60 protein-coding genes and 1 other annotated feature (1 of these 61 cut by a window edge) are annotated in these 55,675 nt (G+C 56.0%); of the genes, 24 read left to right on the top strand and 36 right to left on the bottom strand.

From position 1 onward, the window contains the following. From F3J29_RS08240 to F3J29_RS08255, 4 genes are all read left to right on the top strand, one after another. Window positions 1-307, top strand: a 307-nt coding sequence (locus tag F3J29_RS08240) for a ChuX/HutX family heme-like substrate-binding protein (RefSeq protein WP_286175220.1), incomplete at its 5' end; no start/stop codon positions are given. Then, a complete protein-coding gene (locus F3J29_RS08245) occupies window positions 304-1,119 on the top strand; it encodes a heme/hemin ABC transporter substrate-binding protein (protein ID WP_166865064.1) in 816 nt (271 codons plus the stop codon). The genes F3J29_RS08240 and F3J29_RS08245, both read left to right, overlap by 4 nt. Before the next feature lie 35 nt (window positions 1,120-1,154). Continuing rightward, window positions 1,155-2,111 (top strand): FecCD family ABC transporter permease, encoded by a 957-nt coding sequence (locus tag F3J29_RS08250; RefSeq protein WP_166866617.1) that lies wholly within the window; start codon window positions 1,155-1,157, stop codon window positions 2,109-2,111. Continuing rightward, window positions 2,111-2,890, top strand: coding sequence for a heme ABC transporter ATP-binding protein (locus tag F3J29_RS08255; RefSeq protein WP_166866619.1), 780 nt, complete (start codon window positions 2,111-2,113; stop codon window positions 2,888-2,890). The genes F3J29_RS08250 and F3J29_RS08255 overlap by 1 nt, the downstream gene beginning before the upstream one ends. Here F3J29_RS08255 and selO read toward each other — a convergent pair whose 3' ends face one another. From selO to F3J29_RS08345, 18 genes are all read right to left on the bottom strand, one after another. Further along, complete coding sequence (gene selO, locus F3J29_RS08260) at window positions 2,891-4,336, bottom strand: protein adenylyltransferase SelO (RefSeq protein ID WP_166865067.1); 1,446 nt, start codon at window positions 4,334-4,336, stop codon at window positions 2,891-2,893. A gap of 64 nt (window positions 4,337-4,400) precedes the next feature. Then, window positions 4,401-5,132, bottom strand: coding sequence for an EAL domain-containing protein (locus tag F3J29_RS08265; protein ID WP_166865070.1), 732 nt, complete (start codon window positions 5,130-5,132; stop codon window positions 4,401-4,403). 168 nt (window positions 5,133-5,300) lie between these two features. After that, entirely contained in the window at window positions 5,301-6,275 is a 975-nt protein-coding gene (locus F3J29_RS08270; protein WP_166865073.1) for a LacI family DNA-binding transcriptional regulator, read from the bottom strand. 125 nt (window positions 6,276-6,400) lie between these two features. Continuing rightward, window positions 6,401-6,862 carry a C40 family peptidase gene (locus tag F3J29_RS08275; RefSeq protein ID WP_008456552.1) on the bottom strand — a complete coding sequence of 154 codons (462 nt, stop codon included), beginning with the start codon at window positions 6,860-6,862 and terminating at the stop codon, window positions 6,401-6,403. A 76-nt stretch (window positions 6,863-6,938) separates the two neighbouring features. Next, a complete protein-coding gene (gene btuD, locus F3J29_RS08280) occupies window positions 6,939-7,715 on the bottom strand; it encodes a vitamin B12 ABC transporter ATP-binding protein BtuD (protein ID WP_166865076.1) in 777 nt (258 codons plus the stop codon). After that, on the bottom strand, window positions 7,687-8,238 hold the full coding sequence (locus tag F3J29_RS08285; protein ID WP_039292394.1) for a glutathione peroxidase: 552 nt from the start codon (window positions 8,236-8,238) through the stop codon (window positions 7,687-7,689). The genes btuD and F3J29_RS08285 overlap by 29 nt, the downstream gene beginning before the upstream one ends. A 26-nt stretch (window positions 8,239-8,264) precedes the next feature. After that, on the bottom strand, window positions 8,265-9,245 hold the full coding sequence (gene btuC, locus F3J29_RS08290) for a vitamin B12 ABC transporter permease BtuC (RefSeq protein ID WP_166865079.1): 981 nt from the start codon (window positions 9,243-9,245) through the stop codon (window positions 8,265-8,267). Between the two features lie 101 nt (window positions 9,246-9,346). Beyond that, on the bottom strand, window positions 9,347-10,306 hold the full coding sequence (locus tag F3J29_RS08295; RefSeq protein WP_166865081.1) for a bifunctional helix-turn-helix transcriptional regulator/GNAT family N-acetyltransferase: 960 nt from the start codon (window positions 10,304-10,306) through the stop codon (window positions 9,347-9,349). Between the two features lie 132 nt (window positions 10,307-10,438). Beyond that, complete coding sequence (gene ihfA / locus F3J29_RS08300; RefSeq protein WP_001229265.1) at window positions 10,439-10,738, bottom strand: integration host factor subunit alpha; 300 nt, start codon at window positions 10,736-10,738, stop codon at window positions 10,439-10,441. Window positions 10,739-10,742: 4 nt separating this feature from the next. Then, entirely contained in the window at window positions 10,743-13,130 is a 2,388-nt protein-coding gene (gene pheT, locus F3J29_RS08305) for a phenylalanine--tRNA ligase subunit beta (RefSeq protein ID WP_166865084.1), read from the bottom strand. 14 nt (window positions 13,131-13,144) lie between these two features. Further along, on the bottom strand, window positions 13,145-14,128 hold the full coding sequence (pheS, locus tag F3J29_RS08310; RefSeq protein WP_166865087.1) for a phenylalanine--tRNA ligase subunit alpha: 984 nt from the start codon (window positions 14,126-14,128) through the stop codon (window positions 13,145-13,147). A 60-nt stretch (window positions 14,129-14,188) separates the two neighbouring features. Beyond that, window positions 14,189-14,312, bottom strand: a sequence feature (Phe leader region). Then, entirely contained in the window at window positions 14,263-14,307 is a 45-nt protein-coding gene (gene pheM / locus F3J29_RS08315; RefSeq protein WP_106120997.1) for a pheST operon leader peptide PheM, read from the bottom strand. (Overlaps the previous feature by 45 nt.) Before the next feature lie 240 nt (window positions 14,313-14,552). Further along, a complete protein-coding gene (gene rplT / locus F3J29_RS08320; protein WP_000124850.1) occupies window positions 14,553-14,909 on the bottom strand; it encodes a 50S ribosomal protein L20 in 357 nt (118 codons plus the stop codon). Window positions 14,910-14,953: 44 nt separating this feature from the next. Then, a complete protein-coding gene (gene rpmI / locus F3J29_RS08325) occupies window positions 14,954-15,151 on the bottom strand; it encodes a 50S ribosomal protein L35 (RefSeq protein WP_006118955.1) in 198 nt (65 codons plus the stop codon). A gap of 91 nt (window positions 15,152-15,242) precedes the next feature. Further along, window positions 15,243-15,785: a translation initiation factor IF-3 gene (gene infC, locus F3J29_RS08330; protein ID WP_071530481.1), complete on the bottom strand. Its 543-nt coding sequence runs from the start codon at window positions 15,783-15,785 to the stop codon at window positions 15,243-15,245. Window positions 15,786-15,788: 3 nt separating this feature from the next. Next, on the bottom strand, window positions 15,789-17,717 hold the full coding sequence (thrS, locus tag F3J29_RS08335) for a threonine--tRNA ligase (protein WP_166865090.1): 1,929 nt from the start codon (window positions 17,715-17,717) through the stop codon (window positions 15,789-15,791). Window positions 17,718-17,975: 258 nt separating this feature from the next. Continuing rightward, window positions 17,976-18,230 (bottom strand): hypothetical protein, encoded by a 255-nt coding sequence (locus F3J29_RS08340; RefSeq protein ID WP_166865092.1) that lies wholly within the window; start codon window positions 18,228-18,230, stop codon window positions 17,976-17,978. Window positions 18,231-18,354: 124 nt separating this feature from the next. Continuing rightward, the gene (locus F3J29_RS08345; protein WP_166865095.1) at window positions 18,355-19,113 is read right to left on the bottom strand and encodes a DUF481 domain-containing protein; all 759 of its coding nucleotides are present in this window, start codon (window positions 19,111-19,113) and stop codon (window positions 18,355-18,357) included. A gap of 291 nt (window positions 19,114-19,404) precedes the next feature. On the opposite strand from F3J29_RS08345, the gene pfkB reads away from it, so the two are divergent. From pfkB to F3J29_RS08360, 3 genes are all read left to right on the top strand, one after another. Continuing rightward, on the top strand, window positions 19,405-20,334 hold the full coding sequence (gene pfkB / locus F3J29_RS08350) for a 6-phosphofructokinase II (protein ID WP_166865098.1): 930 nt from the start codon (window positions 19,405-19,407) through the stop codon (window positions 20,332-20,334). A 99-nt stretch (window positions 20,335-20,433) separates the two neighbouring features. Continuing rightward, window positions 20,434-20,715, top strand: coding sequence for a type V toxin-antitoxin system endoribonuclease antitoxin GhoS (gene ghoS / locus F3J29_RS08355; RefSeq protein WP_166865101.1), 282 nt, complete (start codon window positions 20,434-20,436; stop codon window positions 20,713-20,715). 98 nt (window positions 20,716-20,813) lie between these two features. After that, a complete protein-coding gene (locus tag F3J29_RS08360) occupies window positions 20,814-21,674 on the top strand; it encodes a fructosamine kinase family protein (protein WP_166865103.1) in 861 nt (286 codons plus the stop codon). Window positions 21,675-21,709: 35 nt separating this feature from the next. Here the strand turns inward: F3J29_RS08360 and F3J29_RS08365 are convergent, their stop codons facing one another. Beyond that, entirely contained in the window at window positions 21,710-22,246 is a 537-nt protein-coding gene (locus tag F3J29_RS08365; protein WP_166865106.1) for a YniB family protein, read from the bottom strand. A 168-nt stretch (window positions 22,247-22,414) separates the two neighbouring features. Here F3J29_RS08365 and hxpB point away from each other — a divergent pair, with 168 nt between their 5' ends. The 3 genes from hxpB (at window position 22,415) to F3J29_RS08380 (ending at window position 25,319) form a co-directional block, all read left to right on the top strand. Beyond that, window positions 22,415-23,083: a hexitol phosphatase HxpB gene (gene hxpB / locus F3J29_RS08370; RefSeq protein WP_166865109.1), complete on the top strand. Its 669-nt coding sequence runs from the start codon at window positions 22,415-22,417 to the stop codon at window positions 23,081-23,083. A 121-nt stretch (window positions 23,084-23,204) separates the two neighbouring features. Next, window positions 23,205-23,795: a metal-dependent hydrolase gene (locus F3J29_RS08375; RefSeq protein ID WP_166865112.1), complete on the top strand. Its 591-nt coding sequence runs from the start codon at window positions 23,205-23,207 to the stop codon at window positions 23,793-23,795. Between the two features lie 132 nt (window positions 23,796-23,927). Then, window positions 23,928-25,319 (top strand): L-cystine transporter, encoded by a 1,392-nt coding sequence (locus F3J29_RS08380; RefSeq protein ID WP_166865114.1) that lies wholly within the window; start codon window positions 23,928-23,930, stop codon window positions 25,317-25,319. A 43-nt stretch (window positions 25,320-25,362) separates the two neighbouring features. On the opposite strand, the gene cedA is transcribed toward F3J29_RS08380, so the two are convergent. Next, complete coding sequence (gene cedA / locus F3J29_RS08385; RefSeq protein ID WP_166865117.1) at window positions 25,363-25,599, bottom strand: cell division activator CedA; 237 nt, start codon at window positions 25,597-25,599, stop codon at window positions 25,363-25,365. A gap of 150 nt (window positions 25,600-25,749) precedes the next feature. Further along, the gene (gene osmE, locus F3J29_RS08390; RefSeq protein ID WP_061272979.1) at window positions 25,750-26,091 is read right to left on the bottom strand and encodes an osmotically-inducible lipoprotein OsmE; all 342 of its coding nucleotides are present in this window, start codon (window positions 26,089-26,091) and stop codon (window positions 25,750-25,752) included. A gap of 267 nt (window positions 26,092-26,358) precedes the next feature. Here osmE and nadE point away from each other — a divergent pair, with 267 nt between their 5' ends. From nadE to cho, 3 genes are all read left to right on the top strand, one after another. After that, window positions 26,359-27,186: an NAD(+) synthase gene (gene nadE / locus F3J29_RS08395; protein WP_166865119.1), complete on the top strand. Its 828-nt coding sequence runs from the start codon at window positions 26,359-26,361 to the stop codon at window positions 27,184-27,186. A 65-nt stretch (window positions 27,187-27,251) separates the two neighbouring features. Next, a complete protein-coding gene (gene yddG / locus F3J29_RS08400; protein WP_166865122.1) occupies window positions 27,252-28,142 on the top strand; it encodes an aromatic amino acid DMT transporter YddG in 891 nt (296 codons plus the stop codon). Window positions 28,143-28,208: 66 nt separating this feature from the next. Continuing rightward, window positions 28,209-29,072, top strand: a complete 864-nt coding sequence (gene cho / locus F3J29_RS08405) for an excinuclease Cho (protein ID WP_166865127.1) — start codon at window positions 28,209-28,211, stop codon at window positions 29,070-29,072. Between the two features lie 30 nt (window positions 29,073-29,102). Here cho and hutH read toward each other — a convergent pair whose 3' ends face one another. The 8 genes from hutH to F3J29_RS08445 form a co-directional block, all read right to left on the bottom strand. After that, the gene (gene hutH / locus F3J29_RS08410; RefSeq protein ID WP_166865130.1) at window positions 29,103-30,647 is read right to left on the bottom strand and encodes a histidine ammonia-lyase; all 1,545 of its coding nucleotides are present in this window, start codon (window positions 30,645-30,647) and stop codon (window positions 29,103-29,105) included. 262 nt (window positions 30,648-30,909) lie between these two features. Next, the gene (ves, locus tag F3J29_RS08415) at window positions 30,910-31,455 is read right to left on the bottom strand and encodes an environmental stress-induced protein Ves (RefSeq protein WP_166865133.1); all 546 of its coding nucleotides are present in this window, start codon (window positions 31,453-31,455) and stop codon (window positions 30,910-30,912) included. Window positions 31,456-31,931: 476 nt separating this feature from the next. After that, window positions 31,932-32,417: an ATP-independent periplasmic protein-refolding chaperone Spy gene (spy, locus tag F3J29_RS08420; RefSeq protein ID WP_166865135.1), complete on the bottom strand. Its 486-nt coding sequence runs from the start codon at window positions 32,415-32,417 to the stop codon at window positions 31,932-31,934. 334 nt (window positions 32,418-32,751) lie between these two features. Next, complete coding sequence (gene astE, locus F3J29_RS08425) at window positions 32,752-33,717, bottom strand: succinylglutamate desuccinylase (protein WP_166865138.1); 966 nt, start codon at window positions 33,715-33,717, stop codon at window positions 32,752-32,754. A gap of 10 nt (window positions 33,718-33,727) precedes the next feature. Then, the gene (gene astB, locus F3J29_RS08430) at window positions 33,728-35,059 is read right to left on the bottom strand and encodes an N-succinylarginine dihydrolase (RefSeq protein ID WP_166865140.1); all 1,332 of its coding nucleotides are present in this window, start codon (window positions 35,057-35,059) and stop codon (window positions 33,728-33,730) included. After that, window positions 35,056-36,534 (bottom strand): succinylglutamate-semialdehyde dehydrogenase, encoded by a 1,479-nt coding sequence (astD, locus tag F3J29_RS08435; RefSeq protein ID WP_166865143.1) that lies wholly within the window; start codon window positions 36,532-36,534, stop codon window positions 35,056-35,058. The genes astB and astD overlap by 4 nt, the downstream gene beginning before the upstream one ends. Then, window positions 36,531-37,565, bottom strand: coding sequence for an arginine N-succinyltransferase (astA, locus tag F3J29_RS08440; protein ID WP_166865146.1), 1,035 nt, complete (start codon window positions 37,563-37,565; stop codon window positions 36,531-36,533). Before astA ends, astD begins: the two co-directional genes overlap by 4 nt. Continuing rightward, complete coding sequence (locus F3J29_RS08445; protein ID WP_166865149.1) at window positions 37,562-38,782, bottom strand: aspartate aminotransferase family protein; 1,221 nt, start codon at window positions 38,780-38,782, stop codon at window positions 37,562-37,564. Before F3J29_RS08445 ends, astA begins: the two co-directional genes overlap by 4 nt. A 444-nt stretch (window positions 38,783-39,226) precedes the next feature. Between F3J29_RS08445 and xthA the strand changes: the two genes are divergently transcribed. Both xthA and F3J29_RS08455 read left to right on the top strand, forming a co-directional pair. Further along, entirely contained in the window at window positions 39,227-40,033 is an 807-nt protein-coding gene (gene xthA, locus F3J29_RS08450) for an exodeoxyribonuclease III (RefSeq protein WP_039292300.1), read from the top strand. Window positions 40,034-40,111: 78 nt separating this feature from the next. Further along, a complete protein-coding gene (locus F3J29_RS08455; protein ID WP_166865151.1) occupies window positions 40,112-40,780 on the top strand; it encodes a TVP38/TMEM64 family protein in 669 nt (222 codons plus the stop codon). Window positions 40,781-40,810: 30 nt separating this feature from the next. On the opposite strand, the gene F3J29_RS08460 is transcribed toward F3J29_RS08455, so the two are convergent. Beyond that, on the bottom strand, window positions 40,811-41,239 hold the full coding sequence (locus F3J29_RS08460) for an organic hydroperoxide resistance protein (RefSeq protein WP_166865154.1): 429 nt from the start codon (window positions 41,237-41,239) through the stop codon (window positions 40,811-40,813). 207 nt (window positions 41,240-41,446) lie between these two features. On the opposite strand from F3J29_RS08460, the gene F3J29_RS08465 reads away from it, so the two are divergent. From F3J29_RS08465 to F3J29_RS08485, 5 genes are all read left to right on the top strand, one after another. Then, a complete protein-coding gene (locus F3J29_RS08465; RefSeq protein WP_353620546.1) occupies window positions 41,447-42,109 on the top strand; it encodes a TVP38/TMEM64 family protein in 663 nt (220 codons plus the stop codon). Between the two features lie 52 nt (window positions 42,110-42,161). Continuing rightward, window positions 42,162-43,319, top strand: a complete 1,158-nt coding sequence (locus tag F3J29_RS08470; protein ID WP_166866623.1) for an ABC transporter substrate-binding protein — start codon at window positions 42,162-42,164, stop codon at window positions 43,317-43,319. Next, complete coding sequence (locus F3J29_RS08475) at window positions 43,316-44,890, top strand: ABC transporter permease (RefSeq protein ID WP_166865157.1); 1,575 nt, start codon at window positions 43,316-43,318, stop codon at window positions 44,888-44,890. Before F3J29_RS08470 ends, F3J29_RS08475 begins: the two co-directional genes overlap by 4 nt. Further along, window positions 44,890-45,513: an ATP-binding cassette domain-containing protein gene (locus tag F3J29_RS08480; RefSeq protein ID WP_166865159.1), complete on the top strand. Its 624-nt coding sequence runs from the start codon at window positions 44,890-44,892 to the stop codon at window positions 45,511-45,513. The genes F3J29_RS08475 and F3J29_RS08480 overlap by 1 nt, the downstream gene beginning before the upstream one ends. An 84-nt stretch (window positions 45,514-45,597) precedes the next feature. Then, window positions 45,598-46,887 carry a sulfurtransferase gene (locus F3J29_RS08485; RefSeq protein WP_166865163.1) on the top strand — a complete coding sequence of 430 codons (1,290 nt, stop codon included), beginning with the start codon at window positions 45,598-45,600 and terminating at the stop codon, window positions 46,885-46,887. 124 nt (window positions 46,888-47,011) lie between these two features. Here F3J29_RS08485 and F3J29_RS08490 read toward each other — a convergent pair whose 3' ends face one another. Both F3J29_RS08490 and F3J29_RS08495 read right to left on the bottom strand, forming a co-directional pair. Continuing rightward, window positions 47,012-47,638: a CDP-alcohol phosphatidyltransferase family protein gene (locus F3J29_RS08490; RefSeq protein ID WP_166865165.1), complete on the bottom strand. Its 627-nt coding sequence runs from the start codon at window positions 47,636-47,638 to the stop codon at window positions 47,012-47,014. Continuing rightward, window positions 47,639-48,196, bottom strand: coding sequence for a carboxymuconolactone decarboxylase family protein (locus F3J29_RS08495; protein WP_166866625.1), 558 nt, complete (start codon window positions 48,194-48,196; stop codon window positions 47,639-47,641). It abuts the gene before it with no gap. Between the two features lie 79 nt (window positions 48,197-48,275). On the opposite strand from F3J29_RS08495, the gene F3J29_RS08500 reads away from it, so the two are divergent. Beyond that, on the top strand, window positions 48,276-48,686 hold the full coding sequence (locus F3J29_RS08500; protein ID WP_166865168.1) for a pyrimidine (deoxy)nucleoside triphosphate diphosphatase: 411 nt from the start codon (window positions 48,276-48,278) through the stop codon (window positions 48,684-48,686). Here the strand turns inward: F3J29_RS08500 and F3J29_RS08505 are convergent. From F3J29_RS08505 to selD, 3 genes are read right to left on the bottom strand one after another with little or no spacing between them, the layout of a single operon-like run. Then, window positions 48,652-48,936 (bottom strand): YnjH family protein, encoded by a 285-nt coding sequence (locus F3J29_RS08505; RefSeq protein WP_502706560.1) that lies wholly within the window; start codon window positions 48,934-48,936, stop codon window positions 48,652-48,654. The two genes, F3J29_RS08500 and F3J29_RS08505, sit on opposite strands and share 35 nt — an antisense overlap. Then, a complete protein-coding gene (locus F3J29_RS08510) occupies window positions 48,854-50,848 on the bottom strand; it encodes a DNA topoisomerase III (RefSeq protein WP_166865171.1) in 1,995 nt (664 codons plus the stop codon). Before F3J29_RS08510 ends, F3J29_RS08505 begins: the two co-directional genes overlap by 83 nt. A 3-nt stretch (window positions 50,849-50,851) precedes the next feature. Beyond that, on the bottom strand, window positions 50,852-51,892 hold the full coding sequence (gene selD, locus F3J29_RS08515) for a selenide, water dikinase SelD (RefSeq protein WP_166865174.1): 1,041 nt from the start codon (window positions 51,890-51,892) through the stop codon (window positions 50,852-50,854). Between the two features lie 230 nt (window positions 51,893-52,122). On the opposite strand from selD, the gene phoC reads away from it, so the two are divergent. Continuing rightward, the gene (phoC, locus tag F3J29_RS08520; protein ID WP_166865177.1) at window positions 52,123-52,872 is read left to right on the top strand and encodes an acid phosphatase PhoC; all 750 of its coding nucleotides are present in this window, start codon (window positions 52,123-52,125) and stop codon (window positions 52,870-52,872) included. Window positions 52,873-52,918: 46 nt separating this feature from the next. Here the strand turns inward: phoC and F3J29_RS08525 are convergent, their stop codons facing one another. Next, window positions 52,919-53,470 (bottom strand): NAD(P)H nitroreductase, encoded by a 552-nt coding sequence (locus F3J29_RS08525; protein WP_166865180.1) that lies wholly within the window; start codon window positions 53,468-53,470, stop codon window positions 52,919-52,921. Between the two features lie 231 nt (window positions 53,471-53,701). Between F3J29_RS08525 and sppA the strand changes: the two genes are divergently transcribed. Together sppA and ansA are read left to right on the top strand one after the other, a co-directional pair. Then, the gene (gene sppA, locus F3J29_RS08530) at window positions 53,702-55,552 is read left to right on the top strand and encodes a signal peptide peptidase SppA (protein WP_166865183.1); all 1,851 of its coding nucleotides are present in this window, start codon (window positions 53,702-53,704) and stop codon (window positions 55,550-55,552) included. Window positions 55,553-55,649: 97 nt separating this feature from the next. Continuing rightward, window positions 55,650-55,675 carry the beginning of an asparaginase gene (gene ansA / locus F3J29_RS08535; RefSeq protein ID WP_166865186.1) on the top strand. Its footprint extends 991 nt past the window's final position, so the window shows 26 of its 1,017 coding nt (coding positions 1-26); it begins with the start codon at window positions 55,650-55,652; its stop codon lies off the right edge, out of view.

The raw sequence follows: 55,675 nt of genomic DNA on the forward strand, positions 1-55,675 counted from the left end.
GATTTTCGTCGGCAACCGCGGCTGCGTGCAGATCTTCACCGGTGAAATCCGCAAAGTGGTCCCGATGGAAAACTGGGTCAACGTGTTCAACCCGGAATTCACCCTGCACCTGATGGGCGACACCATCGCCGAAAGCTGGGTAACCCGCAAACCGACCGCTGACGGCCACGTGACCAGCCTTGAGCTGTTCGCCGCCGACGGCACGCAGATTGCCCAGCTGTATGGCCAGCGCACCGAAGGTCAGCCGGAACAAGAGCAGTGGCGTCTGCAAATTGAAGCGCTGATCGGCAAAGGGTTAGCGGCATGAAACGCCTGCTACTCGCCATCCTCGCCCTGCCGTTAATGGCAGGTGCGGCCGAGCGCGTGGTAACCATCGGTGGCGATGTCACCGAGATTGCCTGGGCTCTGGGTGCGGGTCAGGATGTGGTGGCTCGTGATAGCACGAGCCTTCATCCCGATGCCGTGAAAAAATTGCCGGATGTGGGCTATCTGCGCCAGCTTAATGCCGAGGGTATTCTCGCCATGCGCCCGACGCTGGTGCTGGCCAGCGCTCAGGCTCAGCCTTCCATGGCGCTGAAGCAAATTGAGGCCAGCAAAGTGAAGGTTGTGACCGTCCCGGCGGAAAATACTCTCGAGAGCATTGATGCCAAGGTTGCTGCCGTGGCTACCGCGCTGGGTAAAACTGCGGAAGGCGACAAGCTGCGCAAAACGCTTCACGACCAGCTGCAGGCGATCCCGGCCAAACCGCTGGGCAAAAAAGTACTGTTCATTATGAGCCACGGCGGTATGACCGCCATGGCGGCAGGACAGGAAACCGCCGCGGATGCCGCGATTCACGCCGCCGGGCTGGACAATGCCATGCAGGGCTTCAAGCGCTACCAGCCTCTGTCCCAGGAAGGGGTGATCGCCAGTAAACCAGACCTGATCCTGGTCACTACCGACGGGGTGAAAACCCTCGGTGGGGAAGCCAAAGTCTGGGCACTACCGGGGCTTGCGCAAACGCCTGCCGGGAAAAATAAACAGCTGATGGTCGTCGATGACATGGCGCTGCTCGGCTTTGGCATTGATACCCCGCAGACAATTCTCGCCCTGCGCAAAAAAGCGGAGCAACTGCCGTGATACGCCGACCTTTGCCTCACCATGCCCTGTGTTTGATGGGGCTGGTTTTGCTGGCAATGGCGCTTATTGCCGCTAACCTCGGCGCCATGCGGCTGTCCGTGGCCGTGCTGTGGCAGGCGCATGACGACACGTTACGCGACATCTGGCTCAACATCCGTCTGCCGCGGGTGCTGCTGGCGGCGCTGATCGGCGGCGCGCTGGCGCTGTCGGGCTGCGTGATGCAGGGGTTGTTCCGTAACCCGCTGGCCGATCCGGGTCTGCTTGGGATCAGCAGCGGGGCCGCGCTGGCGGTGGGTCTGTCGATTGTCATGCCGCTGGCTCTGCCGGCGGTTTTGGCGCTTTATGCCCCTATGCTGGCGGCGTTTGTCGGCAGCCTGGCGGTGACGCTGGCAATTTTCCTGCTTAGCCGGAAAGGCACTAACAGTTTGTCTCGTCTGCTGCTGGTAGGCATCGCCATCAATGCGCTGTGCGGCGCGGCGGTTGGCGTGCTGTCATGGATAAGCAACGACGCTCAGCTACGCCAGCTTTCTCTGTGGGGAATGGGTAGCCTGGGCCAGGCGCAATGGTCCACGCTGCTCGCCACCGCGTCGCTTATTCTTCCCGCAAGCCTTGGTATCTGGCTGCTTTCAAAGCGCCTGAACCTGCTCCAGCTTGGCGATGAAGAGGCGCATTATCTGGGCGTGGATGTCAAAACGACCCAGCGGCATTTGCTGATCCTGAGCGCCTTGTTGGTTGCCGCCGCGGTGGCCATCAGCGGCGTTATCGGCTTCGTTGGCCTGGTGGTTCCGCATCTGGTACGCATGTGGCTGGGGTCCGATCATCGCTGGCTGGTACCTGGCTCAGTGCTGGCAGGCGCCATGCTGCTGTTGGTAGCCGATACGCTGGCACGAACAATTGTGTCGCCTGCGGAAATGCCGGTAGGCCTGTTGACTAGCCTGATAGGCGGCCCCTGGTTCCTGGCGATGATCTTTCGCAGCAAGGAGAGCGCGTGATGAATGAAGTTCTGTCCACGCATAATATTTCGCTGAAGCTGGGCCAACGTTATCTGATTGATAACGTCAATGTCAGCCTGAAGCCGGGTGAAGTCGTGGCGCTGATTGGCCCAAACGGCGCGGGTAAATCCACGCTGTTGCGACTGTTAACCGGGTTTCAACAGCCCGACAGCGGGCACGTTGCCCTGGCGGGCCATCATTTGAATCAGTGGTCCAACGAAGCCCTTTCCCGCAAACGCGCGGTGATGCGCCAGCAAAGCAGTATGGCGTTTAGCTGGACGGTTGAAGATGTGATCGCCATGGGCCGGGCGCCCTGGCCGCAGGAATCAACGGCCCGCGTCGTGGCAGAAGTCATGGCGTTGACCGGGTGTGAAGATCTTAGCGGCAGAGATTTTTGCCGCTTATCCGGCGGTGAGCAGCAGCGGGTGCAGCTTGCCCGGGCGCTGGCGCAGCTTTGGTGCGACGGGCAGCCTCACGGCTGGCTGTTTCTGGACGAGCCTACGTCAGCGCTGGATCTCTACCACCAGCAGCATGTCCTGCGCCTGCTGCGTCGCCTGGCGCAAACGGGGACGCTGTCGGTTTGCGTTGTGCTGCACGATTTAAATCTGGCGGCACTCTGGGCCGACCGTATCGTGCTGTTGCATAAAGGCAGGCTGGTAGCGGACGGGACGCCGGACGAAGTCCTGGAAGAGCAAACTTTACAGCGCTGGTATCAGGCCGATCTACGGGTGTTCCGACATCCGGAACACCCGGTTCCTCAGGTAGGTCTGCGTCAGTGATCAGCTTGAACAGCTGACTTCCAGCCGTTTTCCCCAGTCAGGTGGGCGCTGTGTCATATCATCCTCACGGTCGGAAAACGGTTGGAGCAGCGCCGCGTGGAGTTTCGCCAGTTCGCGAGTATCGCCCTGCTCCGCGGCTTCGATTGCCCGCTGCGCCAGCCAGTTACGTAATACCAACGCCGGGTTCACCTCCCGCATTCTCTGTTGACGCTCTGCGTCACTCACCTGCTCCACCTGAAGCCGCTCACGGTAGCGCCCAAACCAGGTGTCAAAACTTGCCCTGTCGATAAACTCATCCCGCAGCGGCGACGCCGCGCTAAGCTGTTCCGTCAGGCTCAGCATACGGAAAGTGCGCGTGTAATCACTGCCTTCTTTGCTCATCAGGGCGAAGAGTTCACTCAGGATTTGGTTATCGGCCTGTTGTTCGGTAAAGAGCCCCAGTTTAGCCCGCATCCGCTGGCCAAAAGCACGCATGATAGCCGGCTGGTAGCCATCCAGAATCGCGTTCAGCTTATCGGCCGTAATAAACGGGGATAGCGTCTGCGCCAGGCGCTGCAGGTTCCAGAGCCCCACCGCCGGCTGGTTGTCGAAGGCATACCGGCCCTGGTAGTCGGAATGGTTGCAGATGAACTCAGGCTGGTAGTCATCGAGGAAACCATACGGGCCATAGTCCATGGTCAGCCCAAGAATCGACATGTTGTCGGTGTTCATCACCCCGTGGGCAAAGCCCACCGTTTGCCAGCTGGCAATGAGCGCGGCGGTACGCGCCACCACGTCGCTAAACCACAGCTCATAGCGATCTTCAAGTCCCTGCAAATGCGGCCAGTGGTGACGAATGGCGTAATCGGCAAGCTGCTGGACTTTTTCCGGCTCGCGGCGATAGTAGAAATGCTCAAAATGCCCGAAACGCAAATGGCTTTCGGACACGCGGAGCAGCATTGCCCCCTGTTCAACCGTTTCACGTTGTACCGGCGTATCACTGGTAACAATCGTTAATGCGCGCGTCGTCGGGACGCCTAACGCGTGCATGGCTTCGCTGGCGAGAAATTCGCGGATGGTGGAGCGCAGCACGGCCCGGCCATCGCCCATACGTGAGTACGGCGTCAAGCCAGCGCCTTTGAGATGCCAGTCAACTTTGCGCCCGTCCGCGAGTTGTTGCTCTCCCAGTAAAATACCGCGCCCGTCCCCCAATTGCCCGGCCCAGACGCCGAACTGATGCCCGCTATACACCTGGGCGAGCGGCTGCATGCCGGGCAGCAGCATTTCGCCACGCCAGATCCCCTGCTGCGGTGCGGCAAAAAACGAGGCATCAATCCCCAGATCGTCAGCCAGCGGCTGGCTGTGGTAAAGCAGCCGGGCATTTTTCAGCGGCGTGGGGGGTAATTCGCTGTAGAACCCCGGCAACTCGTCGTGCCAGGTATTCAGAAAAGCTAAAGTATTGGTCATGGTTCCTCCGCCCGACAGTGTAGCCCCAGTAATGCATTTTAAACACGGCCGGGCAGCAGGGACTTTAGTGAACCAGACCTTCATGAGGGGGGAAAAGGGATGCCAGTTCCTCCGGCGGCACCAGCGGCCAGAGTTTGCCCAGCATCGCGGCAAAGCCTAAACCCTGCACTTTACGCCGCGCGCTGGCGGAATCTATCCCGGCAATCAGCAACGCCTGGCAAAACGGTAAAACCTGCCCAAGAATGGCAAACATAAAAGGGGAGAAAGTGCGGCCTGGAAGCTGTTTCTGAACAAAAAAGCGGTCCATGACCACATGCCGGAACAGGCCATCGAAAATAGATTTTGTGGTGGCATGGCCGGCACCAAAGTCAGCCAGACCGAGTGGGAAACGTTCGGCCAGCCAGGCCAGCCTTAAATTCGTTTTACCGCGATTTAAATCAGGAAAACTTTCGCTAATCATTAATTCAATAAACGGTAAAGCCTTTAGCCGGATATATAAATCCTGGTTGTTAATTAACATATCAATAATAGTTTCATTAATATGAACCCAGACAACAAGCTGCCGGGAGATAAAGAAATTCTGATGTTCTTCTATTTGCGTTAATTTTTCTCTAAACAGCTCGAGATGCTGTTCCGGCGCAAGATGAGGAATTAACAATTCGGTTGGAATACGAACCGGCGCGTTGGCACCCACGAAGTTTGCAACGATTTCGACGCCCAAAATGCTATCGTCCGGCCTGACGGCGGGGCGATAGTAGAGGTGAGAACAATAAACACTATCAAGTGAAACAATCATTTTGCCAGCCCTGTGGATTTCTGGTTGGACGGCAGAGAGATACAGCGCCAATCCGAAAATAGTCGGATAGCTACTATCGCTGTGAATTTCACACTCATCCCTGAAACGTTTAAGCTTTATGTTTTAATAACTTTTAGCTTATCCTGGATATCCGTACATAGCCAGTTTTTAACGTAAATTCCGAACGGAATCACGCGCAATGATGCAAGGTAAAAAAGATTCATTCTCACAATGCTCATTCAGTAATTTACGCGTGGCAAAGCGGGCCATGTCGCCTATTGGGAAATAAACGCTGGTTAACGCCGGACGGACAAATGCCGCACGATCGCCACTGTCATAACAAATAAGGGATATATCCAGAGGAATGCGTAAGCCCCGCTCGGTAATGGCCAGCATCGCCCCAACGGCCATCTCTTCGTTACAGCAATAAAGAGCGCTGATTTTAAATTCATCCAGTAAGGCTGAGGTTTGCCGATAGCCGCTGGGCATATCGTACTCCCCTTCCACTACCGCCACCGGAGTAATGCCCTGTTCTTCCATGGCATCGAGAAAACCCTGGCGTCGTAAGAGGCTGGAGGCGCGCTGTGTAGGGCCATGCAGACAGGCTATCGCCAAATGGCCGGCATCCAGCAAATAGCGGGTGGCCATGTGGCTGGCAAGTCGATGATCGAAGACCACGCAACGCGAGCTTAATGCGGGCACGTCTCTGTCGAGAACGATAAACCGGTTACCTCGTTCCGCCAGTTGAAGCAGCGTTTCGTCCGCGATGGCACGGACATGGAGGATCAGGCCATCGCAGCGCAGGTTGTAGAGTCGCTGAATGGCATTGCGCTCGTTCTCCTCTAAGCCACGCCCCTGCGTGACCAGTAGCTGTTTGCCGTTGGATTCGGCTTCGCTTTGCACCGTATCCATAAGCGCCCCGAAGAAGCCGCCGGTATATGAGGTGGTCACCAGACCAATGGAATGGCTCTGGCTCGACGCCAGCGCTCTGGCTGCAGGATTGGGGGAATAGCCCAGTTCAGCAATCGCGGCCTCCACTTTAACGCGGGTTTGCGATTTAACCTTAGTGTCGCCATTCACCACGCGGGAGACGGTGGCGCGGGAGACGCCGGCGTGGGCAGCAACATCTTCGAGGGTGACCATGACACAATCCTTAGCGGGAAAAGCACAATGCATCCCGATATTACCTGATATTGCTAATACCGTTGACGTTGCCCGCAGATTTGCGGGAACGGTCACGATTTTCAGTCAAGAAAAAACAGGAAAGGCTATATGCGGCGGGCTTGCCAGAATTTTTTACGCCAGTAGACGTTGTCCAGAGAGGAACGCATAACGCCCCGACTGGTAGACGCGTGAATAAAGGTGTTGTCGGTGTCATAAATGCCGACGTGCAGGCCGCTTTCGCCCGAGCCAGTTTTGAAGAACACCAGATCGCCTGGCAGCAGGTCGTCTTTATCGATTTTTGTGCCGATTTCTGCCTGCTCGCTGGTCATGCGCGGCAGCATCAGATCGAACCTGTCGCGGAAGGTCATCAGCACGAAGCCGGAACAATCCACGCCGCGCCGGCTCATGCCGCCGTAGGTGTACGGCGTGCCGTGCCAGCTGCGAAGCTGATCGTTTAGCTGGGCGATAACGGTGATCGAATCGGAAAGCCTGGCGTTCGGATGAGGGGCATTATGACTACACCCCACCAACACTATGCATGCCACTGCAATAAGCCACAAACGCATTTTCAGACAACTCCCGGTCTTGCTGTTTCCAGTAATTTAGCCTGTCGCCCGGAATTATTGCAAGCTTTCCACGATGTTATAACGGGCTTATCAGCATACTGTGCCCTTCGATGCGCAATAGCCGAAACGGCATCTGGTAAGCTGCAGACAAATTTTTCGGCGTCAGCACTTCATCTTTCTGCCCCCGGTCGACCATTTTCCCTTCACGCAAGAGCCACACTTTGTGGGCATGACGCAGGCTATGGTTCAAATCATGGCTGCTCATTACTATCGCAATGCCGGCCGCACACAATGCATGCAACAGGCGATCTAACGCCGCCTGCTGGGCGACATCAAGGCTGTTCATCGGCTCATCGAGCAGCAAGAGTTGCCCTTCGGGATTGACCGAGGGATCAATCTGCAGCAGCACGGCGGCAAGGCGAACGCGCTGCCATTCACCGCCGGAAAGCTGGTTGACCGATCTGGTCAGTTTGTCTGAGAGCCACAGCGATTCCGCCAGGCGCAGCATTGCCGCTTCGGATTCAGGCGAGGATTGATGCAGCTGCAGGTAGTGCCAGACGGGCATCGCAAAAGGGGGAAGTTGCTGTTGGCTTAGCCAGGCTCGACGCCGGGAAAGCTCGGCCGGCAAATAGCCGTCAAGCGGCTGCTGGTTAAACAGAAGGCTGCCTTGCCCGGCGCTTAATCCTGCCATACGCGTGAGCAGCGTACTCTTGCCCGCCCCATTCGGCCCGACAAGATGGATAAGTTCTCCGGGCTCCACCGCCGCAGATATTGGCCCAACCCGGCCCGCGACGGTGACGCCTGTCAGCTGCAGCAGGGACAACTTATTTAGCCAAAGCCTGTTTAATGGCATCCAGCACCACAGGATCTTCCGGCGTCATGTCCGGAGAGAAACGCTGGATCACTTTGCCATCACGTCCAATCAAGAATTTTTCAAAGTTCCACAGGATGTCGTCAGGGTAAAGTGGACCACGCCCTTTGCTGCTCATACGCTCCAGGAAACCGCTCCCTTCTGGAGCAACGGCTGCCGGGCGGGCATCAATCAGTTTTTGATAAAACGGATGGCGGTGCTCGCCGTTGACGTCGATTTTGCTAAACAGTGGGAACGTCACGCCATAGGTGGTGCTGCAGAAGGTTTTAATTTCTTCGCTGCTGCCCGGCTCTTGCCCCAGGAACTGATTGCACGGGAAACCAAGCACGCTGAAACCCTGGGCTTCAAAGTCTTTTTGCAGATTTTCCAGTTGCTCATACTGCGGCGTCAGGCCGCATTTAGAGGCGACGTTTACCACTAGCAGCACTTTTCCCTGCCAGCTCTCCAGCGTAGTGTTTTCGCCGTCAATGGTGGTGACTTCGGTGTTCAGAACATTGCTTTGCATATCATCCTCTTCCTCTGTGAGCCGAATTAACGTCCGGCTTTCAATAATAGCCAGATAAACACCGGCGCGCCGAGCGTAGCGGTGACTACGCCAATGGGCAGTTCGGCCGAGCTTAGCGCAAGCCTTGCCACCACATCCGCGCCGGTTAAAACCGCGGCCCCTGCCAGCGCGCTGGCGGGCAGCAAAACGCGATGATCGGTTAACCCCGCGAGTCGCAGCATGTGCGGGATCACCAGACCAACAAATCCAATCGCGCCGGCAAGCGCCACGCTGACGCCAACCAGCCAGCCGGTAGCCAGAACCAAAATATTGCGCCACAGCCAGACGGAAAGCCCCAGCTGTCGGGCTGAGTTTTCACCGAGCGCCATCAGGTTGAGCGGAGCATGCTGCCGACACAGCCAGACAACCACCGGCAGCAGCGTCACCATCAACCAGCCCTGACGCCAGTCCACGCCGCCAAAACCGCCCATCATCCAGTACATTAGCTGGCGTAGGTCAAGACTTGAGCTAAAGTAGACCGCCCAGGTCATCAGGGCGCTACAAATAATGCCGAGGGCAACACCTGCAAGTAATAGACGACTGGTGGAGAGATGACGACGGGAAAAACGTAACAGAATGAGAGTGATCGCTAAGGCACCGAGAATGGCGCACAGCCCCAGCACCCAGCCCGGCAGCATCCCCTGCCCGAGCAACAGGGCAACAACCAGCGCAACGCCTGCGCCGTTGGAGACGCCAAGTAAACCGGGTTCGGCCAGCGGATTTTCAAACAGCGACTGCATAATCGTGCCGGCCACGGCCAGAGCAGCCCCCACCAGCAGGACGGCCAGCGTACGCGGCAAGCGGATTTGCCAGATGAAGAGCCGGGCCTCATCATTCCACCAGGAAAGGGGGGAAAACCAGACATCCCCGGCGCACAGGCTCAAGGCCAGCATCGTCGCCGTGGCAAAGACCAGGGCAACCAGCCAGCGTCGCTCAAATCTGCGTTGTCTGGTTACAAAATTCAGCATTCCGTAAAGGCTCCCCCTGCCCCGTTTATGCGCCTGATTTTACGGGGAGTTCACCGAAGAGGACAAGCAAAGAAAGGTCGTAATAGCCCATCAGTCCCGAATTACTCTTCTGCCGATCGTTTGCGCGTGAACTGCTGCTCCAGCATTGAACTTCCCCATTGTTCGCCCTGCCATTCCCGGGTTAGCCTGAATCCCATCGACTCATAAAGATGGCGAGCTGCATTCAGGCCGCTAAAAGTCCACAGCTGCACGGCGGAAAAACCATACTCATCGCAAAATCGCATGGCCTCACGTAAAAGCATTCGCCCAATACCGCTCCCACGGCACTCATCGTCGAGAATGAACCAGCGCAAATGGGCTTCGTGATTGCCCAGGTCCTCGCCATCAATGGATACAGAGCCCACGATTTTGCCATTGCGGCAGACCACCCAGATGCGGTTACACGGGCGATCCAGCCTGCCTGAAAACTCCGCCAGCCCGGCAGCCACTTTCCCTTCAAAAAAGTGGCCGAAGCCATAGTGTGTTGAGTAATAGTTAGCGTGCATTTCCGCCACGCGGCCAATCACGCCTGGCTGGTACCCCGTCATTATCTCGAAGTTTTTTCTTCCCTCTTCCCCCGTCAACTCACCGCGACAGGCTTTCAGCGCCAGAGCATAGTTGGACAGACCGTCAGCAACGGATTGCTGTGCCTGAGCATCCAGATGCACCAGCGCTTTCTCTACGCGCATTCTGCCGTATCGGTGGATTTCCCTGACCGTCAGTTTGCCCTGAGCGGTCAACTGGAGCCGCCTGGCTCTGGCGTCTTCGTCTGAAACACTCTCGAACAGCTCTCCCGCATTTCGCAGCTTGCCTATCATTCGGCTGACGCTCGACTTCTCCAGGCCAAGAACCTGAACCAGATCGGCGGCAGTGACGTTCTCCCGTGAATCAATTTCCAGCAAAGCATGGACCGCAGAAGCAGAGTAGTTCGTCGCGGCAAGCGTTGCGTTCAGGAAACCTAGCTCGCGCACAACCTGGCGCGACGAGGCGCGTATAGACTCGATAAGGGTGCTGTCAGACATGATCGTTCTTATTGAAATATGGTTGTACAATACAACCATTCGATGACAGTATTTGTCAAGCACATGTCGTTAAGCAATGGGGCTTCAAAGCTAAAGAAAAAGGCCGCGAATGCGGCCTTTTGTTAACTCAGGTTACTCGTCTTTTGGCGACGCGTTTTCAACCCGACTTTTTAGCTTCTGACCAGGTCGGAAGGTCACCACACGGCGCGCCGTAATGGGAATATCTTCACCGGTCTTCGGGTTGCGCCCGGGACGTTGGTTTTTATCGCGTAAGTCAAAATTACCAAAGCCCGAGAGTTTAACCTGCTCACCGTTTTCCAGAGCGCGACGGATCTCTTCGAAAAACAGCTCTACCAGCTCTTTGGCATCTCGTTTGCTAAGCCCAAGCTTATCAAACAGATATTCTGACATTTCAGCTTTTGTAAGCGCCATACGTTCAATCCCTCAATGATGCCTGGAATCGCTCTTTTAATGCCTCTACACATTTTGCAACGGTAGCGGCCATCTCCTCTTCTTCGAGTGTACGGCCCGTATCCTGAAGGATAAGGCTTATGGCCAGGCTCTTGTAGCCATCGGCTACGCCCTTGCCACGGTACACGTCAAATAAGTTTACGCCAACTACCTGATTTGCGCCAACTTTCTTACACTCGGCCAAAACATCTGCTGCCGGGACGTTTTCAGCCACCACAACAGCGATATCGCGGCGGTTTGCCGGGAAGCGAGAAACGTCCTGCGCCTCAGGCACCACGCGGTCTGCGAGCTTGCTCCACAGCACCTCGAACACCACCGTGCGGCCGTTAAGGTCCAGTTTACGCTCCAGCTCCGGGTGAACAACACCAATGAAACCAATGCATTCACCTGCTAAATAAATGGCAGCACTTTGCCCAGGATGCAAGGCCGGATTTGCCTGCGCTCTGAATTCGATGTCTGAAAGTTTACCGGTAAGGGCCAGAACGGACTCCAGATCGCCTTTCAGATCATAGAAGTCAACGGTGTTGCGCGCCAGATCCCAGTGTTCTTCATAGCGGTTGCCGCAGATAGCCCCCGCCAGCATAAGATCCTGACGAATCCCAAGGTCTGCCTGAGTATCAGGCACAAAGCGCAGGCCAGATTCGAAAATACGCACGCGGCTTTGCTGGCGATTCTGGTTATAAACCACGGTTGTCAGCAGGCCACTCCACAGCGACAGACGCATGGCGGACATGTCGGTAGAGATAGGATTAGGAAGAATCAGATTTTCTTCGCCCGGGTGCAGAAGCTGCTGAATTTTCGGGTCGACGAAGCTGTAGGTAATAACTTCCTGGTAACCTTTGTCCACCAGCATGGTTTTCACGCGCTTCAGTGAAAGGTCAGCTTCGCGATGGGTACCCATCACCAGACCTGCCTGTACCGGGCTGTTTGGAATACTGTTGTAGCCGTAAACGCGGGCCACTTCTTCCACCAGATCTTCTTCAATTTCCATGTCGAAACGCCAGCTTGGCGCCACGGCAGTCCACTGCGCCTGACCTTCGGTCACTTCGCAGCCCAGTCGACGCAGAATATCGCTGACCTGAGCATCTTCGATATGGTGACCGATCAGACGGTCCAGTTTGCTGCGACGAAGGGTAATCGTGGCGCGCTCAGGAAGGTGCACTTCACTTGTAACATCGATAACCGGGCCTGCTTCACCGCCGCAAATATCTACCAGCAGGCGAGTCGCTCGTTCCATCGCTTTGTACTGCAGCGCAGGATCGACGCCGCGCTCATAGCGGTGGGAAGCATCGGTATGCAGGCCATGACGGCGCGCGCGACCGGTGATGGACAGCGGGCTGAAGAAGGCACATTCCAGCAGTACATTCTGCGTTTCGTCGTTAACACCTGAATGCTCGCCGCCGAAGATACCGCCCATGGCCAGCGCTTTATTGTGGTCCGCAATGACCAGAGTGTCGGCATTCAGCTTCGCTTCGCTGCCGTCCAGCAGGACCAGGGTTTCGCCCTCTTCCGCCATACGCACCACGATCCCGCCTTCAATGCGGTTAAGGTCGAAGGCGTGCATCGGCTGGCCAAGCTCCAGCAGCACATAGTTGGTTACGTCAACCACCGCATCGATGGAACGGATGCCGCAGCGACGCAGCTTCTCTTTCATCCACAGCGGCGTGGGCGCCTTAACATTGATGCCTTTCACAACGCGGCCCAGGTAGCGCGGGCAAGCCTCTGCGGCGTCTACGCGAATAGGCAGCGTGTCATTGATAGTCGCGGCAACGGCGGCAATTTCTGGCTCAGCCAACGGGAGCTTGTTCACCACCGCCACATCGCGAGCTACGCCGATAATACCGAGGCAGTCCGCACGGTTTGGCGTGACGCTGATTTCAATGGTGTTGTCGTCCAGCTTCAGGTATTCGCGAATGTCGGTGCCGATTGGCGCGTCCGCAGGCAGCTCGATAATACCGTTATGATCGTCGGAAATACCCAGCTCGGAGAAGGAGCACAGCATTCCTTCGGACGGTTCGCCGCGCAGTTTGGCCGCTTTGATTTTGAAATCACCCGGCAGCACGGCACCGACCGTCGCCACGGCGACCTTCAGGCCCTGACGGCAGTTTGGTGCGCCGCAGACGATATCCAGCAGGCGATCGCCACCGACGTTAACTTTTGTTACGCGCAGTTTGTCGGCGTTCGGGTGCTGGCCGCACTCGACCACTTCCCCGACCACAACGCCGTGGAAAGCGCCCGCCACGGCATCAACGCCATCCACTTCAAGACCGGCCATGGTTATCTGGCTGGAAAGTTCGTCACTGCTATTGGCTGGGTTTACCCATTCGCGTAACCAGAGTTCACTGAATTTCATTGGATATCCCGCCTTTATTTGAACTGTTTGAGGAAACGTAAATCATTTTCGAAGAATGCACGCAGATCGGTCACGCCATAGCGCAGCATGGTCAGACGCTCCATGCCCATACCGAAGGCGAAGCCGGAGTAAACTTCCGGATCGATACCCACGTTACGCAGCACGTTCGGATGCACCATGCCGCAGCCCAGCACTTCCAGCCACTTGCCGTTTTTACCCATAACGTCCACTTCAGCGGACGGTTCGGTAAACGGGAAGTAGGACGGACGGAAGCGGATTTGCAGGTCTTCTTCAAAGAAGTTATTCAGGAAATCGTGCAGCGTTCCTTTCAGGTTGGTGAAATTGATGTTGGTATCAACGATCAGGCCTTCCATCTGGTGGAACATCGGGGTGTGGGTCTGATCGTAATCGTTACGATAGACGCGGCCCGGGGCGATAATACGAATTGGCGGCTGCTTGTCCTTCATCGTACGAATCTGCACGCCAGAAGTCTGGGTACGCAGCAAACGGGTCGCGTCAAACCAGAAAGTATCGTGGTCAGCGCGCGCCGGGTGGTGACCTGGAATATTCAGCGCATCGAAGTTGTGGTAATCATCTTCGATTTCAGGGCCGGTCGCTACGGTGAAGCCCAGCTCGCCGAAGAAACTTTCGATGCGGTCGATAGTGCGGGTGACCGGGTGCAGACCACCGTTTTCAATCCGACGACCTGGCAGAGAAACGTCAATCGTTTCTGCGGCCAGACGTTCGTTCAGTGCGGCGCTTTCGAGCTCGGCTTTGCGTGCGTTCAGGGCTTCCTGAACCTGCTCTTTAGCAACGTTAATCACCGCGCCCGCAGCCGGACGCTCTTCCGGTGGCAGTTCACGCAGGGTGGTCATCTGAAGGGTCAGATGTCCCTTCTTCCCTAAATATTCGACGCGTACATTATCTAACGCGGCAACATCCTGGGCATCGTTTATGGCTGCTTTGGCACTGGCAACCAGCTCTGCGAGATGTGGCATGGTATTCCTCTTATGCCGGCAAACTGCCGGGGTAGTTGGTCTGATTCGAAAACGAAACGCAAAAAAAAAGCCTCCGTACAGGAGGCTTTCGGCGCTGTTTTTCGTTTCTTTTCTTACGCGCAAAGCCCCCTGAGTCAGGCGCTAAAGTAAAAAAAGAAGCGGAAAATAGCAGCATTCATGCTTGCAGTTACCTTATTTTGACAAATTTCGCTTTGGCTATTGAACGAGCTGCGGCGTTGAAAGTCAATAAATTGATTGTGTTATGCCCTAATAATTCGATTTGTAGTAAGGCGACAAGCTCGATTATCCCCGGGAGCTTACTTAAGTAAGTGACTGGGATCAGCGAGTGCAGTTAACGCAGCTACAGATTGAAGTATGACGGGTATAAATTAAAAGAGGGAGCAAGCTCCCTCTTAAAACTGGCTTATGCCAGAGCTGCTTTCGCTTTCTCAACCAGGGCAGTGAATGCCACTTTGTCGAATACGGCGATGTCAGCCAGGATCTTACGGTCGATTTCAACAGAGGCTTTTTTCAGGCCGTTGATGAATTTGCTGTAAGAGATACCGTTCTGACGAGCTGCAGCGTTGATACGTGCAATCCACAGCTGGCGGAACTGACGTTTACGTTGACGACGGTCGCGGTAAGCGTACTGACCAGCTTTGATAACAGCCTGGAAGGCAACGCGGTATACGCGTGAACGCGCACCGTAGTAACCTTTAGCTTGTTTGAGGATTTTTTTGTGACGAGCACGTGCAATTACACCACGTTTTACGCGAGCCATTTAGCTCTCCTGTTTCTATTCTGAATTAATTAAAAAAAGTTTACTTATGCGTACGGCAGGCAAGCGACAACCAGACCCAGATCCCCTTTGGAGACCATGCCTTTCGGACGCAGATGACGTTTACGTTTGGTAGACTTTTTAGTCAGAATGTGACGCAGGTTAGCGTGCTTACGCTTAAAACCGCCAGAAGCAGTCTTTTTGAAGCGCTTAGCGGCGCCGCGTACTGTTTTAATCTTTGGCATTTCAATTTCCACTTCGCATTGTTAATAAAACGAACCAGTAGGCGAACAAAACCCGCGAGGCCGAAGCCCCGCGGTCTGTTACTTGATGGCCTTACTGTTTCTTCTTCGGAGCAAGCACCATGATCATCTGGCGGCCTTCGATCTTCGTTGGGAAGGATTCGACCACTGCCAGTTCACTCAGATCGTCACGGACGCGGTTAAGCACTTCCATACCAATTTGTTGGTGTGCCATTTCACGCCCACGGAAACGCAGGGTGATTTTGGCTTTGTCTCCGTCTTCCAGAAAGCGAACCAGGCTGCGGAGTTTTACCTGATAGTCGCCATCATCGGTACCAGGTCGGAATTTAATTTCCTTAACCTGAATAACTTTTTGCTTCTTCTTCTGTTCCTTAGAAGATTTGCTTTTCTCGTAGAGGAACTTGCCGTAGTCCATGATGCGGCAAACAGGCGGCTCGGCGTTTGGACTGATTTCTACTAAATCAACCCCAGCCTCTTCGGCTTTTTCTAAAGCTTCATTCAGACTGACAATACCAATCTGCTCGCCATCAATACCGGTCAGACGAACCTCAGTGGCACGAATCTCTCTGTTAATGCGATTAGGACGCGCCGGTTGAACTCTTTTTCCGCCTTTAATACTTTATTCCTCCAGTTGATGAAGATTGCGGCTGCGAATTTCTTGCTGCAGCTTTTCAATCAATTCGTTGACGTCCATGCTCCCCAGGTCTTTGCCGCGGCGGGTACGAACGGCAACTTTGCCTGCTTCGACCTCTTTATCGCCACAAACCAGCATATAAGGGACACGACGTAACGTGTGTTCACGGATTTTAAAGCCTATCTTCTCATTTCTCAAGTCTGCTTTTACGCGAATGCCCGCATTTTGGAGTTTACGAGTCAATTCGTTAACGTATTCTGCCTGGCCGTCGGTGATATTCATCACCACCGCCTGCACTGGAGCAAGCCAGGTTGGGAAGAAACCAGCAAACTCTTCGGTCAGAATACCGATAAAGCGTTCCATCGAACCTAAAATGGCGCGGTGAATCATTACCGGCACCAAACGCTCGTTATTTTCGCCAATATAGGAGGCGTTCAAGCGGGTTGGCAGGGAGAAGTCAAGCTGAACGGTACCGCACTGCCATGCACGATCCAGGCAGTCATACAGCGTGAACTCAATTTTCGGGCCGTAGAATGCACCTTCACCCGGCTGATAGTCAAACGGGATATTGTTTTCCTGCAGCGCAACGGCCAGATCCGCTTCCGCGCGATCCCACATTTCATCGCTGCCGATGCGTTTTTCCGGACGGGTAGACAGTTTCACCACGATTTTCTCAAAACCGAAAGTGCTGTACACGTCGTATACCATGCGGATACAGCTGTTTACTTCGTCGCGAATCTGTTCTTCAGTACAGAAGACGTGGGCGTCATCCTGAGTAAAGCCGCGTACGCGCATCAGGCCATGCAGCGCGCCCGAAGGCTCATTGCGGTGGCAACTACCAAACTCCGCCATACGCAGCGGCAGGTCGCGGTAGGACTTCAGGCCCTGGTTGAAGATCTGTACGTGGCCCGGGCAGTTCATCGGTTTGATGCAGTATTCACGGTTCTCGGAAGAGGTGGTGAACATGGCGTCTTTGTAGTTGTCCCAGTGACCCGTTTTTTCCCACAGAACGCGGTCCATCATGAACGGACCTTTTACTTCCTGGTACTGGTACTCTTTCAGCTTGGAACGGACGAACACTTCCAGTTCGCGGAAAATAGTCCAGCCGTCGTTATGCCAGAACACCATACCCGGCGCTTCTTCCTGCATATGGTACAGGTCAAGCTGCTTGCCGATTTTGCGGTGATCGCGTTTGGACGCTTCTTCCAGACGCTGCAGATAAGCATTCAGCTGCTTTTTGTCCGCCCAGGCGGTACCGTAGATACGCTGCAGCATTTTGTTATTGCTGTCACCGCGCCAGTATGCGCCGGAAGTTTTCTGCAGCTTGAAGTGATGGCAGAAACGCATATTCGGCACGTGTGGCCCGCGGCACATATCCACGTACTCTTCATGATGATACAAACCTGGTTTGTCATCATGGCTAATGTTTTCATCAAGAATAGCAACTTTATAGTTCTCACCGCGGTTGACGAAAGTCTCACGCGCTTCCTGCCAGCTCACCTTTTTCTTGATAACGTCGTAATCTTTCTCGGCCAGCTCGTGCATACGCTTCTCGAGCAGCTCAAGATCTTCCTGCGTCAGGGTGTGGTCCAGATCAACGTCGTAGTAGAAACCGTTGTCGATAACCGGGCCGATCGCCATTTTGGTATGCGGCCACAGCTGCTTGATGGCATGGCCGAGCAGGTGAGCACAAGAGTGGCGCAGAATTTCCAGACCCGCTTCGTCTTTCGCGGTGATAATGGCCAGCTTCGCGTCGTTTTCGATAATATCGGAAGCATCAACCAGTTCACCGTCTACGCGGCCAGCGATACAGGCTTTGGCAAGACCTGGACCGATATCCAGCGCAACGTCCATTGGGCTAACGGGTTTGTCGTAATGGCGTTGGCTGCCATCAGGAAGAGTAATAACAGGCATGTTAAGTCCTTATCTGCAGTGGTGACCCACACGAAAGATCACATACAGTAGAGAAATTGGATTTAGAACAACTCGTTGCGTAACCATTTGACCAACAATCGCCGAATTGGTACGCAGTCCGGTGTACAAATGAAAAATGGCATCACTGCCATCTCACTTGAAGTACTGATGGTAACACTAACGTAAAGGGGAATACATCCCTTGTTGCCACGAACGAAATTGATAAATAAGGCCATCGCCCGCCCTTTTCAAGGCGCGTTATGCCGCTTTGTCTTTCTCTTCCACCAGCACCAGCGGGCATTTTCTTACCTTACAAGCCTGAGAGTAAGCCAGCTCACATACCGCACAAAGATCTCTTAATTCCGACTCATATTCGTATTCCATAAAATAGCGAAAGGTCCCGCCGCCGGACTCAGTGCGCCAGAATCGCTGCGGCTCCAGAATTTCATCAAGCTGCCTGAAGGTCAGGGCTGAAGGGTTATGAAACCCCACTCGTACGCGATAGATAGTCATGCACGATTATTCTCAGGCCGCGATGCGTTTTGCCAGGTGGTTTTGGTTCTCAAAAGGATAGGAAAAAACGAAGAGTGGGCGCACGAGGAAAAAACAAAGCCGGATATTGTCCGGCTTCTTAATCTTACATTTTATACCCGAGCGTAATTTGCGTACGTCTGTCGGTATGGTTTGGTGCAGTAGACGGCGGATCGGAGTTCCAGGTCACGTTATAGCCTACTTTCAGGCCAAAGTGCTCACTGATAGCCACATCCAGCGCCGTTTCGGAGTTCACCGTGGTGTCGTCACTGCCCAGCACGGACACGCCCTGAATAAACTTAGCGTTGTCGGTCAGCTGCCAGTTGTAAGTCGCAGACGCGTAGCCCAGCGCCTGAGTCTCGTTTTTACCATCGGTAAATTCGTCATAACGCACACCTGGACCGAATTCCACACGCAGGCTGTGAACCGGGCCGTTCAGCAACTGACGACCATAACCCGCGGTGAAGACATCGCGCGCATGGTAGCCGTTGTATCGGTCAGTCAACCAGCTTGCCTGACCAAAGATATAGTCATAGTCAGTCATGTTGTAACGACCACGCCCACCCGCTGAGTATTTCTCAGAAGAGCGCACATCGTTGGAGGAGGTGTTACTGGCGGTACCCCAAATAGACCAGGCGGTAGCCGTGTTGTACCAGGTCATATTGGTGTTAGCAGTCAAGTTGGAACTTTTGGTATTGCCTGCCTGCGCAAGATAGCCTGCGTTCAGATTACCTTCGAAGGGTTTCTTCGCGGTAGTCGGGTCATCCATGACAGTAAATACTGAGTCATCTGCCACTGCGAAATGGCTAAAGAACGCTCCACCGGTGAGTAAAAGCGCAACCGGCACTGTCTTTAAAAGCTTCATTTATTAATCCGTACAACACAAAAAAGAAACCATTAAGGTTCCGGAATCTTTCCTCGGGATCAAATCGAAGCCGCCCCGGAAAGGTTACAAATTATAAAAACTCCGCAATAACATAGCAATGGATTCTTGTTTCATTTTTTGTATAAGAGAGCTCTTAAAATATCTTTATTTTCATAAGGATACGAAGGTTATGGTTTTTGGATAATCATTCGATAAATCATGATTTTAATTAACATTTCACTTCCCGCTTCGGTGCTACGCTTTAGGACAATGGCTAAAAAAGGAGGAGACATGACCGCTATTTTTACACTCACCCTCGCCCCTTCCCTCGACAGCGCCACCGTCACGGCGCAAATCTATCCTGAAGGGAAACTTCGCTGCACCTCGCCCATCTTTGAACCCGGCGGCGGCGGTATAAACGTTGCCCGTGCCATTGTCCATTTGGGGGGACACGCCACGGCGATATTTCCGGTTGGCGGCGCGACTGGCCAGCACCTTCGCGATCTGCTGCTTGAAGAACATGTCACCGTGGATACCGTGGAAGCGAAAGACTGGACCCGCCAGAACCTGCATGTTCATACCGAATCTACCGGCGAGCAATATCGATTCGTGATGCCTGGCGCCTCGCTGACAGATAATGAATTCCTGCAACTGGAACAAAAAGCCCTCGCTATTCATCGCGGCGATATCCTGGCGATCAGCGGGAGCCTGCCGCCAGGCGTTGGCCTTAACAAGCTTTGCCATCTGGTAAAAACGGCTCAGGAAAAAGGCATCCGCTGCATTGTGGACAGCTCTGGAGAGGCACTGAAAGCCACACTCGCGTTAGGCAACATCGAACTGGTGAAGCCAAACCAAAAAGAACTGAGTGCCTTAGTTCAGCGTGAACTCACCCAGCCTGACGACGTGCGAGCCGCAGCGCAGCATCTTGTTGATAGCGGTCAGGCAAAACGCGTCGTGGTTTCTTTGGGAGCACAGGGAGCCCTGGCGGTCGATGCCCACGAATGCGTGCACGTTGTGCCGCCGCCGGTCAAAAGCCAAAGCACCGTCGGCGCCGGAGATAGCATGGTTGGTGCCATGACGATCAAGCTTGCGGAAAATGCGCCGCTGCTGGATATCGTTCGCTATGGCGTAGCCGCGGGGAGTGCCGCAACGCTGAACAAAGGCACTCGCCTCTGCTCGCTGGAAAATACGCAGAAAATCTACGCCTGGCTACAAGGCTAACGTTTCGTTGCAGAATTGGCAGGCTGCCGCTGGGCGAAAATATCGCCATTCCAGCGGCATGAACTATGCTAAAACCTTCAGGATAACAACGGGGTGACTATGAGTGATGTTGAACGCTATGTAATAACGGTGCAATTTGAGGAACAAAGTCTGACCGACATCAACGAACTGAATAACCAGCTCACCCGCGGCGGCTTTACCCTCACGCTCGCCGACGATAAGGGCAAAATTCACGAGCTTGGCCCGGGCAGTTTCGGGCTAATCAGCGCACTTGATGTACAAGAAGTTGAAGCGCTGGCCAAAGGGCTGGGAAGCGTAGCGCTTGGCACGGAGCCTGATGTCGTCGTTACCCGCTGGGAAATCTGGCAGAAACAAAAGTAAGTACTGGCCGGGGTTGTGCGTCAGCGCGTGTTTTTGGCCGGCAAACGGCGATAAGCTATTGATTGCAGTGTCTACCAGCAAACCTGGGGAGAAAAGTCATGTGGCAAGCCATCCGTCATTTGTTAAGCGAGCAGTTAGGCGAAGCAGAGATTGAACAGCGCACTGAGCTACCCGGCGGCGAAATTCACGCGGCATGGCATATTCGTTATGCCGGCCACGAGATCTTCGTCAAGTGTGACGAGCGCGAAATGCTGCCCATCTTCACGGCAGAAGCCGACCAGCTGGAACTGCTGTCGCGCAGTAAAACCGTCAGAGTACCGAAAGTCTGGGCACTCGGCAGCGACAGAGATTACAGCTTCTTGCTGCTGGAATATCTGCCTTCTAAACCCCTCGATGCCCATAACGCGTTTCTGCTCGGTCAGCAGTTAGCCCGGCTTCATCAATGGAGCGACCAGCCGCAGTTCGGTCTGGACTTCGACAACGATCTCTCTACCACACCGCAACCCAACGCCTGGCAGCGACGCTGGTCAACCTTTTTTGCCGAGCAGCGCATTGGCTGGCAGCTGGAAATGGCGGCGGAAAAAGGCATCGACTATGGCGATATTGATTTGATCGTTGATTTTGTCCAGCAGGCGCTGGCCTCTCATCAGCCTCAACCTTCTCTGCTGCACGGCGATCTCTGGTCAGGTAACTGCGCCCTCGGGCCTGACGGACCCTTTATTTACGACCCTGCCTGCTACTGGGGTGACCGCGAATGCGACCTGGCCATGCTGCCGCTGCACAACGACCAGCCGCCGCAAATTTACGACGGCTATCAGTCCGTGTCACCGCTGCCAACAGGCTTTCTCGACCGCCAGCCTGTTTACCAACTTTATACTCTGCTCAACCGGGCGATTCTGTTCGGCGGGCAGCACCTCGTGACGGCGCAAAAAGCGCTGGAGAAAGTGTTAGCGGCCTGAAAAGCAGGCCACCCGGGACAGGGTGGCCCGTTATTTTATAAAAAGCCGAGCAGCTTGAAGAAGAAATAGCCCACGACGATGACAATCACCGGCAGGACATAAAGCGGGAAAATCTGCAGTAAGATCGTGTGATGAGGCACAACCACTTTCGCATCGAGCTGCGCTTTGCTGAGTCCATCCGCCCCTTTCGCCTGCTCAAGAATCAGCTGATCCTGCACGCCCTCGCGCAGAAATTTTGCCTGGCGGCTCATGCGAGCTCCGGAATCCTGCAGCGCAAGGCCGATGAAAATCAGCGCAAATATCAGCCAAAAGAAGATGTTCACCTGGCCGCTAAAATCCGGCAGCGGTGAGTTGTACCAGAAGAGATTTAGAAACGGCGTATTGAAACGCATCATCTCAATCATCACGTGGGCGAAATCCATCATTACGGCGTCAATGCCCGGCTGTTTTTCACTGTGCTGATACATAAACTTCAGGACGGAAATTACCGTCGACAGCAGCGCCGGGATAAAAATAATCCAGCCTGCCACGCGCTTTAAAATCGCAATGCGTCCAGCTTGTTGATACGTCATGCACTCCCCTTTATTAGGACGTAACGTTATACGCTCAAAGTCTACCCTGTGTGGCGCTATTTCGCCTGAGCTTTGCGGGCTAAATTCGCAAAAGCGGTAGCTTCGGGCTTCGTTTCCGGCTAAAGATACACAAACATTCTATTTTGACGAACAGAAAGGAGTCATTTTATGGCCGAAACGCGCCAAATCCTCGCGGCAATTTTTGATATGGATGGGCTGCTGATTGATTCCGAGCCGCTTTGGGATCGTGCGGAGCTGGACGTGCTGGAGAGCATCGGCGTTGATATTACCCGTCGTCACGAACTGCCCGACACGCTGGGGCTGCGCATCGACCTGGTGGTTGAACTCTGGTATTCACGCCAGCCGTGGACCGGGCCATCGCGCGAGGAACTGACCGCGCGCGTTATCGAACGCGCCATTTCGCTGGTTGAGGAGCAGCGCCCGCTGCTGCCCGGCGTTGTTGAGGCCGTGAAACTTTGCAAAACGCTGGGCCTGAAGGTCGGGCTGGCCTCGGCGTCTCCGCTGCACATGCTGGAAAAAGTGCTTGAGATGTTCGACCTGCGCCAGCACTTCGACGCCATTGCCTCAGCCGAACATCTGCCTTACAGCAAGCCTCACCCACAGGTGTACCTGGATGCCGCCAAGAAGCTGGGAGTTGATCCGCTCTCCTGCGTGACGCTCGAAGACTCCGTCAACGGTATGATCGCCACTAAAGCAGCGCGGATGCGCTCAATTGTGGTGCCTGCCGAGGAGAACTTTGCGGACCAACGCTGGTGTCTGGCGGACGTCAAACTCCCTTCGCTGCTGCAACTGACCGAAACAAGCCTGAAAGGCTAAACCTGTCGGGCGGTTCAGGCCGCCCCTTTCCCTGACAAAATGTTACACCGTCACCTCTTCCGGATACTGTACAAAAACCCTATACTGGATGAATCGACAGTTTCTTCATTCAGGTTGTATCATGACGGCGGAAGGCCACCTGCTCTTTTCTATTGCCTGTGCAGTTTTTGCTAAAAACGCTGAACTGACGCCCATCCTCGCCCAGGGGGACTGGTGGCATATTGTGCCGTCCGCGATTCTGACCTGCCTGTTGCCGGATATCGATCATCCAAAATCTTTTTTAGGCCAGCGCCTGAGCTGGATCTCAAAACCTGTGGCGCGACTCTGCGGCCATCGGGGATTTACCCATAGCCTGTTCGTGGTGTTCGCCGGGCTGGCGCTGTTTTATCTCAAAGTGCCGGAAAGCTGGGTCATTCCGGCCGATGCGCTGCAGGGGATGGTGCTGGGCTACCTGAGTCATATCCTGGCCGACATGCTGACCCCTGCCGGCGTGCCGCTCTTGTGGCCTTGCCGCTGGCGTTTCCGTTTTCCCATCGTCCGGCCGCAAAAAGGCAACCAGCTCGAACGCGCCCTGTGCATGGCGCTGTTTGGCCTGGCGGTGTGGATGCCGCAAAGCCTGCCCGAAAACGGTGCAGTCCGCTGGTCTTCGCAGATGATAAATTCGCTGCAAACCACCTTTAATAGCTTTATAACGCACCAGTCTGAGCGTTAAACAGCCAATATTCTTCATTTGGTAATAATCAATTCCTTTTGAATATAAGCCAACGTCCTGCCATCTGTTACGCTTTGCAACATAACGGTCGCCCACGCGCGGCCGCGTGACAATAAATCAGGAGATACGGGGATGAATTTTCCACTGGTAGCGAACATTGTGGTGTTCGTTGTATTGCTATTGCTGCTGGCGCAAACTCGCCATAAACAATGGAGCCTCGCCAAAAAAGTGCTGGCGGGTCTGCTCCTGGGCGTGATCTTTGGCCTGGTGCTGCACACCATTTATGGCTCCGACAGCGCGGTGCTGAAAGATTCCATTCAGTGGTTTAACGTGGTCGGTAACGGCTATGTGCAGCTGCTGCAGATGATTGTTATGCCGCTGGTCTTCGCCTCAATCCTGAGCGCCGTGGCCAAACTGCATAACGCTTCTTCACTGGGAAAAATCAGCGTTCTGTCTATTGGTACTCTGTTATTCACCACGCTGATTGCCGCGCTGGTCGGGGTGCTGGTCACCAATCTGTTCGGCCTGACCGCTGAAGGTCTGGTACAGGGCAACGCAGAAAACGCCCGCCTGGCAGCGATTCAGTCCAACTATATTGGGAAAGTTGCTGACCTGACCGTCCCGCAGCTGATCCTCTCCTTCGTGCCGAAAAACCCGTTTGCGGACCTGACCGGCGCCAACCCGACGTCTATCATCAGCGTGGTGATTTTTGCCGCCTTCCTGGGCGTCGCGGCGCTGAAGCTGCTGAAAGACGATGCCCCTAAAGGCGAGCGCGTACTGGTGGCTATCGACACTCTGCAAAGCTGGGTGATGAAGCTGGTTCGCCTGGTTATGCAGCTGACGCCATACGGCGTGCTGGCGCTGATGACCAAAGTGGTCGCGGGCTCAAACCTGCAGGACATCATCAAGCTGGGCAGCTTCGTGGTAGCCTCTTACCTTGGTCTGGCAATCATGTTTGGCGTTCACGCCGTTCTGTTGGCTTTCAACGGCGTTAGCCCGGTGAAATATTTCCGCAAAGTGTGGCCGGTGCTGACCTTCGCCTTCACCAGTCGTTCCAGCGCGGCCAGTATTCCGCTGAACGTTGAAGCCCAAACCCGCCGTCTTGGCGTGCCAGAATCTATCGCCAGCTTCTCTGCCTCCTTCGGCGCAACCATCGGCCAGAACGGCTGTGCGGGTCTGTATCCGGCAATGCTTGCGGTGATGGTTGCACCTACCGTGGGTATTAACCCGCTGGATCCTGTCTGGATTGCAACCCTGGTCGGGATTGTGACCGTTAGCTCTGCAGGCGTTGCCGGCGTGGGCGGCGGTGCAACCTTCGCCGCGCTTATCGTTCTGCCAGCAATGGGGCTGCCGGTAACGCTGGTCGCGCTGCTGATTTCCGTTGAGCCGCTGATTGATATGGGCCGTACCGCGCTGAACGTTAGCGGGTCGATGACCGCCGGGACCATTACCAGCCAGTTGATGAAGCAGACCGACAAAGAGATTCTGAACAGCGATGATGAAGTGGAATTAGCCCACCGTTAATCTGACCAGAAATGCAAAAGGCCGCTATAAATAGCGGCCTTTTTTATACTTCGTTTTCCTGCCGAACCTGTTTTGCCCAGCGCTGTGCCGACTCTGGCAGGGTAAACGGCGGTGACTGGCGGAAGGCATCACCCAGTAAAACAAACGCTACATACTGCCCGCGCAGCAGATAGACATCTTTAAACCCGTCTACTCGCCACGCATGAGAAGGCGGCGCTGGCTCCACGCGAGGCGTGTAGGAAATGATTGGGCGTGTATTCGGTTGGCGCAGTGGTTTCATAGGCTACGGGATTGGAACTGAATTAGTGAACAACCTCCACATGATAGCGGATCTCCCCCTTCTTCGTCGCCCCCTCTTCTCTGTCTCAGCTCGTAAGGCAAAAAAAAGCCCGACGCAGAAAGTGCCGTCGGGCTCTTTACCGCGGATAGCTTAGGCTTTAGGTGCCTGCGGATCGGTATCGTATTCGGCGCAGGTCTGGTAGCCGGAGTTCATTACCCGACCGGCGTCATCCAGCGCAACAAAGTAGGTTTCAGCTTTACCGTTACGCTGCCCCAGAATATAGGTCTGGCAGGTTCCTTTGGCGTGAATCATGGTCACTTCAGAAGATGGTTTGCCAGCGATCTGCTGTACCTGAGCACGGGTCATGCCTTTTTTCACATCTTTCACCACCGGCTCGGTCACCAGATCTTTGGTACGATCGTAAGCGGTACAGCCTGCCAGCATAGTCATTACCGCTGCCGCGCCTAAAAATCCTGCAAATTTATTATTCATAATTATCCTCATCAATGAATGTATTGATCCTGCGTGTTAGATAAGCCTGGAATATAAAAGAACATTTTTCAACTCGTTACCCTTAATGCGTGAAAATTCGGACAATAAGAGTATTCATAAGGATCCTGTCTGATTTGCAGGAAAACTCGCCGTCTGCAGGCCGGGTAAGCCTTTGAGCCTTGTCGTTTTCAGCGCAACAGGGTAAGTTTTAGGGCAGCTAAATTTTGCGGCCTGCACGTTGCAGGTAAAGCTTATTGGAGGGATTAAATGGCTCTGCAACAAGAGATTATTCAGGCACTGGGCGTCAAGCCACAGATCGACGCCAGCGAAGAGATACGCGTCAGCGTAGATTTTCTTAAATCGTACCTTAAAACCTACCCGTTTATTAAGTCTCTGGTACTGGGGATAAGCGGTGGCCAGGACTCCACTCTGACGGGCAAACTCTGCCAGCTAGCCATCACCGAACTGCGCGAAGAAAGCGGCGACGACAGCTATCAGTTTATCGCCGTGCGCCTGCCGTTTGGCGTGCAGGCCGACGAGCAGGACTGCCAGGATGCCATTGCCTTCATCCAGCCCGATCGCGTGTTAACGGTGAATATCAAGGGCGCCGTGCATGCCAGCGAGCAGGCGCTGCGCGAAGCGGGTATCGAGCTAAGCGATTTTGTTCGCGGTAATGAGAAAGCCCGCGAGCGCATGAAAGCACAGTACAGCGTCGCCGGGATGACCAAAGGCGTCGTCGTGGGTACTGACCATGCCGCGGAAGCCGTCACCGGTTTCTTCACCAAGTATGGCGACGGCGGCACCGATATTAATCCTATTTTCCGCCTCAACAAACGCCAGGGCAAACTGCTGCTGAAAACGCTTGGTTGCCCGGAACATTTGTACCTGAAGGCCCCGACGGCCGATCTAGAAGACGATCGTCCTTCTCTGCCGGATGAAGCGGCTCTGGGCGTAACCTACGTGCAAATTGACGATTATCTGGAAGGCAAAACCGTTCCGGCTGAAACCGCAAAAATCATCGAAGGCTGGTATCTGAAAACGGAACACAAGCGCCGCCCGCCGATTACTGTCTTTGATGATTTCTGGAAAAAATAGTCAACAACAGCTTTGCGTAAACAATTTTCAGGGCGGCATTTTGCCGCCTTTTTTACAGGATGGACATGGACACCTCTTCCCAACGCGCCACGCTTATCGGCCTTATCGCAATTCTGCTCTGGAGTACCTCCGTTGGCCTGTTGCGCAGCATCAGCGAGCACTTTGGCGCAGTTGGCGGCGCGGCTCTGCTCTACACCGTCAGCGCGCTGTGCCTTTGCATCGTCCGGGGCTTGCCCAAAATACGTGAACTGCCTCCCCGTTATCTCTGGGTCGGCGGGCTGCTCTTTGTTGGCTATGAAATAAGCCTGGCGCTCTCAATTGGGTTCGCGCACACCCGTGCCCAGTCCCTTGAGCTGGGAATGATCAACTACCTCTGGCCCTGCCTGACCGTTTTTTTCGCCCTGTTTATTAACGGCCAGCGTAGCAATCTGTGGCTTTGGCCAGGACTTGCGCTTTCTCTCGCAGGGATTGTGCAGGTGATGAAAGGCGACGGTGACTGGTCGCCTCTCGTGATGTGGCACAACATTCTCGATAACCCGCTGGCCTACGGCCTGGCTTTTGCCGCCGCCGTTATCTGGGCGCTTTACTGCAACCTGACCCGGCGCTGGAGTGAAGGTAAAAGCGGCGTCAGCCTGTTTTTCTGCGCCACCGCACTGGTGCTATGGATTAAGTTCGCCTTTGTGGAACAGCCGGAAATGCACTTCACCCTGTCCGGCAGCGCACAGCTGTTGTTTATGGGGATCTCCACCGCTGTCGCCTATTCAGCCTGGAATATTGGCATCCAGCGGGGAAACATGACGCTGCTTGCCACGGCTTCCTACTTCACGCCGGTATTATCAGCCCTGCTCGCCACGCTGTGGCTGGGCTTGCATCCTGGCTTTGCGTTCTGGCAGGGCGTACTTATGGTCGTAGGCGGCTCCCTGCTCTGCTGGCTTGCCACGCGCCGCTATGGTTAACGGCGATTCACTCTTCACGCCCCGGACTGCTATACTGGCAAAATAAACAGTATTCAGGAGTTCGATGTGGTCAGGCGCTCAACTGCGCCGCGGCTGGAGTTTGAAGCTGCGGCGATCTATGAATATCCGGAACATCTCAGGCCGTGGCTTGATGATCTGCCCAAAAAACCCGGCGTCTATGTTTTTCACGGTGAAAGCGACGTCATGCCGCTGTATATCGGCAAAAGCGTCAATATCCGCACGCGCGTGATGACCCATTTTCGTACGCCAGATGAAGCCGCACTCTTAAGGCAGTCCCGCCGGATCACCTTCATCCGCACCGCCGGTGAACTCGGGGCGTTACTGCTCGAAGCGCAAATGATCAAAGAGCAACAGCCGCTGTTCAACAAACGCCTGCGTCGTAACCGCCAGCTTTGTTCCCTGTCTATCCAGGGAGACACACCGCAGGTTGTATACGCCAAAGATGTCGATTTCTCGAGCCAACCGGGCCTGTACGGGCTGTACGCTAACCGCCGGGCCGCGCTGCAAACGCTGCAAGGGCTGGCCGATGAGTATCGCCTCTGTTACGGCCTGCTGGGCCTGGAATCACTGAGCAAGGGCCGGGCCTGTTTTCGCTCCTCGCTTAAACGTTGCGCCGGAGCCTGCTGCGGGAAAGAGACTCAGGCCGGGCATCACGCCCGCCTCGTTCAGGCGCTCGAACAGGTACGCCTGATTTGCTGGCCGTGGAAAAACGCCGTCGCCATCGTGGAACGCAGCCCGGAGATGACTGAGTATCACCTGATCGATCACTGGTTTTATCTTGGCTCCGTGCAGCATCTGGACGACGCCACGCATCGCCGTCAGCCACCGGAAGGCTTTGATAACGACGGCTACAAGATCCTTTGCAAGCTGATGCTGAGCGGGGAATATGAGGTGATAGAGCTGGGGTAGACTCCTCTCAAAGAGAGGAGTCTAAAAGGGCTATGCCGCTGATGAAGGCAGAAGCTTCATGATCGCCTCCGGCCAGCCGTCGCTGCAGCCCCAGAGGCGCATTTGCTCGATATCCGGCGCCAGCAGGCGGTCCTTTTCCAGGAATGCCACGCGGTCGCGAATGTCCCCGAAGACCTTTTCAAGCAGCGGTGAACTGCTTAACGGCCGGTGAAACTCGATGCCCTGCGCGGCCGCCATGGCCTCAATCCCAACCACGGCCGCAGTGTTAAAGCACATCGCCCCCAGACGACGAGCCGCGTAGGTCGCCATTGAAACATGGTCTTCCTGATTCGCAGACGTTGGCAGGCTGTCGACGCTGCCCGGATGGGCGAGCGATTTATTCTCGGAAGCCAGTGCGGCAGCGGTGACCTGCGCAATCATGAAGCCGGAGTTAATCCCGCCCTCTTTCACGAGGAACGGCGGCAGGCCGGAGAGTCCGGTATCCAGCAACAGCGCCAGACGGCGCTCCGAAATCGCGCCAATTTCCGCCACCGCCAGCGCGATAATATCGGCGGCAAAGGCGACGGGCTCTGCGTGGAAGTTGCCGCCGGAAATCACTTCTCCGGTGTCGCTGAACACCAGCGGGTTGTCCGAGGCGGCGTTGGCCTCAATCTGCAGAACACGCGCGGCATGACGAAGGTTATCCAGACATGCGCCCATAACCTGCGGCACGCAGCGAATGGAATAAGGATCCTGCACGCGGCCACAGTGGGCGTGAGAATCAACAATTTTACTGTCGGCGAGAAGTGCAGTGACCGCCGCGGCCACATCAATCTGTCCCGCCTGGCCACGAGCCTGGTGAATACGTGCATCAAACGGTTTCACTGAGCCTTTGATAGCCTCCAGCGATAAAGCTCCCGCTACCAGCCCGGCAGCAAACACCTTCTCGCCCTCAAACAATCCTCGTAGCGCAAGCGCCGTCGAAACCTGAGTGCCGTTCAGTAGCGCCAGGCCCTCTTTTGGCCCCAGCACCAGCGGCTTAACGCCAGCCAGCTTTAACCCTTCAACGGCAGGGATCTGTTCGCCGTTCACCCTTACATTCCCTTCCCCGAGCAACATCAGCGACAGATGCGCCAGCGGAGCCAGATCGCCCGACGCCCCCACCGAGCCTTTCTCCGGGATCACCGGCATGACGCCCGAGTTGAACAGCGCTATCAGGCTGTCAATCACCAGCAGGCGAACGCCAGAATGTCCGCGTGACAGGCTGATGATTTTACTGGCCATCACCAGCCGGACAACATCATCCGGCAGCGCTTCGCCCAGCCCAACGCTGTGGGACAGTACCAGGTTACGCTGGAGTTCGGCCAGATGATCGGTGGCGATGGTGGTTTGTGCCAGTTTGCCAAAACCGGTGTTAATGCCGTAGACCACGTCGCCGTGGGCAACAATCGCTTCTACCGTGCCGAGCGCACGCTCAACGGCGGCAACCGCCCCTGGGTCAAGCCTGAGCAGCACGTTTCCATGGTAGATCTCGCGCAGAGTGGCCAGTGAAACGGAACCTGGCGTGAGACTGCATAGCTTCTTTTGCGTTGACATGTCAGCATCCTGTTTGCATCGGGTTTTTGTCTATATTTGTATATACAACTTAACTAATAAACCAAATAATCCGCCAGCGGGTCATAGGACTTTTTTATCGAACGGTGAGCCGGATCGCGCTTGTGACATTTTTCCAGCACGGGATTCTGCCGGACGTTTACATGAAGGGGAAATGAAGAGAAAAACCGCAGTTGCACAGCAGTTTCTGAGGATAATCATCAGGAAGAAAGTGAATTGCCCGGCTAATTTCCGGGCATCCGCTCTACAAATAGGTAATTTCGCTGAACAACAGTTGTCCTTCATTTTTTAACAGCCGCAGCGTATGGCTGCCTTCCTGCCACCAGGCGCCCTGGTCCGGTGAAAGCAGCTTATCTTCCAGCTGCCATTCCCCGCTCAGGACATAAACAACGCCGCCCCGGGTACCAAAAGTGGTAAAGGTTCTGTCCGCCACCCGAACCTGGGCCCGGCAGCGGTCCCGGCGCGTCATCACGTTAAAGTCCATCGACATGCCCCGGCTCAGCTCCGCTTTCACGGGCTGTTCACCGGCAAAAGTAAAAGGCTGATGGCGCTTGAGCGTATGCCTGAACGCCTTTCCGCCATCCAGAATGACTTCGCTGCCCTCCAGCAGAGTCATCACCCGGTCAACCTGCGGAAAGACGGGAAACTCGCCGTTATGGGCCAAAGAGGCGATGCTGGCACGCCAGTTGAAATCTCGCGTCGCGGGCGGAAAACAGCAGATTTCTCGCGTTTCCCCGGCGCCGTTGCGCCAGAGGTTAACCGGCACCTTTCGTATATCAAAGAATTCCATCACCACTCCTGAGGACGCACGGCATCCGTGCGCCCTGGCATTTGCTCTTTAAATTGAGCGACCCCAAAGGAAGATCTCCGCCCCGGCGGCCTGCTCATCAGTTCTCTGTTTTGTTCGTCAGATCTTTGCCTGACGCCAGTGTTATCGGCAGCCGTGGCCGGTTGCTGTAGCCCTGGTTCTATTTTTGTGACAATGATTTAGCGGCTTTTTTGTCGGGAAGCAAAGTAAATTTATCGCCCTCAATACCGGTCGGTAAAATCTGCGGAGTGAACTGCAATTTTGAATGTAAGCTGCTGAAATTGAGTGTTTAAAATGACTTGTACCGTCTGGCGTGATTATCGCCGGGCGGTATTATCTGAGTCGAGCGAAGGGGAAAGAGTGGAGTGACATGATTAAACGAGAAAACCGCCGATCCTGTTCACAGCGTACCTCGCTATTGTGAACAGGACCGGCGGTCTTAATTTAGTCGCTCAGGCTTACTGAGCAGCTGGCATTTTACCTTCATGCGCAGGACGTTCTGTCAGACGCTTCTCAAAATTCGCATTAAACTGTTTTTTCTGATCCGGGGTCAGAATGTTGTAGATTTTGTTCTGGGTTTGCAGATGCGCCAGCATGCGTGCTTTGTTCTGCTCGGCCATTTTATCGATCTGTGCCTGTGCTTTGGCCTGGTCGAAGCTGTCGCTGGCAATCACGTCGTGCATGGCGCGGCGTTCGTCAACGGATGGGCGCTGCATCTTGCCGCGCTGTTCTTTCATAATGTCTTTAATTTGCTGTTTCTGCGCATCGGTCAGGTTCAGGTCTTTAAACATCATGTCGTGCATCGGGCCGCGCATCATTTTATGGTGCATCATCGGGGCATCGGTTTGTGGCGCCGCAGCCGGGGTTACGTCTGCAGCATGCGCCAGGTTAGCGGCCCCCAGAGCCAGGGTAGAAGCAACGAACAGTGCAGTTAATTTACGCATATTTTTAACCTTCTCTTTTCATTAAATTGACGACTCGTTTAGAACGACGATGTCGTGTTGACGAGAATGAGTTTACGAGTCTTATCGTCAAGGAGACGGTGGCATCCGTAAATCATTGAAAGGGTATAAAACAAGAATGCATCAATTATGAAGAAAATAAGAATTAAGAGGGGGAATAGTGCAACTAAATATAACAACACGCTGATTATAAAGACAATATGAAGAGTGTACAGTAATCAAAACAACGAATAAACCCTGTAGCCAGGAATTATCCGTAAATAAATTAACAACACGAAATGATTAAGCAGCTCAATTATTCAGAGCTGCTTGAAGTTTAAATTTCCTCCAGCATCAGACCCGCTCTCAGCCCCAGCGCTACATCCGGATTGGGGAATAAAACGTACTCTTTTTCGCCGGCGACGACATAACGCTTCTCACCATCTTCAGCCAGCAGCGTGCCCCTCGAAAACGCGGTAAAGTTCTGCGTTTGGCTGGACATGTGCAGCACAAATTTCTCCGACTGCCGGGTGATTTGCTGAGCGACGCGGTAACGCAGCGGGACCCCCTCCATGACCGGCGGCTCTGCCCCGCTTAACAACGCAGAGATGGCCTCTTTGGTTACCGTAAATTGACCAGGATCGTTCTGCCCGAACGGCCTGGCTTTTCCCAGCTCCAGCGTGCAGCTCAGCGCCCCGAAATGCTCGCTGCTGAAATGGCTAAAGGTTCCGCCCGGCTTTTGATGGAACACCAGCGCCTGCAGCCCGGCGCAGCCCAGCCAGGTTAAAAAACTCTCGCTATATGGCAGTGGCCTCGCAGGCAGCACACCAAACCGGGGATGCAAAGAGCCACGAATGGCGGTATGCATATCCAGATGCCAGCGGGTTTGTTCCTCACTTCGCGACCAGAATTGCTCGAGGGCATGTTCAAGCCTGGCTGCCCGCTGGGTTTCTACGCTTTCAGGAAACTGCTGCCAGCGCCCGCCAAACATACGGTTCATGTCGCTATGGGTATAACGCTTATCCGCGCGCAGCGCCACTGGGTTACCCAGAATAATCATCGTGCGCCACTGCAGCGGAAGCTGCCCCGCGATCAAGCGGTTGGTCAACTGGCCAAGGATCTCCACCGGGGCGGTTTCGTTGCCGTGGATCCCGGCCGAGATTGTCAGCGCTTTCCCCGTCGCCTCATGCGGCGTCAACGTTAGAATACCTTCATCCCACCAGCGCCAGCTGAGATGAGCATTCTCCCCGGAGGTTTGTTCAGGCGCCCTGCCGGCCAGCGTCTGCGCCAGAAAATCAATCATTCTTTCTCCCCTATTGCTGGAACGGGTACACCGAGCCTAAATCCAGAATGCGCGTCAGTTCATCCAGCGCTTCACGCCCCTCGCGCAACAGCTGCGGATCGGCTAAATCAGCCTGCGTTAAACGGTCGCGGTACCAGCGATCGACCCAGCCATTGAGCGTCATAAACAGCGTGTCGTTCATCATCACCGCCGGATTAACGGCTTTAAGCTCCTCGTCCGTGAGTACCACTCTCAAACGTAAACACGCCGGACCACCACCGTTGGCCATACTTTCCCGCAGATCGAACACCTGCAGCTCGCGGACAGGATTATCCGCCTCCAGCAACTGGTTAAGGTAGCGCCAGACGCCTGGATGCTGGCGTGACTCTTCCGGCAGCACGAGCGTCATGCCGCCGTCGGCGCGGCTCAACAGCTGGCTGTTGAACAGATAGGTCGACACCGCATCGGCCACCGAAACCAAAGCATCCGGGACTTCCACGGCCGTAAAGCCCGGGACTTTTTCGCGCAGACGCTGATAAAGCCCCGGCTGATCCACAAAGGCATGCTGGTGGCAGAACAGCACCTCGCGGTTAGAGACCGCGATAACATCGTTGTGAAAAACCCCCTGATCGATCACCGCCGGGTTTTGCTGAGCGAAGATAACTTGCTCAGAACGTATCTGGTTCAAACGCGCCACGGCCTGGCTGGCCTCCAGCGTCTGACGCGCGGGATACCTGGCCGGAGCCTGCCCGCTTTTCGAATCTTCACGGCCATAAACAAACAGCTGCACGCCCGGCTCGCCATACTCACCGCCTAAACGGTTATGGTTAGCAGCTCCTTCGTCACCAAACAGCGCCACCTGCGGCAGCGCGCCATGTACGGTGAAATGCCCGCTATCCCGAAACATCGCCCGCAGCACGCTTTCCGTCGTCGGTACTTCGCTGGCGCGGTGGAATTTATTGTTCAGATTGGCGACGGTGAGATGCACTTTACCGTCCAGCGTATCGGCGGAGGGCGACACCGTCGCGGCATTCGCCACCCACATAGAAGAGGCCGAACTGGCGGCGGACAGCAGCTGCGGCGCCTGGCGAGCCGCACGCTCAACAACCTGCTCGTCGCTACCGGTAAAACCGATCTGGCGCAGAACGCCGATATTCGGGCGCTCCTGCGGGGCAATGACGCCCTGCGGATAACCCGCGTCCGCCAGCGCTTTCATTTTCAGCAGCCCCTGCTTCGCCGCCAGCTTCGGGTTGGACACGCGAAACTGGTGCTTCGTCGAGGCTTCATTGCCAAACGACAGCCCGGCATAATGATGGGTCAGCCCCACCAGGCCGTCGAAATTGGCTTCACGCGCGCTCTTCATGGCTGCTCCTCGCGGCTAAAATCAAGCCCTGGACTCAGCGCTGACGGTAACGCGAAGCTCGTACTTTCCAGCGAGGCCATCGGCCAGGCGCAGTAATCCGCCGCGTACCAGGCACTGGCGCGATGGTTACCCGACGCGCCCACGCCGCCGAATGGCGCAGTGCTGGCGGCTCCGGTCAGCGGTTTATTCCAGTTCACGATCCCGGCTCTGGCTTCCAGCAAAAGCTGATCAAACTGTTCCCGAGACGGTGAAATTAGCCCGCTCGCCAGGCCATAGCGCGTGTCGTTCGCCATCCGGATGGCATCGTCAAAGCTGTCATAGCGGTAAATCGCCAGTAGCGGGCCAAACACTTCTTCATCCGGTACGTTAGCCACACCGCTAAGCTCAACGATGCCGGGCGTCAGTAAAGAAGTGCCCGGACGAATCATTTTTGGCTCAAGCAGCGGTTTACCGCCGCGGGCCACGTGGGCCTGGAACGCGGTCAGCACCCGTTCAGCCGCCTGCACCGAAATAAGCCCGCCAATAAACGGCTGCGGCATAGCATCCCACTCACCCGGCTGCAAACGAGCTGAGACTTCAACCAGCCGACGAATAAACGCATCCCCCTGCCCGCCCTGTTTCACCAGCAGACGGCGGGCGCAGGTGCAACGCTGCCCGGCGGTGATAAACGCCGACTGGATTGCCACGTGAACGGCGCCGTCGATATCCTGCGGATCTTCGACGATCAGCGGGTTGTTCCCGCCCATTTCCAGGGCAAGAATCTTCTCCGGCTGCCCGGCAAACTGGCGGTGAAGGTGGTAGCCGGTGCCCGCGCTGCCGGTAAACAGGAGCCCATCAAGCTCTGACTGATTAGACAGCGCCTCGCCGGTTTCGCGCCCGCCCTGCACCAGGTTCAGCACGCCAGCTGGAATACCGGACTCCTCCCATAACTTCATCACCTGCTCACCGATGCGCGGCGTTAGCTCGCTTGGCTTAAAAACAAGAGTGTTGCCGGCCAGCAGTCCCGGCACGATATGGCCGTTGGGCAAATGGCCAGGGAAATTGTAAGGGCCAAAGACCGCCAGCACGCCGTGAGGGCGATGGCGTAAAGTGGCCGCCCCGTCAGGCATCGCGGTGTGCGTTTCGCCCGTTCTGGTGTGGTAAGACTTGATGGAAATGGCAATCTTATTGACCATCGCGGTCACTTCGGTGGCCGCTTCCCAGCGAGGTTTGCCGGTTTCCTGAGCAATCGTTTCAGCGAGTGCTGCTTTATTTGTCTCCAGCAGACCGGCAAAACGCTCCACAATTTCCTGCCGTTCAGCAAACGGGCGTTTCGCCCAGCCGGGAAACGCCGCGCGAGCCGCCCGGCACGCTTCCTCTACCTGCACTTTATCGGCCACCAGCCCTTCCCACAGCAGCGAGCCGCTCACCGGGTTATGTTTTAACAGCGCTTCGCCGCGGCCCGGCACCCATTGTCCGTTAATCCAGTTAGTCATACTTTTTTCTCCTCGGGGCACAGGCGCACCACGCGTACGGTATCGCCGCTGGCGCACTTCAGCGCATCGGCGGTTGCGGCATCAATAACCAGTTTCTCGCCTTTAGGGTCGGCTTTGATCAGCATCACGCGGAACTGGTGGTAATTTTCGTTGGCGACCAGGCAAACGGGCAGTTCGTCGGTCGCGGGCTGGCCAACTGCGACGGTTTGCAGGCGGCTCTTACGGATCGCCCGCACGCGGTCGATATCACACTCAAGCGTAGGGCCACCGTCGAAGATGTCGACATAGTTACGATAGCGGAATCCTTCGGCTTCAAGCACGGTGCGCGCTGGCGCCGTTTGCGGATGCACCTGACCGATAACTGCCTGCGCCTCTTTAGAGAGAAAGTCGGTGTAAATCGGGTGTTTTGGCATCAGCTCAGCGATAAAAGCTTTCTGCCCGGTGCCGCATAAATAATCGGCGCGCGCGAATTCCATGGAGAAGAAGCGGTTTCCGAGGCTTTCCCAGAACGGCGAATGCCCGTGCTCGTCGATAACCCCGCGCATCTCGGCAACCACTTTGTCGTTAAACCGATCGCGAAAGGCGGCCATAAACAGAAAACGCGATTTGGATAACAGATACCCGTTGCCCTCTTTACGCCAGGCCGGGTCAAGGAACAGCGTGCAAAGCTCGCTTGCCCCGGTGTGATCGTGGGTGAGAAAAAGCGTCGGCAGCGCGTTATAGATATTCAACTCTTTGGAGGCGTGAACCAGCGTTCCGACCCGATAGTTGTACCAGGGATCGTTCAGGCCCACGGCCACCTCAATGGCGCAAATCCCCACCATCTGGCCAGTGCTGGTATCTTCCAGCACAAAAACATAGCCCTGATCGCCCTTTGGCAGCCCGCCCTGCCAGGTCTGCAGCGAGCGTTCGATGCGGTCGGCCAGCGTTTTTTCGTCGGCGGGGAGCGAGGTCAGCCCGCCGCCGGTTTTCCCGGCAAGCTTAAGCAACCCCGGCAGATCGCCTCGTTCAATCGGGCGGATAACCATCATGATGAAACTCCCGCAAGGAAGCGTTCGCAGGCGCGCTCGAAACGATCCAGCCCCAGCTGAACTTCTGCTTCGCTGACGATGAGCGCAGGGGCAAAACGCAGCACGTTAGCCCCGGCAATCAGCATCATCAGGCCTTCCTGCGCGGCAGCCTGCAGAATAAGTTTCGCTTTACCGGCATGTTCAGGGCGCAGGGCGCAGCCGATCAGCAGCCCTAGCCCACGCACTTCGCTGAACAGCTGATGCTTCTGGTTAATGTGGTTCAGGCGCTCAACAAACCAGTCATGGCGCTGTTTCACGCCGTTGAGCACCTCAGGCGTATTGATGATTTCCAGTACGCGACCGGCCACCGCAGAGGCCAGAGGGTTTCCACCGTAGGTGGTGCCGTGAGTGCCCACCACCATCACTTTGGCAAAGCGATCGGTGGTCAGCAGCGCGCCAATCGGGAAGCCGCCGCCCAGCGCTTTGGCCGTCGAGAGCACGTCCGGCGTCACGCCATAATGCATATAGGCATACAGCGAGCCGGTGCGGCCCACGCCGGTTTGTACTTCGTCAAAAATCAGTACCGCGTTGTGTTTGTCGCAAAGTTCGCGCAGCCCCTGAAGGAACTCTGGCGTCGCTGGCACAACCCCGCCTTCACCCTGCATAGGTTCGACGATCACCGCACAGGTTTCGTCGTTAATCAGCTCACGGGCAGACTGCAGATCGTTAAATACCGCGTGGTTAATCTGGGGCGGCAGCGGCGCAAAGTCCTGAGAATAAGCGGGCTGACCTCCGGCCGTGACGGTAAACAGCGTGCGGCCATGGAACGCATTCCTGAACGCTACGATGCCGCTTTTCTGCGCACCAAAATTATCATGGGCATATTTACGCGCCAGCTTCAGCGCCGCTTCGTTGGCCTCGGCTCCTGAGTTACAGAAGAACACTTTTTCCGCAAAGGTGGCGTCGATAAGCTGCTTCGCCAGCTTCAACACCGGCTCGTTGGTGTAGCCATTGCCGGTATGCCAGAATTTTGCCGCCTGCTCCTCCAGCGCTTTGCGCATTTCAGGATGAGCATGTCCCAGGGCGTTAACCGCGATGCCACCGGCAAAGTCGATGTAGTCTTTTCCCTGTTGATCCCACAGGGTGGAACCCTCGCCGCGGACCGGAATAAAAGGCGCAGGGGCATAAACCGGCATCATCCATTCGTCGAAATGTTGGCGTGTAATTGACTGCGACATAGTGACCCCTCACGGTAAATAAAAAGTTTATTAAATGTTAAATAATTGAGTGTTTGCGCTGTAAATGTAGATTGCAGACATCGTGCCAGCCAGCGGAAAAAATGCATAAACCTGAGGGGGAAACGAAAAATCAATGAGTTAAAAACACTCACTATTCACATAAAATGAATAAAAAGTGCATAGTTTTAACGTGCCGCCTGATTCGCGACACGAAAACAAGAAATATTATGCAGTGGTAAAATATAATGCTGGAATTGTGATCGCCTTCGGGATTTGCCTGTCGTTTTCGCCCCCTTTTTGCGCATTGAGATCAATTTTGGTGCAAATGTTGCTTTATTTCTGCCCGCCAGCCGCGCCGATGGCAGCGATTAGCTTCAGCGCAGCAACCTGCGCCGTTTTCTGCTACCATCCTGCAACAATTAACCTGACAACCTGGCAGCGACTATGAAATTTGTCTCTTTTAATATCAACGGCCTGCGCGCCCGTCCTCATCAGCTTGAAGCCATCGTAGAACAGCATCAGCCGGACGTTATTGGTCTGCAGGAAACCAAAGTGCACGACGATATGTTCCCGCTGGAAGACGTGGAGAAACTCGGCTATCACGTGTTTTATCACGGCCAAAAAGGCCATTACGGCGTGGCGCTGCTGACCAAAGAGAAGCCGATTGCGGTGCGAAAAGGTTTCCCGACCGACGACGAAGACGCCCAGCGCCGCATTATCATGGCGGAAATCCCGTCTGAATTTGGCAACCTGACGGTGATCAACGGCTACTTCCCGCAGGGCGAAAGCCGCGATCATGAAACCAAATTCCCGGCCAAGACTAAGTTTTACCAGGATCTGCAGGACTTCCTGCAAGGTGAACTGCGCCCGGAAAATCCGGTGCTGATCATGGGGGATATGAATATCAGCCCAACGGATCTCGACATCGGGATCGGTGAAGATAGCCGCAAGCGCTGGTTGCGCACCGGGAAATGCTCGTTCCTGCCGGAAGAGCGTGAATGGATGGCTCGCCTGCTCGGCTGGGGCCTGGTGGATACTTACCGCCACGCTAACCCGGAAGCACAGGACAAATTCTCGTGGTTTGACTACCGTTCAAAAGGCTTCGACGATAACCGTGGCCTGCGTATAGACCTGCTGTTGGCAAGCCAGGGGCTGGCGCCGCACTGCGTGGCAACCGGGATCGACTACGATATTCGCGGCATGGAAAAACCGTCCGACCACGCCCCTGTTTGGGCGCAGTTTAAGCGGTAAGGGAAATACTGAAGGTAGACACATCTTCAGACAAGGACAGCGAGATGCCGGTTTTCCCCCTGACGAGGCGCGAACAGAATGCGTAAAATCCTGTTTTTGCTGCTGGCCACGCTGGTCATCTCGCTGTTAATCCTGCTGCCGCCGGGCACCCTTAGCCTGGCGACGCTGCAGAAATATCACGCCCGGCTTACTCTCTGGCACGCCGAGCGCCCGGCGCTGGTGATGAGCGCCTTCTTCCTCGGCTATTTCCTGATTTCCGCCCTTTCCATCCCCGGCACGCGCATTATGACCCTGATGGGCGGCGCGCTGTTTGGGCTGATTGAGGGCACGGTGCTGGTTGCCACGGCGGCAGCCAGCGGCGCAACCGTGGCGATGTTGCTAAGCCGTTACTTCTTGCATGACTGGGTTCAGCGGCGCTTTTCCACCACGATGGCGAAGATCAACGCAGGCATTAAGCACAATATTACGCACTGCCTGTTTGCCCTGCGCCTGGTGCCGGTTCTGCCCTTTTCCATCATCAATCTGCTGATGGGGCTGACGCCGATTTCCGTCGTTCGCTTCGCGATAGTCACGCTGCTTGGCCTGCTGCCGTCTATCGTGTTGTACATCAGCACCGGCCGCCAGCTTAGCCAGGTAGAAAGTCTGCGGGATATTATTTCCCCCACCATGCTGCTGTTGTTTGCGCTGATTGGCCTGCTGCCGCTGATGTCCCACTGGCTGATAAAAAGAACCCGCTTAAAAAAATAAACGCCTCCGATCACCGAAGGCGTTTTGCCGCTAGCCTTGCGAAAGTAAGGTCACGTCAACATTACCGGAAATCGCCCGCGAGTAAGGGCAAGTGGCGTGGGCGGTTGCCAGCAGAGTTTCCCGCTGGGCTTCATTAAGCCCAGGCAGCCTGACGTGAAGCGTCACCGCCAGCGCAAAGTGGCTGTCATTATCAACTTTCCCCAGCGAGACGCTGGCGTCCACGGCGGTCTCCTCCGGAATACGGATAGCCAGTTTTTTCCCTGCCAGCCCAATCGCCCCCATAAAACAGGCCGAATAGCCGACGGCAAAAAGCTGTTCCGGATTCGTCCCCGGCTTGCCGGATCCTGGCGCGCTGAGCTGCACGTCCAGGCTGCCGTCGTCCGAACGCCCGTGCCCGCTGCGGGCGCCAACGGTAGTGGTGTGGGCGGTATAAAGCACTTTCTCGAGTTTGCTGGACATCGTGATTCCTCAATCGTGGGTAAGAAGAGCCGCCATTAAACCGCCGGCATGTATCTGCCATATGTTCTCCGTGGGGCCGAAATGTATACGTCTGTATCCGCTTCATGACCTGGCTCAAGCTGGCTGCCACTCTCTCTCCGCTATACTCCACGCCTTTACGGCAGCGGCACGGTATGAAGATGGACAAACCAAAGAGAAGAGGTAAATGTGCGTAAGGGGATCTTTGCGCTACTGGTTATCATGGCGGGGTTGTTTTTGTATCTGCTTCCGCCGGGCACGATAAGCCTGTCGGCACTTCAGCATTCTCAGGCTGAATTTGCGCACTGGCATGCGCAACACCCGGTCCTGGCGATTATGGCTTTTTTTGGCTGCTACTTTCTTACCGCCGCCTTTTCCATTCCAGGCGCCACCCTGCTCACGCTGCTGGGTGGCGCTATCTTTGGTCTGGTGCAGGGCACCGTGCTGGTTGCCCTGGCGGCCACCGCAGGCGCAACCGCCGCCATGCTAATCAGCCGTTATCTGCTGCGGGACTGGGTACAGCGCCGCTTCTCACGCATGATGGAAAAAGTGAATCTGGGCATACAGCGCGATGGCGGCCATTACCTCTTTGCCCTGCGGCTCGCGCCGGTCTTCCCTTTTGTACTGGTGAATTTATTAATGGGTCTGACGCCAATGGGCGTCGTTCGTTATGCCGCAATTAGCCTGCTCGGCATGCTACCCGCTATCGTGGTCTACATTAACACCGGCAGGCAGTTGAGCCAGCTGCAAAGCCTGGGCGATATCCTCTCCCCTGGCGTGATGCTGATGTTTGCCCTGTTAGGGCTTTTGCCGCTGGCCGCACGCTGGCTGGCCAGACGAACCGCCCCATAAACACGCTGAGGACTTTCTCTTGCAACGCTTAATACCTGGCATACGGCCGCTGATGTTTGCCCTGACGATGATCGGCTTTAGCGCCGTCGCCCAACCTCAGTCCTGGCAGAATATTCGCCAGCAGGCCAACGGCCAGACAGTTTATTTCAACGCCTGGGGCGGCGATCCGGCCGTTAACGACTATCTGGACTGGGCCAGCCGTGAGGTAAAAACGCATTACGGCGTGACGCTTAAAGTGGTGAAGCTGGCGGACGCGGCCGATGCGGTGAGGCGCATTCAAAGCGAAGCGGCAGCGGGCAGACAAACCAACGGGTCGGTAGATCTGCTTTGGGTCAACGGCGAAAATTTTAGGGTGCTCAAGCAGGCAGGGTTGCTCAGCGAAAACTGGGCCGAAAATCTGCCAAACTGGCGATATGTTGACGTGAAAAAGCCTGTGCGGGAAGATTTCTCGGTGCCGGTTGACGGGGCAGAAGCGCCCTGGGGAAGCGCCCAGCTGATGTTCATCGGCGATAAGAAGCGCACGCCGACCTTCCCGCAAAATGCAGAACAGCTGTTGGCCTTCGCCAAAGCCCATCCCGGCAAGCTCAGCTACCCTCGCCCGCCGGATTTCACCGGTACGGCGTTCCTTGAACAGCTTTTGATTGTCTTGACCGAAAAACCGGCCGCGTTGAAAACGGCCCCGGATCCTGCAACCTTCGAGCAAGTCACCGCCCCGCTCTGGCATTATCTTGACCAGCTTCATCCGTTCCTTTGGCACAAAGGTAAAACGTTCCCGCCAACGCCTGCGCGCATGGATCGTATGCTGGCCGATGGCGAGCTGCTGCTGTCTGTAACCTTCAATCCGGCGCACGTTGACAATCTGATCGCCCGCCGCCAGCTCCAGCCGTCGGCCGAGTCCTTTGGCTTCAGCGCGGGCATGCTGGGCAACGTGCATTTCGTCGCTATCCCGGCGAACAGCAGCGCCAAAGCCGGATCGCAGATCGTGGCTAATTTTCTGATGTCGCCGGAAGCGCAAATCCGCAAAGCCGATCCGGCAGTCTGGGGGGACGCGAGCGTGCTGAGCAGCAACGCGCTGCCGCCACAGCAAAAAGCGCAGCTTGAGGATCTGGTGCCCAAAAGCCAGCGTCCGGTTCCTTTTCTGGCGGAACCTCACGCCGCCTGGGTCAGCGCGCTGGAACAAGCCTGGCTTAAACGTTACGGATCGCGATGAGCCGTCGCTTTACCGTTGCCGGAGTACTGGCTGTGGCGCTGGTTTTTGTGCCGGTGCTGCCGGGGCTTGCCCTGTTAGCGCCGCCGTTACTCCAGGGCAACACCTGGCTTGCTCTCTGGCAGGACCCGCAGTGGCCGGAAGCGTTAATTGCCACGCTGGTTTCAACCAGTCTCAGCGTGAGCGGTGCGCTGCTGCTGACGTTAATCGTTCTCTGCGGCCTGTATCCCGGTGAACGCTGGCAGCGCTATCTTCAGCGCCTGCCGCTGCTGCTTGCCCTGCCGCACGTCGCCCTCGCCAGCGGCTTTTTCTTTCTGTTTTCCGACAGCGGCTGGCTGGCGCGCCTTCTCAATCTTTCCCCGCCACCGGATAACTACGGCATTACCCTCGGCCTTATGCTGGCGCTAAAAGAAGCCTGGTTCTTACTGTGGTTCTCAGCCTCGCAGCTTCAAAACCAGCGGCTGAGCCAGCAGATAACGCTCGCCAGAACGCTCGGCTACGGCGAGCTACAATCACGTCTTTTTGTACTTGTGCCGCAGCTCCTGCCGCGCCTGGGCTGGGCTTTAGTGGCGGTGGCGGCATACAGCCTTTCAGTGGTGGACGCCGCGCTTATTCTTGGCCCCGCCAACCCGCCTACTTTTGCCGTGCTGGCCTGGCAATGGTTAACGGACAGTGATATTTCTCGGCAAAATATGGGTCTGGCGGCGTCCTGCGTACTGCTGCTTTTTCTCGGCGGTTTTATGGTTTTCGGGCGGTTAGCGTGGGGAGTGTTTAACCTGCGGATCGGGCGTTTTTCAGGCAATCGATATGCCCTGAATCCTACCTTCGCGGGCACCGTGGCCAGCACTTCACTTTCTCTGTTAGGCTTTATGGCTCTCGCCATGCTTGTGACCTGGTCCTTCGCTGAAGGCTGGTTCTATCCGGCGCGATGGCCTGAAAGTTTAACGCTTAGCGGCTGGCAGCTGGTTGGCCTGGCACCTGTCTGGACAAGTTTTGTCGCCGGGCTTGTTAGCGCTTTGCTCGCGTCGGTCGTGACAATATTGTGGCTCAAAGGCTGCTCGCGCCGGTACGATCGCTGGCTGTATTTGCCGCTGCTGCTGCCCGCGCTGCCGCTGGCCGCCGGGCAGTATCAACTCCTGCTCAGGCTGCACATGGAAGGAAGCTGGGCCGCGATTATCTGGAGCCATTTGCTGTGGGTCGTACCTTATACGCTGCTGATCCTGTCCCCGGCCTGGCACCGGATCGACACGCGTCTGGCGCTGACGGCGCAAACTTTCGGCTGGTCGCCGGGAAAAATTCTCTGCCTCATCCAGATCCCGCTGCTTGTCCGGCCTTTACTGGCGGCGCTGGCCGTTGGTTTTTCGGTCAGCATCGCGCAATATTTACCTACGCTTTATGCCGGGGCGGGCCGGTTTAGCACCGTCACAACGGAAGCCGTGGCGCTCAGCAGCGGCGGCGATCCACAGCAGTTTGCCATTCAGGCATTGCTGCAAATGCTGCTGCCGATGGCCCTATTTATCGCCACAGTCCTGGCCAGCCAGCTGGCCGGCATCCACCGAAAAGGATTGCGCTAATGCTCAGCGTGCAAAATTGCTCCCTCTTCCGCAGCGGCGAACCGCTGCTGGCGGATATCAGCTTTAACGTTGTGCCGGGGGAAATTGTTACGTTGATGGGACCCTCCGGCGTGGGTAAATCAACGTTCCTGAACTGGATGATCGGTGATTTAGCCCCAGAATTTAGCGCCCAGGGCACGCTGCGGCTTAACCAGCGCAGCCTGACTTCTCTGCCCGTCGAACAGCGCCGAATCGGCATTTTATTCCAGGATGCGCTGCTATTTCCTCACCTCAACGTTGGGCAAAATCTGTTGATGGCGATTCCCGCCTCCGTCGTTGGGCGCTCGCGGCGGCAGCGTGTTGTCTCGGAGGCACTGGAAAGCGCCGGGCTGGCAAACTATGCCCGCCGGGATCCGGCTACGCTCTCCGGCGGAGAACGAGCCCGCGTCAGCGTCCTGCGCGCCCTGCTGGCTGAACCTGAGGCCTTATTACTCGACGAACCCTTTTCCCGACTCGATCTGCCGCTGCGCCAGGGCTTTCGGGAATTTGTCTGGCAAAAAGCAAAACGGCTCAGGCTGCCGGTCGTTCTGGTCACTCACGATGAGCAGGATGTGCCGGCCCACGGCCAGATTATCCGGCTTTAGCCCAGCGAACATGAGGTATCGCAAAGAAGCTCGTGCCAGCCGGGACTAAACTTGCGGCTCTTTTGCTATCCTTCAGGTTATTAGATGAAACGTGTTTCTCAGCTAACCACCGCCCTGCTGCTTGCCGGGCTGTCCCATGCCACCTTTGCCGCCGCGATGCTCACTGAAATGAACCTCTCCAGCGTAAAAGCCGAAAACGGTATCGTGATTGATACTCGCCCAAGCGCGTTTTACAACGGCTGGCCGCAGACCTTAAACGGCAGCGGCGGCCATGAACCCGCCGCATTGAATCTCTCGGCCTCCTGGCTGGCGCTAATGAGCGATGAGCAGCTTTCAACGTGGGCGAAGCAGCATCAGTTGACCAAAACCGGATTGATGGCGCTGTATGGTAGCGACGCTCAGGCCGTGAAAACTCGCTTAGAAAAGCTGGGGTTTACGCAGATTGCAATGCTGACCGACGCCCTGCAAGATCCTTCCCGCCTGCAAAAGCTGGCGCATTTTGAGCAGCTGGTGTACCCGCAATGGATCCATGATTTACAGAATAAAAAACCGATCACCGCAGCGCCTGCCGGGGAGTGGAAAGTGATTGAAGCGGGCTGGGGGGCGCCGAAAAAATATCTGCTCAGCCATATTCCCGGCGCGGGCTACATCAACACCGAAGAGGTGGAGAGCGAGCCGCTGTGGAACAAAGTGTCCGACGACAAGCTGAAAACCATGCTGGCGAAGCACGGCATCCGGCACAATACGACCGTCATTTTGTATGGGCGTGATGTCTACGCGGCGGCGCGCGTGGCGGCGATCATGCTGTACGCCGGCGTGCAAGACGTCCGACTCCTGGACGGAGGCTGGGCCACGTGGAGCGCAGCTGACCTGCCCGTTGAACGCGGCCTGCCCAACAAAACGACGCCGGAGCCCGACTTCGGTGCCTCCATTCCCGGTCAGCCTCAGCTGATGCTGGATACGGAGCAGGCCCGGGCGCTGCTGCACCGCAAAGATGCTTCTCTGGTCAGCATTCGTTCCTGGCCGGAATTTATCGGCACCACCAGCGGATACAGCTACATCAAGCCCAAAGGCGAGATTGCAGGCGCCCGCTGGGGCCACGCGGGCTCTGACTCCACGCATATGGAAGACTTCCATAACCCGGACGGTACCATGCGTGCAGGGGACGACATCGCCGCAATGTGGAAAAACTGGAATATCTTGCCGGATCAGCACGTTGCTTTTTACTGCGGAACCGGATGGCGCGCTTCCGAAACGCTGATGTACGCGCGGGCAATGGGCTGGAAGAATGTCGGTTTGTATGACGGCGGCTGGTACGAATGGAGCGCTGACCCTAAAAATCCTGTTGTGAGCGGCGAGCGTAAACCGAACTGATGCTGACTTGAGGACTTCCCCCCCTCACCCTAACCCTCTCCTCCACGGGGAGAGGGGATAAATAGCACCTGTATTCTCTCCCAGAGCGGAAGTGTTTTCTTCCTCGCCCCCTGGGGAAAGGGGGTTAATCTGCGGAGTCATCAAGCCGTTTTAACGTCTTATACCCGCCCCAGATGCGGTTGAACGTTGTGAGCCAGCACAGCGAACCGAAGATCCACGCCAGCCAGGCAAACCAGCCTGGGAACAGGCAGCCAAGCACAAACAGCAGCAGAGTTTCGGTACCTTCCGTCAGTCCCCCCAGATAATAAAACGATTTATGGGCGTAGCCTGGATTCGCGATATCGTGCTTCTGCGCCAGGGCAGCAAACGCCAGAAAGCTGCTACCGGTGCCGATGAACGAGAACAGCAGCCACCCGCCGGCGAGGGCATTTTGCGCCGGGTCCGCGAGAATAAAGCCAAACGGCACAAGGGCATAAAAAAGAAAATCCAGCGTAATATCGAGGAAGCCACCGGCATCGGTTAGCCCTCTGCGTCTCGCCAGCGCGCCGTCCAGGCCATCAAACAGCCGGTTAAAGACAATGGCAACCAGTGCCGGGACATACCATTGCAGTGCCAGAAAAGGCAAAGTGAGCACGCCAATCGCGAATCCTGCCAGCGTCAACCTGTCCGGCGTAATAGCGGGCTTATCGAGCACGGCCGCCAGCCGATTAAGCACGGGTTTAATACGCGGGTGAAGATAGCTGTCGAACATCTAGCGTTTTCCCTTCGTCGGACATAACCCCTGGGAGGGGATTTCCAGCGCGGCGTTAAAGCGAGCCGAAAGGTTCTGGAAGGCAATCAGCGCGGTAAGTTCGGTCCCCGCCTGGTCGGTGAAATGCTGTTTAAGTCTGTTTTTTAACTCGTCTGTTACCTGCGGCGGCGTGGCGGTCATTGCTTCAGCATAGGCCAATGCGACCCGCTCTTTCTCGCTAAACATCGGCTCATTTTGCCAGTTGGCCACCGCCAGCACTTTGTCCATTGACTGGCTTCGCTCTGCAAGACGCAGGCTATTGGCGTCGATACAAAACTCGCAGCTACACAGCTGCGATACCCGGGTCATCACCAGCGAACGCGTCACCGGATCGATTTTTGCCCTGCGCCTTTCCAGAAAGCCGACGAACAGCGCCACCAGCCAGAATAAATAGGGCAGTCGCCCCCACCAGCGGGTCGGATTCAGCACCGAGCCAAAATGTTTCTCCTGCATCGCCACAATCGGGCGCAGGCTTTTGGGCAGCGTTTTAACGGGCGCAATCCAGGGCTCGCTTTTCATTTCCATCATTCGGTTACTCTTTTGCTGGCATGTCAGGGCGGGTATTATGCCACGCCAGCCCCACAGAGAATGGACACCCATGTTAAAAAACCTTGATGTTGTCGCGGCTATTATCGAACGCGAAGGCAAAATCCTGCTCGCCCGGCGCCCTGAAAGTGGCGACCAGCCGGGTCTGTGGGAATTTCCAGGTGGGAAAGTAGAAAGGGGGGAAACACAGCCCGAAGCGCTGGCGCGGGAGCTACTGGAAGAGTTGGAGATCGTCGCACAAATTAGCGGCTATGTGGCCAGCCATCAGCGCGAAGTGAGCGGGAGAATGATTCATCTGCACGCCTGGCATGTTGAGACCTTTTGCGGCGAACCCATCGCACACTGCCACAGCGAACTTGCCTGGTGTGCACCGCCGGAAGCGCTTGATTATGCCCTCGCTCCGGCGGATATCCCGCTGCTGCAAGCGTTTATGGCTTCACGCGGCGCCAGACAAGCGGATTAGTCCCTAAGACTTTGTCATCGCGCTGACACTGCAGCAAAATGCCTTCCGTTTTCACCACCGCCCCTTCGGAATAGTTTTTATTTTCATAAATACAGCACTGGTTGCAGGGCGGCGTCTGCGGCTGATTGCTGTTGGTGAACACTTGCGGCGGGATCACCACGTCAACGTCAGGCTGACGGGGCTGAACCGCCATCGCTGGCAGACTCATCATTAGCCCCACGACGGCGGCGAGCAGGCTTTTTACTGGCATCATCACTTCCCTCTTTTTTGATCCAACGTTTTGCTTTTTTTCCGTCATCCTGGGCTTTGATGCCCTTAAATGCATGGCGCACCGGCGTGGTTCGCGCCTGATGAATCAGCTCATAAAGCGTTTGCACCAGCGGCTGCATAAAGTCCTGATAGCGGCACTGCTTTTCGCTGATTTGCGTCAGCGTTGATTCCCAGTGCGCGGTCATGTCCGGCCTGGCGGCCAGTTCCGGCAGCGAGTGGATCAGCGCGCGACCGGCTTCCGTAGAATGAATATAGCGCCCTTTCTTGACCAGGAAAGCGCGTTTGAATAACAGCTCGATGATCCCGGCTCTTGTCGCCTCGGTGCCTAATCCGTCCGTGGCGCGCAGGATTTTTTTCAGATCTTTATCCTGCACAAAGCGCGCAATCCCGGTCATCGCTGACAATAGTGTCGCATCGGTAAAGTGGCGCGGCGGCTGAGTTTGCCGTTCAACCACTTCGCCATGCTCGCACAGCAGTTCGTCCCCTTTCGCCACCACCGGCAGCGGCGTGCCGTCGTTCTCTTCGTCACGCTCTTTACTGCCCAGCAGCGCCCGCCAGCCCGCTTCGGCCAGGAAACGCGCTTTGGCGATGAATTTGCCTCCGGCGATATCCAGATCGATGGTGCATTTGCGGAAGACGGCGTCGGCACAGAACTGCATTAAGTATTGACGGGCGATCAGGCCATAAACTTTAGCCTCATTTTCACTTAATGAGATTGCAGAGCTGCGCGCGGTGGGAATAATCGCGTGGTGGGCATCCACTTTTTTATCGTCCCAGCAGCGGTTACGCAGATCGGCATCCACCGCAGGCTGCGGCAGTAAATCCGGCTGATGCACGCTGATGGCGTTCATCACCGCATGCCGCCCGGCGAAGTGCTCTTCGGGCAGATAGCGGCAATCGGAACGCGGGTAGGTGATCAATTTGTGGGTTTCGTATAGCTTCTGGCAAATATCCAGCACGTTCTGGGCGCTCAGCCCAAAGCGTTTCGCCGCTTCGATTTGCAGGCTCGAGAGCGAAAACGGCAGCGGCGCGGTTTCCGATTCCCGCTTATCGTTATAGGCGGTGACCAGCGCCGGATGGCCGTTGATACGCGCCACAACGTGTTCTGCCAGCTTGCGGTTCAGCAAGCGCCCTTCCTCATCCTGATGGGGTTCACAGGATTCGCTCGGCTGCCACACCGCCACAAAACGCTCGTCCGCTGGCGTCACGATGTGGGCTTTTACTTCGTAATAATCTTTGGCGACAAAGTTTTCGATCTCTTCATCGCGGCGCACGACCAGACCCAGCACCGGCGTCTGTACGCGGCCCACGGACAGCACGCCCTGGTAGCCCGCATTGCGCCCAAGAATGGTATAGGCGCGAGTCATGTTAATCCCGTAGAGCCAGTCGGCACGGGCGCGGGCCAGCGCCGAAACGCAAAGCGGAATAAACTCGCTGTTGGCGCGCAGGCGGGAAATCGCTCGCTCCACGGCCTGCGGGTTAAGGTCGTTGATCAGGCAGCGCTGTACCTGCTGGCGCTTTTCAGGTGCCAGCTGGAGATAGTCCAAAACTTCATCCACCAGCAACTGCCCTTCGCGATCGGGGTCACCGGCGTGAACCACTTCGGTTGCCTGAGTCAGCAGCTTTTTAATCGCGTTGAGCTGTTTAGTCACGGAGGGACGAGGCTGGAGCTGCCATTTTTCCGGCACGATGGGCAAGTCAGCGAGGTTCCAGCGGGCATATCGCCCGTCGTAGGCGTCCGGCTGCGCCTGCTCCAGCAGGTGGCCAATGCACCAGGTCACCACCTGGCCGTTGCCGCATTCGATAAACCCATCGCCGCGACGATGAGGCTTGGGCAGCACGTCGGCAATGGCTCGCGCAAGGCTTGGTTTTTCCGCAATAAACAGCCGCATGAATTAACGGATCTCGATCATTGGGCGGCCAGCGCGCGCCTCTTTCAGTTCCCCGATAGCGCTGAGCTTAATGCCGTTCCGCTCTGCAGCCGCGAAAACTTCGGCTTCCGCATCAGCGCGAACGGCCAGCAGCAGGCCGCCGGAAGTTTGTGGGTCGCACAGCAGGTTACGCCATGCTTCAGGCATCTCACCAATGAGTTGGCCGTAGCTGGCGAAGTTGCGGGAAGTTCCGCCGGGCACGCAGCCCTGCTCGATGTAGCTTTCCACGCCCGGGAGTTTTGGCACACATTCGTACCACACTTCTGCCTGAACGCCTGCGCCCTCACACATTTCGCTCAGGTGGCCCATCAGGCCAAAACCGGTTACGTCGGTCATCGCGGTCACGCCCGCAATATCGGCAAATTCTGCACCGACGTTATTCAACTGACACATGGTTTCTGCCGCCAGGCCTTTGTGCTCTGGCAGCAGCAGGGATTTTTTCTCGGCGGTGGTCAATACGCCAATGCCCAGCGGTTTAGTCAGATACAGCTTACAGCCGGCTTCAGCAGAGCTGTTTTTCTTCACTCGCTCGGTAGGCACGACGCCGGTCACCGCGAGGCCAAAAATGGGCTCAGGGGCGTCAATCGAGTGGCCGCCGGCCAGCGAAATCCCCGCCTGCTGGCAGACAAAACGCCCGCCTTCGATCACTTCACGGGCAATTTCGGGCGCCAGCGTATTAATCGGCCAGCCAAGAATGGCGATCGCCATAATCGGTTTCCCGCCCATCGCATAGATGTCGCTGATGGCGTTGGTCGCCGCGATACGGCCAAAGTCGAAGGGATCGTCCACGATAGGCATGAAGAAGTCGGTGGTGCTAATGATACCGGTGCCGTTGCCCAGGTCGTAAACCGCCGCGTCGTCGCGAGTTTCGTTCCCCACCAGCAGATTAGGATCGACAAACTTCGCCTGCTCGCTGTGCAGGATGGTTTCCAGCACCTTCGGGGAAATTTTGCAGCCGCATCCTGCGCCGTGGCTGTACTGGGTCAAACGAACGGTTTGCTTCATGGACTTTTCCTTTCTTTGCCAAATTCTGTACCCAATATGGTAGCGCTCAAACGCCCTGGTGGTAAGTCTGGCAGTCCTAAATCGCGTGCCGTTGCTCACTAAGCAGGCAAAGCGGAAGTTTTTTGAAGCCAGGCCGCATTTTGCCGATGCGCTCTTTTACTCAAATATGACAGTAATGTTACAACCATTGAGACAACTATCTGGACAACCCACGCATGTAAGGAATAACAATGAAAAAACGCGTAATTGCTTTCTGTATTGCCAGCCTGTTTTCCTCTGCGGCTTTTGCCCTTGCACCTCCGGGAAATGATGCCACCACCAAGCCCGACCTCTATTACCTGACCAACGCCCAGGCCATTGACAGCCTGGCGCTGCTGCCACCGCCGCCGGAAATCGGCAGCATTGCGTTCCTGAACGATCAGGCGATGTATGAGAAAGGCCGCCTGCTGCGCGCCACCGAACGCGGCAAGCTGGCCGAAGAAGATGCCAACCTGAGCGGTGGCGGCGTGGCTAACGCTTTCTCCGGCGCGTTTGGCTCGCCAATTACCGAAAAAGATGCGCCGGAACTGCACAAGCTGCTGACCAACATGATTGAGGATGCCGGTGACCTCGCCACGCGCGGCGCAAAAGAAAAGTACATGCGCATCCGCCCGTTTGCCTTCTACGGCGTGCCGACCTGTAATACCAAAGAGCAGGATAAGCTGTCGAAAAATGGCTCTTATCCTTCCGGGCATACCTCAATTGGCTGGGCCACGGCGCTGGTGCTGGCTGAAATTAACCCGCAGCGCCAGAACGAGATCCTGAAACGCGGATTTGAGCTGGGGCAAAGCCGGGTGATTTGCGGTTACCACTGGCAGAGTGATATTGATGCCGCTCGCGTCGTGGGATCTGCCGTAGTGGCCACGCTGCATACCAACGCCGCCTTCCAGCAGCAGCTGCAGAAAGCGAAAGACGAGTTTGCGAAACAGCAGAAGAAGTAAGGCGTGAAATCCCTGCCGGGTAGATGCCCGGCAGGATAACGCGCAATCAGAAGTGAGACACGAACGCTGACGTGTCCGGGGTGCTGATGGTCGTCGACGCTTTCAATTGCGGCGTGCCGAGGTAGAGGAAGCCCACGACTTTGTCCTGCTCGCGGCCGCCCAGTCCTTCGCGAACCATGTCATTCTCAGTCCACGCGCCGCTGCGCCAGATGCCGTTAAAGCCCTGGGCCACTGCCGCCATTTGCATCGCCATCACCGCACAGCCTGCGGAAACCACCTGCTCCCACACCGGTACTTTATGGTTAGTCTCGCAATGCGCGACCACCGCAATAATTTGCGGGGCGCGGAACGGCGATGTACGCGCCTTTTCAACGCTTTTTTCATCCATGCCCGCCGCAAGGGCTGCTTTCTCTAAAAGCTGAGCAAAGCGCTCGCGCCCTTCCCCTTCAATAACAATGAAGCGCCACGGCTGGAGCGTACCGTGGTCCGGCGCGCGCATCCCGGCACGCAGAATATTTTCCAGCACTTCACCCGCCGGAGCCGGCTCGGCCAGGCGGGAGGCGCTACGGCGGTTAATCAAAAGTTCAAGTGCATCCATTTAAAGCCCCTTACTGACATGAAATGACTGGCAAAGCGCGGAGGTTGCCCCAGTCTGTTAAATGATTTTCATTCACAAAATTAACACAGCCGTAGTTTTTGTTACAGCGCCGCCCCGATTTCCTGCTGACATTTCCTCGCCCTCTCTTTAGGATAGCCTTTACTTTCGCCGCTTTAGCCAGCTTCATTGCGGCGTGCGGGTAATACCCCTGTTGAAGGTTATGGAGAAAACATGCGCACCATTGGGCGATTTATTAGCGGCTTTTTTAAGTGGACCTGGCGTCTGCTTAATTTTATTCGGGAATTTATTCTCAACTTGTTCCTTATCCTGCTGATCCTGGTCGGAGTCGGCATCTGGATGCAGGTAAAAAGCACGCCTGCAGAACCCGCGCGCGGGGCGCTGCTGCTGGATATCACCGGCGTGGTAGTGGACAAACCTTCGGTCAGCAATAAGCTGGGCGTGATTGGCCGCCAGCTGGTGGGCGCCAGCTCTGACCGCCTGCAGGAAAACTCCCTGTTTGATATCGTCGACGCCATTCGCCAGGCGAAAGATGACCGCAACATCACCGGCATCGTGCTGGATCTGAAAGATTTCGCCGGGGCTGACCAGCCTTCGATGCAGTACATCGGTAAAGCCCTGCGCGAGTTCCGCGACGGCGGCAAACCGGTTTATGCCATGGGCGACAGCTACAACCAGAGTCAGTACTACCTGGCAAGCTTTGCCAATAAAATCTGGCTCTCGCCGCAGGGCATGGTGGACCTGCACGGGTTTGCCACCAACGCGCTGTATTACAAAACCCTGCTGGATAAGCTGAAGGTTTCAACGCACGTCTTCCGCGTCGGTACCTATAAATCAGCGGTTGAGCCGTATATCCGCGACGATATGTCCCCTGCCGCGCGCGATGCGGACAGCCGCTGGATTGGCGAGTTGTGGCAAAATTACCTGAACACCATCGCGGCAAACCGCCAGATCACCGCTCAGCAGGCTTTCCCCGGCGCTCAGGCGCTGCTGGATAACCTGCAAAAACTGGGTGGCGATACCGCTAAATATGCGCTGGACAACAAGCTGGTGGACGAGCTGGCGAGCAGTGCTGTTGTAGACAAAGCGCTGGTGAAGCAGTTCGGCTGGAGCAAAGCCAACAAAGACTTTAGCTACACCAGTATTTACGACTACACCGTGAAAAAACCGTCTGAGCAAGGTGACGCCATCGCGGTGATCTTCGCCAACGGCGCGATCATGGACGGAGAAGAAACCCCAGGCCAGGTCGGCGGCGACACCACGGCCATGCAGATCCGCGAAGCGCGTCTGGATCCGAAGGTGAAAGCCATCGTCTTCCGCGTGAACAGCCCTGGCGGGAGCGTCACTGCGTCCGAAACCATCCGTGAAGAGCTTGTCGCTGCACGTGACGCCGGGAAGCCAGTTGTGGTTTCAATGGGCGGCATGGCGGCATCCGGCGGGTACTGGATATCCACCCCGGCGAACTACATCATTGCCAACCCAAGCACCCTGACCGGCTCGATTGGTATTTTCGGCGTCATTAACACCGTAGAAAACACCCTCGATGCGATTGGCGTGCATACCGACGGTGTGTCAACGTCTCCGCTGGCCGACGTGGCCGTAACCAAGAAGCTGCCGCCTGAAGTTCAGCAAATGATGCAGCTCAGCATCGACAATGGCTACAAGCGCTTTATTGGCCTGGTGGCCGCTTCTCGTAAGAAAACGCCGGAGCAAATCGATCAGATTGCTCAGGGCCACGTCTGGACCGGGGAAGACGCCAAAGCCAACGGCCTAGTGGACAGCCTGGGTGATTTTGACGATGCCGTCGCCAAAGCAGCGGAACTGGCTAAGCTGAAAAGCTGGCACCTGGCATTCTGGCAGGATGACGCCACCTTCACCGACATGGTCTTTAACGCCATGACCGGCTCGGTGCGCGCCGCGCTGCCGCAGGCTATTCAGGCTTATCTGCCAGCCCCGCTGGCCGATGCCGCGCTGGCGGTTAAAGCCCAGAACGATAAGTTCGGTACCATGAACGATCCGCAAAACCGTTACGCCTTCTGCCTCACCTGCGGCGATGTGCGTTAATTTACTCAAATGAATCAAAGCCCGGTTAAACCGGGCTTTTTTTTTCCGTCATCCTCTCTATACTCTGCCGCAAATATCGAAAGCCTCGAGCAAAACTATGCCAAAGAAATCTATCTACGTTGC

This window comes from Enterobacter sp. Cy-643 (assembly GCF_011752815.1).
Taxonomy (GTDB): Bacteria; Pseudomonadota; Gammaproteobacteria; order Enterobacterales; family Enterobacteriaceae; genus Cedecea.

Bases quoted from the DNA above. Each gene is read 5' to 3' on its own strand.
- F3J29_RS08245 (WP_166865064.1), top strand. From the start codon at position 304: ATGAAACGCCTGCTACTCGCCATCCTCGCCCTGCCGTTAATGGCAGGT.
- F3J29_RS08250 (WP_166866617.1), top strand. From the start codon at position 1,155: ATGGGGCTGGTTTTGCTGGCAATGGCGCTTATTGCCGCTAACCTCGGC.
- F3J29_RS08255 (WP_166866619.1), top strand. From the start codon at position 2,111: ATGAATGAAGTTCTGTCCACGCATAATATTTCGCTGAAGCTGGGCCAA.
- selO (WP_166865067.1), bottom strand. From the start codon at position 4,336: ATGACCAATACTTTAGCTTTTCTGAATACCTGGCACGACGAGTTGCCG.
- F3J29_RS08265 (WP_166865070.1), bottom strand. From the start codon at position 5,132: ATGATTGTTTCACTTGATAGTGTTTATTGTTCTCACCTCTACTATCGC.
- F3J29_RS08270 (WP_166865073.1), bottom strand. From the start codon at position 6,275: ATGGTCACCCTCGAAGATGTTGCTGCCCACGCCGGCGTCTCCCGCGCC.
- F3J29_RS08275 (WP_008456552.1), bottom strand. From the start codon at position 6,862: ATGCGTTTGTGGCTTATTGCAGTGGCATGCATAGTGTTGGTGGGGTGT.
- btuD (WP_166865076.1), bottom strand. From the start codon at position 7,715: ATGCCATTAAACAGGCTTTGGCTAAATAAGTTGTCCCTGCTGCAGCTG.
- F3J29_RS08285 (WP_039292394.1), bottom strand. From the start codon at position 8,238: ATGCAAAGCAATGTTCTGAACACCGAAGTCACCACCATTGACGGCGAA.
- btuC (WP_166865079.1), bottom strand. From the start codon at position 9,245: ATGCTGAATTTTGTAACCAGACAACGCAGATTTGAGCGACGCTGGCTG.
- F3J29_RS08295 (WP_166865081.1), bottom strand. From the start codon at position 10,306: ATGTCTGACAGCACCCTTATCGAGTCTATACGCGCCTCGTCGCGCCAG.
- ihfA (WP_001229265.1), bottom strand. From the start codon at position 10,738: ATGGCGCTTACAAAAGCTGAAATGTCAGAATATCTGTTTGATAAGCTT.
- pheT (WP_166865084.1), bottom strand. From the start codon at position 13,130: ATGAAATTCAGTGAACTCTGGTTACGCGAATGGGTAAACCCAGCCAAT.
- pheS (WP_166865087.1), bottom strand. From the start codon at position 14,128: ATGCCACATCTCGCAGAGCTGGTTGCCAGTGCCAAAGCAGCCATAAAC.
- rplT (WP_000124850.1), bottom strand. From the start codon at position 14,909: ATGGCTCGCGTAAAACGTGGTGTAATTGCACGTGCTCGTCACAAAAAA.
- rpmI (WP_006118955.1), bottom strand. From the start codon at position 15,151: ATGCCAAAGATTAAAACAGTACGCGGCGCCGCTAAGCGCTTCAAAAAG.
- thrS (WP_166865090.1), bottom strand. From the start codon at position 17,717: ATGCCTGTTATTACTCTTCCTGATGGCAGCCAACGCCATTACGACAAA.
- F3J29_RS08340 (WP_166865092.1), bottom strand. From the start codon at position 18,230: ATGACTATCTATCGCGTACGAGTGGGGTTTCATAACCCTTCAGCCCTG.
- F3J29_RS08345 (WP_166865095.1), bottom strand. From the start codon at position 19,113: ATGAAGCTTTTAAAGACAGTGCCGGTTGCGCTTTTACTCACCGGTGGA.
- pfkB (WP_166865098.1), top strand. From the start codon at position 19,405: ATGACCGCTATTTTTACACTCACCCTCGCCCCTTCCCTCGACAGCGCC.
- ghoS (WP_166865101.1), top strand. From the start codon at position 20,434: ATGAGTGATGTTGAACGCTATGTAATAACGGTGCAATTTGAGGAACAA.
- F3J29_RS08360 (WP_166865103.1), top strand. From the start codon at position 20,814: ATGTGGCAAGCCATCCGTCATTTGTTAAGCGAGCAGTTAGGCGAAGCA.
- F3J29_RS08365 (WP_166865106.1), bottom strand. From the start codon at position 22,246: ATGACGTATCAACAAGCTGGACGCATTGCGATTTTAAAGCGCGTGGCA.
- hxpB (WP_166865109.1), top strand. From the start codon at position 22,415: ATGGCCGAAACGCGCCAAATCCTCGCGGCAATTTTTGATATGGATGGG.
- F3J29_RS08375 (WP_166865112.1), top strand. From the start codon at position 23,205: ATGACGGCGGAAGGCCACCTGCTCTTTTCTATTGCCTGTGCAGTTTTT.
- F3J29_RS08380 (WP_166865114.1), top strand. From the start codon at position 23,928: ATGAATTTTCCACTGGTAGCGAACATTGTGGTGTTCGTTGTATTGCTA.
- cedA (WP_166865117.1), bottom strand. From the start codon at position 25,599: ATGAAACCACTGCGCCAACCGAATACACGCCCAATCATTTCCTACACG.
- osmE (WP_061272979.1), bottom strand. From the start codon at position 26,091: ATGAATAATAAATTTGCAGGATTTTTAGGCGCGGCAGCGGTAATGACT.
- nadE (WP_166865119.1), top strand. From the start codon at position 26,359: ATGGCTCTGCAACAAGAGATTATTCAGGCACTGGGCGTCAAGCCACAG.
- yddG (WP_166865122.1), top strand. From the start codon at position 27,252: ATGGACACCTCTTCCCAACGCGCCACGCTTATCGGCCTTATCGCAATT.
- hutH (WP_166865130.1), bottom strand. From the start codon at position 30,647: ATGTCAACGCAAAAGAAGCTATGCAGTCTCACGCCAGGTTCCGTTTCA.
- ves (WP_166865133.1), bottom strand. From the start codon at position 31,455: ATGGAATTCTTTGATATACGAAAGGTGCCGGTTAACCTCTGGCGCAAC.
- spy (WP_166865135.1), bottom strand. From the start codon at position 32,417: ATGCGTAAATTAACTGCACTGTTCGTTGCTTCTACCCTGGCTCTGGGG.
- astE (WP_166865138.1), bottom strand. From the start codon at position 33,717: ATGATTGATTTTCTGGCGCAGACGCTGGCCGGCAGGGCGCCTGAACAA.
- astB (WP_166865140.1), bottom strand. From the start codon at position 35,059: ATGAAGAGCGCGCGTGAAGCCAATTTCGACGGCCTGGTGGGGCTGACC.
- astD (WP_166865143.1), bottom strand. From the start codon at position 36,534: ATGACTAACTGGATTAACGGACAATGGGTGCCGGGCCGCGGCGAAGCG.
- astA (WP_166865146.1), bottom strand. From the start codon at position 37,565: ATGATGGTTATCCGCCCGATTGAACGAGGCGATCTGCCGGGGTTGCTT.
- F3J29_RS08445 (WP_166865149.1), bottom strand. From the start codon at position 38,782: ATGTCGCAGTCAATTACACGCCAACATTTCGACGAATGGATGATGCCG.
- xthA (WP_039292300.1), top strand. From the start codon at position 39,227: ATGAAATTTGTCTCTTTTAATATCAACGGCCTGCGCGCCCGTCCTCAT.
- F3J29_RS08455 (WP_166865151.1), top strand. From the start codon at position 40,112: ATGCGTAAAATCCTGTTTTTGCTGCTGGCCACGCTGGTCATCTCGCTG.
- F3J29_RS08460 (WP_166865154.1), bottom strand. From the start codon at position 41,239: ATGTCCAGCAAACTCGAGAAAGTGCTTTATACCGCCCACACCACTACC.
- F3J29_RS08470 (WP_166866623.1), top strand. From the start codon at position 42,162: ATGTTTGCCCTGACGATGATCGGCTTTAGCGCCGTCGCCCAACCTCAG.
- F3J29_RS08475 (WP_166865157.1), top strand. From the start codon at position 43,316: ATGAGCCGTCGCTTTACCGTTGCCGGAGTACTGGCTGTGGCGCTGGTT.
- F3J29_RS08480 (WP_166865159.1), top strand. From the start codon at position 44,890: ATGCTCAGCGTGCAAAATTGCTCCCTCTTCCGCAGCGGCGAACCGCTG.
- F3J29_RS08485 (WP_166865163.1), top strand. From the start codon at position 45,598: ATGAAACGTGTTTCTCAGCTAACCACCGCCCTGCTGCTTGCCGGGCTG.
- F3J29_RS08490 (WP_166865165.1), bottom strand. From the start codon at position 47,638: ATGTTCGACAGCTATCTTCACCCGCGTATTAAACCCGTGCTTAATCGG.
- F3J29_RS08495 (WP_166866625.1), bottom strand. From the start codon at position 48,196: ATGAAAAGCGAGCCCTGGATTGCGCCCGTTAAAACGCTGCCCAAAAGC.
- F3J29_RS08500 (WP_166865168.1), top strand. From the start codon at position 48,276: ATGTTAAAAAACCTTGATGTTGTCGCGGCTATTATCGAACGCGAAGGC.
- F3J29_RS08505 (WP_502706560.1), bottom strand. From the start codon at position 48,936: ATGCCAGTAAAAAGCCTGCTCGCCGCCGTCGTGGGGCTAATGATGAGT.
- F3J29_RS08510 (WP_166865171.1), bottom strand. From the start codon at position 50,848: ATGCGGCTGTTTATTGCGGAAAAACCAAGCCTTGCGCGAGCCATTGCC.
- selD (WP_166865174.1), bottom strand. From the start codon at position 51,892: ATGAAGCAAACCGTTCGTTTGACCCAGTACAGCCACGGCGCAGGATGC.
- phoC (WP_166865177.1), top strand. From the start codon at position 52,123: ATGAAAAAACGCGTAATTGCTTTCTGTATTGCCAGCCTGTTTTCCTCT.
- F3J29_RS08525 (WP_166865180.1), bottom strand. From the start codon at position 53,470: ATGGATGCACTTGAACTTTTGATTAACCGCCGTAGCGCCTCCCGCCTG.
- sppA (WP_166865183.1), top strand. From the start codon at position 53,702: ATGCGCACCATTGGGCGATTTATTAGCGGCTTTTTTAAGTGGACCTGG.